The 53,876-nt window shown below is 65.2% G+C and carries 58 protein-coding genes (2 of these 58 only partly in view); 26 read left to right on the top strand and 32 right to left on the bottom strand.

The genetic code is table 11. The features are described 5' to 3' along the window. Positions 1–1,001 carry the 3' portion of a DUF2125 domain-containing protein gene (locus ACSSV4_RS14435; RefSeq protein WP_454275833.1) on the top strand. Its footprint begins 520 nt before the window's first position, so only the last 1,001 of its 1,521 coding nucleotides appear in the window; the start codon falls outside the window, past its left edge; it ends in the stop codon at positions 999–1,001. An 11-nt stretch (positions 1,002–1,012) separates the two neighbouring features. Here the strand turns inward: ACSSV4_RS14435 and ACSSV4_RS14430 are convergent, their stop codons facing one another. Then, a complete protein-coding gene (locus tag ACSSV4_RS14430; RefSeq protein ID WP_454275832.1) occupies positions 1,013–2,206 on the bottom strand; it encodes an MFS transporter in 1,194 nt (397 codons plus the stop codon). 182 nt (positions 2,207–2,388) lie between these two features. On the opposite strand from ACSSV4_RS14430, the gene ACSSV4_RS14425 reads away from it, so the two are divergent. The 3 genes from ACSSV4_RS14425 (at position 2,389) to ACSSV4_RS14415 (ending at position 5,501) form a co-directional block, all read left to right on the top strand. Beyond that, a complete protein-coding gene (locus tag ACSSV4_RS14425) occupies positions 2,389–3,735 on the top strand; it encodes a TldD/PmbA family protein (RefSeq protein ID WP_454275831.1) in 1,347 nt (448 codons plus the stop codon). Beyond that, positions 3,722–4,501, top strand: a complete 780-nt coding sequence (locus ACSSV4_RS14420) for an inositol monophosphatase family protein (protein ID WP_454275830.1) — start codon at positions 3,722–3,724, stop codon at positions 4,499–4,501. The genes ACSSV4_RS14425 and ACSSV4_RS14420 overlap by 14 nt, the downstream gene beginning before the upstream one ends. A gap of 79 nt (positions 4,502–4,580) precedes the next feature. Further along, positions 4,581–5,501 carry a DMT family transporter gene (locus ACSSV4_RS14415; protein ID WP_454275829.1) on the top strand — a complete coding sequence of 307 codons (921 nt, stop codon included), beginning with the start codon at positions 4,581–4,583 and terminating at the stop codon, positions 5,499–5,501. Here the strand turns inward: ACSSV4_RS14415 and ACSSV4_RS14410 are convergent. After that, entirely contained in the window at positions 5,440–6,258 is an 819-nt protein-coding gene (locus tag ACSSV4_RS14410; protein WP_454275828.1) for a putative rhamnosyl transferase, read from the bottom strand. The two genes, ACSSV4_RS14415 and ACSSV4_RS14410, sit on opposite strands and share 62 nt — an antisense overlap. A gap of 482 nt (positions 6,259–6,740) precedes the next feature. Between ACSSV4_RS14410 and ACSSV4_RS14405 the strand changes: the two genes are divergently transcribed. Further along, a complete protein-coding gene (locus ACSSV4_RS14405; RefSeq protein WP_454275827.1) occupies positions 6,741–7,916 on the top strand; it encodes a TIGR03862 family flavoprotein in 1,176 nt (391 codons plus the stop codon). Here the strand turns inward: ACSSV4_RS14405 and ACSSV4_RS14400 are convergent. Both ACSSV4_RS14400 and ACSSV4_RS14395 read right to left on the bottom strand, forming a co-directional pair. Further along, complete coding sequence (locus tag ACSSV4_RS14400; protein WP_454275826.1) at positions 7,892–8,479, bottom strand: glutathione S-transferase family protein; 588 nt, start codon at positions 8,477–8,479, stop codon at positions 7,892–7,894. The two genes, ACSSV4_RS14405 and ACSSV4_RS14400, sit on opposite strands and share 25 nt — an antisense overlap. A 404-nt stretch (positions 8,480–8,883) precedes the next feature. Then, a complete protein-coding gene (locus tag ACSSV4_RS14395; RefSeq protein WP_454275825.1) occupies positions 8,884–10,128 on the bottom strand; it encodes a glycosyltransferase in 1,245 nt (414 codons plus the stop codon). 151 nt (positions 10,129–10,279) lie between these two features. Here ACSSV4_RS14395 and leuS point away from each other — a divergent pair, with 151 nt between their 5' ends. The 4 genes from leuS to ACSSV4_RS14375 all read left to right on the top strand — a co-directional run bounded on the left by leuS (position 10,280) and on the right by ACSSV4_RS14375 (position 15,784). Continuing rightward, complete coding sequence (gene leuS / locus ACSSV4_RS14390; protein ID WP_454275824.1) at positions 10,280–12,967, top strand: leucine--tRNA ligase; 2,688 nt, start codon at positions 10,280–10,282, stop codon at positions 12,965–12,967. Further along, positions 12,954–13,445, top strand: coding sequence for an LPS assembly lipoprotein LptE (gene lptE, locus ACSSV4_RS14385; protein WP_454275823.1), 492 nt, complete (start codon positions 12,954–12,956; stop codon positions 13,443–13,445). The genes leuS and lptE overlap by 14 nt, the downstream gene beginning before the upstream one ends. Next, entirely contained in the window at positions 13,442–14,467 is a 1,026-nt protein-coding gene (gene holA / locus ACSSV4_RS14380) for a DNA polymerase III subunit delta (RefSeq protein ID WP_454275822.1), read from the top strand. The genes lptE and holA overlap by 4 nt, the downstream gene beginning before the upstream one ends. Before the next feature lie 189 nt (positions 14,468–14,656). Next, the gene (locus tag ACSSV4_RS14375) at positions 14,657–15,784 is read left to right on the top strand and encodes a hypothetical protein (RefSeq protein ID WP_454275821.1); all 1,128 of its coding nucleotides are present in this window, start codon (positions 14,657–14,659) and stop codon (positions 15,782–15,784) included. 363 nt (positions 15,785–16,147) lie between these two features. On the opposite strand, the gene ACSSV4_RS14370 is transcribed toward ACSSV4_RS14375, so the two are convergent. Next, complete coding sequence (locus ACSSV4_RS14370) at positions 16,148–16,582, bottom strand: MerR family transcriptional regulator (protein ID WP_454275820.1); 435 nt, start codon at positions 16,580–16,582, stop codon at positions 16,148–16,150. Positions 16,583–16,657: 75 nt separating this feature from the next. Between ACSSV4_RS14370 and ACSSV4_RS14365 the strand changes: the two genes are divergently transcribed. Then, on the top strand, positions 16,658–17,281 hold the full coding sequence (locus tag ACSSV4_RS14365; RefSeq protein WP_454275819.1) for a cation transporter: 624 nt from the start codon (positions 16,658–16,660) through the stop codon (positions 17,279–17,281). Here the strand turns inward: ACSSV4_RS14365 and ACSSV4_RS14360 are convergent. Further along, a complete protein-coding gene (locus ACSSV4_RS14360; RefSeq protein WP_454275818.1) occupies positions 17,278–17,748 on the bottom strand; it encodes a DUF3576 domain-containing protein in 471 nt (156 codons plus the stop codon). The genes ACSSV4_RS14365 and ACSSV4_RS14360 overlap by 4 nt on opposite strands. Before the next feature lie 145 nt (positions 17,749–17,893). Between ACSSV4_RS14360 and ACSSV4_RS14355 the strand changes: the two genes are divergently transcribed. After that, on the top strand, positions 17,894–18,547 hold the full coding sequence (locus ACSSV4_RS14355; RefSeq protein WP_454275817.1) for a YggS family pyridoxal phosphate-dependent enzyme: 654 nt from the start codon (positions 17,894–17,896) through the stop codon (positions 18,545–18,547). A gap of 20 nt (positions 18,548–18,567) precedes the next feature. Here the strand turns inward: ACSSV4_RS14355 and ACSSV4_RS14350 are convergent, their stop codons facing one another. Then, a complete protein-coding gene (locus ACSSV4_RS14350; protein ID WP_454275816.1) occupies positions 18,568–19,176 on the bottom strand; it encodes a hypothetical protein in 609 nt (202 codons plus the stop codon). A gap of 153 nt (positions 19,177–19,329) precedes the next feature. Here ACSSV4_RS14350 and ACSSV4_RS14345 point away from each other — a divergent pair, with 153 nt between their 5' ends. Further along, complete coding sequence (locus ACSSV4_RS14345) at positions 19,330–19,965, top strand: MT-A70 family methyltransferase (RefSeq protein ID WP_454275815.1); 636 nt, start codon at positions 19,330–19,332, stop codon at positions 19,963–19,965. Positions 19,966–20,344: 379 nt separating this feature from the next. On the opposite strand, the gene ACSSV4_RS14340 is transcribed toward ACSSV4_RS14345, so the two are convergent. Next, positions 20,345–20,773 carry an FKBP-type peptidyl-prolyl cis-trans isomerase gene (locus tag ACSSV4_RS14340; RefSeq protein ID WP_454275814.1) on the bottom strand — a complete coding sequence of 143 codons (429 nt, stop codon included), beginning with the start codon at positions 20,771–20,773 and terminating at the stop codon, positions 20,345–20,347. A 225-nt stretch (positions 20,774–20,998) separates the two neighbouring features. Between ACSSV4_RS14340 and ACSSV4_RS14335 the strand changes: the two genes are divergently transcribed. The 5 genes from ACSSV4_RS14335 to ACSSV4_RS14315 all read left to right on the top strand — a co-directional run bounded on the left by ACSSV4_RS14335 (position 20,999) and on the right by ACSSV4_RS14315 (position 25,734). After that, positions 20,999–21,685 (top strand): haloacid dehalogenase type II, encoded by a 687-nt coding sequence (locus ACSSV4_RS14335; protein WP_454275813.1) that lies wholly within the window; start codon positions 20,999–21,001, stop codon positions 21,683–21,685. Next, on the top strand, positions 21,685–22,518 hold the full coding sequence (locus ACSSV4_RS14330) for an alpha/beta fold hydrolase (RefSeq protein ID WP_454275812.1): 834 nt from the start codon (positions 21,685–21,687) through the stop codon (positions 22,516–22,518). The genes ACSSV4_RS14335 and ACSSV4_RS14330 overlap by 1 nt, the downstream gene beginning before the upstream one ends. Further along, complete coding sequence (locus ACSSV4_RS14325) at positions 22,515–23,489, top strand: threonine ammonia-lyase (protein WP_454275811.1); 975 nt, start codon at positions 22,515–22,517, stop codon at positions 23,487–23,489. Before ACSSV4_RS14330 ends, ACSSV4_RS14325 begins: the two co-directional genes overlap by 4 nt. Positions 23,490–23,499: 10 nt before the next feature. Beyond that, positions 23,500–24,306, top strand: a complete 807-nt coding sequence (pcaD, locus tag ACSSV4_RS14320) for a 3-oxoadipate enol-lactonase (protein ID WP_454275810.1) — start codon at positions 23,500–23,502, stop codon at positions 24,304–24,306. A gap of 342 nt (positions 24,307–24,648) precedes the next feature. Beyond that, entirely contained in the window at positions 24,649–25,734 is a 1,086-nt protein-coding gene (locus tag ACSSV4_RS14315) for a zinc-binding dehydrogenase (protein WP_454275809.1), read from the top strand. 13 nt (positions 25,735–25,747) lie between these two features. Here the strand turns inward: ACSSV4_RS14315 and ACSSV4_RS14310 are convergent, their stop codons facing one another. Beyond that, positions 25,748–26,575 (bottom strand): SDH family Clp fold serine proteinase, encoded by an 828-nt coding sequence (locus tag ACSSV4_RS14310; RefSeq protein ID WP_454275808.1) that lies wholly within the window; start codon positions 26,573–26,575, stop codon positions 25,748–25,750. A gap of 153 nt (positions 26,576–26,728) precedes the next feature. Here ACSSV4_RS14310 and ACSSV4_RS14305 point away from each other — a divergent pair, with 153 nt between their 5' ends. Next, entirely contained in the window at positions 26,729–27,070 is a 342-nt protein-coding gene (locus tag ACSSV4_RS14305) for a hypothetical protein (RefSeq protein WP_454275807.1), read from the top strand. 5 nt (positions 27,071–27,075) lie between these two features. Here the strand turns inward: ACSSV4_RS14305 and ACSSV4_RS14300 are convergent, their stop codons facing one another. After that, a complete protein-coding gene (locus ACSSV4_RS14300; protein ID WP_454275806.1) occupies positions 27,076–27,906 on the bottom strand; it encodes an ABC transporter permease in 831 nt (276 codons plus the stop codon). A gap of 189 nt (positions 27,907–28,095) precedes the next feature. On the opposite strand from ACSSV4_RS14300, the gene ACSSV4_RS14295 reads away from it, so the two are divergent. Next, the gene (locus ACSSV4_RS14295) at positions 28,096–28,680 is read left to right on the top strand and encodes a GcrA family cell cycle regulator (RefSeq protein WP_454275805.1); all 585 of its coding nucleotides are present in this window, start codon (positions 28,096–28,098) and stop codon (positions 28,678–28,680) included. Positions 28,681–28,696: 16 nt separating this feature from the next. Here the strand turns inward: ACSSV4_RS14295 and ACSSV4_RS14290 are convergent, their stop codons facing one another. The 7 genes from ACSSV4_RS14290 to ACSSV4_RS14260 are packed head-to-tail and all read right to left on the bottom strand — an operon-like array spanning position 28,697 to position 34,998. Next, positions 28,697–29,059: a hypothetical protein gene (locus ACSSV4_RS14290; RefSeq protein ID WP_454275804.1), complete on the bottom strand. Its 363-nt coding sequence runs from the start codon at positions 29,057–29,059 to the stop codon at positions 28,697–28,699. A 36-nt stretch (positions 29,060–29,095) separates the two neighbouring features. Continuing rightward, the gene (locus ACSSV4_RS14285) at positions 29,096–30,103 is read right to left on the bottom strand and encodes an endonuclease/exonuclease/phosphatase family protein (RefSeq protein WP_454275803.1); all 1,008 of its coding nucleotides are present in this window, start codon (positions 30,101–30,103) and stop codon (positions 29,096–29,098) included. Continuing rightward, a complete protein-coding gene (locus ACSSV4_RS14280) occupies positions 30,084–30,782 on the bottom strand; it encodes a TerB family tellurite resistance protein (RefSeq protein ID WP_454275802.1) in 699 nt (232 codons plus the stop codon). Before ACSSV4_RS14280 ends, ACSSV4_RS14285 begins: the two co-directional genes overlap by 20 nt. A 45-nt stretch (positions 30,783–30,827) precedes the next feature. After that, positions 30,828–31,307 carry an N-acetyltransferase family protein gene (locus ACSSV4_RS14275; protein ID WP_454275801.1) on the bottom strand — a complete coding sequence of 160 codons (480 nt, stop codon included), beginning with the start codon at positions 31,305–31,307 and terminating at the stop codon, positions 30,828–30,830. After that, complete coding sequence (locus ACSSV4_RS14270) at positions 31,304–31,909, bottom strand: VOC family protein (protein ID WP_454275800.1); 606 nt, start codon at positions 31,907–31,909, stop codon at positions 31,304–31,306. Before ACSSV4_RS14270 ends, ACSSV4_RS14275 begins: the two co-directional genes overlap by 4 nt. Positions 31,910–31,961: 52 nt before the next feature. After that, positions 31,962–34,091 (bottom strand): methylmalonyl-CoA mutase, encoded by a 2,130-nt coding sequence (gene scpA, locus ACSSV4_RS14265; RefSeq protein ID WP_454275799.1) that lies wholly within the window; start codon positions 34,089–34,091, stop codon positions 31,962–31,964. Next, positions 34,063–34,998 (bottom strand): hypothetical protein, encoded by a 936-nt coding sequence (locus ACSSV4_RS14260; RefSeq protein WP_454275798.1) that lies wholly within the window; start codon positions 34,996–34,998, stop codon positions 34,063–34,065. Before ACSSV4_RS14260 ends, scpA begins: the two co-directional genes overlap by 29 nt. Positions 34,999–35,173: 175 nt before the next feature. Between ACSSV4_RS14260 and ACSSV4_RS14255 the strand changes: the two genes are divergently transcribed. Next, entirely contained in the window at positions 35,174–35,623 is a 450-nt protein-coding gene (locus ACSSV4_RS14255) for a DUF4174 domain-containing protein (RefSeq protein ID WP_454275797.1), read from the top strand. A 13-nt stretch (positions 35,624–35,636) separates the two neighbouring features. Here the strand turns inward: ACSSV4_RS14255 and ACSSV4_RS14250 are convergent, their stop codons facing one another. The 8 genes from ACSSV4_RS14250 to ACSSV4_RS14215 form a co-directional block, all read right to left on the bottom strand. Then, a complete protein-coding gene (locus tag ACSSV4_RS14250) occupies positions 35,637–36,155 on the bottom strand; it encodes a hypothetical protein (protein WP_454275796.1) in 519 nt (172 codons plus the stop codon). A 4-nt stretch (positions 36,156–36,159) separates the two neighbouring features. Continuing rightward, positions 36,160–38,160, bottom strand: a complete 2,001-nt coding sequence (locus tag ACSSV4_RS14245; protein WP_454275795.1) for an acetyl-CoA carboxylase biotin carboxylase subunit — start codon at positions 38,158–38,160, stop codon at positions 36,160–36,162. A 146-nt stretch (positions 38,161–38,306) separates the two neighbouring features. Next, positions 38,307–38,543 carry a hypothetical protein gene (locus tag ACSSV4_RS14240; RefSeq protein ID WP_454275794.1) on the bottom strand — a complete coding sequence of 79 codons (237 nt, stop codon included), beginning with the start codon at positions 38,541–38,543 and terminating at the stop codon, positions 38,307–38,309. Between the two features lie 364 nt (positions 38,544–38,907). Beyond that, on the bottom strand, positions 38,908–39,264 hold the full coding sequence (locus ACSSV4_RS14235; protein WP_454275793.1) for a hypothetical protein: 357 nt from the start codon (positions 39,262–39,264) through the stop codon (positions 38,908–38,910). 87 nt (positions 39,265–39,351) lie between these two features. Next, positions 39,352–39,495 (bottom strand): hypothetical protein, encoded by a 144-nt coding sequence (locus ACSSV4_RS14230; protein ID WP_454275792.1) that lies wholly within the window; start codon positions 39,493–39,495, stop codon positions 39,352–39,354. 223 nt (positions 39,496–39,718) lie between these two features. Next, on the bottom strand, positions 39,719–40,099 hold the full coding sequence (locus ACSSV4_RS14225) for a DUF6497 family protein (RefSeq protein ID WP_454275791.1): 381 nt from the start codon (positions 40,097–40,099) through the stop codon (positions 39,719–39,721). Between the two features lie 14 nt (positions 40,100–40,113). Beyond that, the gene (locus tag ACSSV4_RS14220; RefSeq protein ID WP_454275790.1) at positions 40,114–40,452 is read right to left on the bottom strand and encodes a hypothetical protein; all 339 of its coding nucleotides are present in this window, start codon (positions 40,450–40,452) and stop codon (positions 40,114–40,116) included. 79 nt (positions 40,453–40,531) lie between these two features. Beyond that, positions 40,532–42,064, bottom strand: a complete 1,533-nt coding sequence (locus ACSSV4_RS14215) for an acyl-CoA carboxylase subunit beta (RefSeq protein ID WP_454275789.1) — start codon at positions 42,062–42,064, stop codon at positions 40,532–40,534. A gap of 184 nt (positions 42,065–42,248) precedes the next feature. On the opposite strand from ACSSV4_RS14215, the gene ACSSV4_RS14210 reads away from it, so the two are divergent. Continuing rightward, complete coding sequence (locus ACSSV4_RS14210) at positions 42,249–43,469, top strand: multidrug effflux MFS transporter (RefSeq protein WP_454275788.1); 1,221 nt, start codon at positions 42,249–42,251, stop codon at positions 43,467–43,469. A 15-nt stretch (positions 43,470–43,484) separates the two neighbouring features. Here the strand turns inward: ACSSV4_RS14210 and ACSSV4_RS14205 are convergent, their stop codons facing one another. The 3 genes from ACSSV4_RS14205 to cobO form a co-directional block, all read right to left on the bottom strand. Further along, positions 43,485–44,972 (bottom strand): D-alanyl-D-alanine carboxypeptidase family protein, encoded by a 1,488-nt coding sequence (locus ACSSV4_RS14205; protein WP_454275787.1) that lies wholly within the window; start codon positions 44,970–44,972, stop codon positions 43,485–43,487. Positions 44,973–45,239: 267 nt separating this feature from the next. Continuing rightward, a complete protein-coding gene (locus ACSSV4_RS14200) occupies positions 45,240–46,007 on the bottom strand; it encodes an FCD domain-containing protein (protein WP_454275786.1) in 768 nt (255 codons plus the stop codon). Between the two features lie 66 nt (positions 46,008–46,073). After that, a complete protein-coding gene (gene cobO, locus ACSSV4_RS14195) occupies positions 46,074–46,685 on the bottom strand; it encodes a cob(I)yrinic acid a,c-diamide adenosyltransferase (protein ID WP_454275785.1) in 612 nt (203 codons plus the stop codon). 121 nt (positions 46,686–46,806) lie between these two features. On the opposite strand from cobO, the gene ACSSV4_RS14190 reads away from it, so the two are divergent. From ACSSV4_RS14190 to ACSSV4_RS14170, 5 genes are all read left to right on the top strand, one after another. After that, positions 46,807–47,187, top strand: a complete 381-nt coding sequence (locus tag ACSSV4_RS14190; RefSeq protein WP_454275784.1) for a hypothetical protein — start codon at positions 46,807–46,809, stop codon at positions 47,185–47,187. A gap of 95 nt (positions 47,188–47,282) precedes the next feature. Next, complete coding sequence (locus ACSSV4_RS14185; protein ID WP_454275783.1) at positions 47,283–47,441, top strand: hypothetical protein; 159 nt, start codon at positions 47,283–47,285, stop codon at positions 47,439–47,441. A gap of 102 nt (positions 47,442–47,543) precedes the next feature. Further along, positions 47,544–48,206: a phosphatidylserine decarboxylase gene (locus ACSSV4_RS14180; protein WP_454275782.1), complete on the top strand. Its 663-nt coding sequence runs from the start codon at positions 47,544–47,546 to the stop codon at positions 48,204–48,206. Continuing rightward, positions 48,203–48,958, top strand: coding sequence for a CDP-alcohol phosphatidyltransferase family protein (locus tag ACSSV4_RS14175; RefSeq protein WP_454275781.1), 756 nt, complete (start codon positions 48,203–48,205; stop codon positions 48,956–48,958). The genes ACSSV4_RS14180 and ACSSV4_RS14175 overlap by 4 nt, the downstream gene beginning before the upstream one ends. Before the next feature lie 20 nt (positions 48,959–48,978). Further along, complete coding sequence (locus tag ACSSV4_RS14170) at positions 48,979–49,599, top strand: class I SAM-dependent methyltransferase (RefSeq protein ID WP_454275780.1); 621 nt, start codon at positions 48,979–48,981, stop codon at positions 49,597–49,599. A gap of 60 nt (positions 49,600–49,659) precedes the next feature. On the opposite strand, the gene ACSSV4_RS14165 is transcribed toward ACSSV4_RS14170, so the two are convergent. The 4 genes in view from ACSSV4_RS14165 to ACSSV4_RS14150 are tightly spaced (at most 48 nt apart) and all read right to left on the bottom strand, a layout consistent with a single transcriptional unit that may run on beyond the window. After that, on the bottom strand, positions 49,660–50,733 hold the full coding sequence (locus tag ACSSV4_RS14165; protein ID WP_454275779.1) for a BMP family ABC transporter substrate-binding protein: 1,074 nt from the start codon (positions 50,731–50,733) through the stop codon (positions 49,660–49,662). Between the two features lie 21 nt (positions 50,734–50,754). Next, positions 50,755–51,675 carry an ABC transporter permease gene (locus ACSSV4_RS14160; protein ID WP_454275855.1) on the bottom strand — a complete coding sequence of 307 codons (921 nt, stop codon included), beginning with the start codon at positions 51,673–51,675 and terminating at the stop codon, positions 50,755–50,757. Beyond that, on the bottom strand, positions 51,675–52,757 hold the full coding sequence (locus tag ACSSV4_RS14155; protein WP_454275778.1) for an ABC transporter permease: 1,083 nt from the start codon (positions 52,755–52,757) through the stop codon (positions 51,675–51,677). Before ACSSV4_RS14155 ends, ACSSV4_RS14160 begins: the two co-directional genes overlap by 1 nt. A 48-nt stretch (positions 52,758–52,805) precedes the next feature. Further along, a protein-coding gene (locus tag ACSSV4_RS14150; RefSeq protein ID WP_454275777.1) for an ABC transporter ATP-binding protein crosses the window boundary here: on the bottom strand, positions 52,806–53,876 show its 3' portion. 447 nt of this gene lie beyond the right edge of the window; the window shows 1,071 of its 1,518 coding nt (coding positions 448–1,518); the start codon falls outside the window, past its right edge; the stop codon is at positions 52,806–52,808.

Raw genomic sequence — 53,876 nt, 5'->3', positions numbered from 1 at the left:
GCAGCACCGCACAGGGCGAGAGGTCGCGCGCGGTGCAGCAGAACATGTCCGCCGGTCCGGTCACCTATGAACTCGATTTCACCGATCCGGTCGAGGGCGGCACGCTGGTCTTTTCCGGCTCACTGGCGCAAGCGACATTCGCAGGGTCTGGCGCGATCCCCGAAAGTTTCGATGCCGAGGATATGGCCGCCGCCCTGCGTGACGGGTTCCAGTTCGACAGCCGGATGGAATACCAGACCGGCAACACGGTCTACCGGTTCGAGAATGATGGCGATGTGCTCGAAGGGGCCAACAGTTCCGACAGCGGCACGCTGACCACCTCGATCGGTCCCGACGGCCTGCGCTATGGCGGCGCGGGCGAGGGCGTGACGATGGCGATCAGCGCCACCGACATGCCGTTCCCGATCAACCTGAGCATGGCGCGGATGGGCTTCGACATGGCCGTGCCGGTGATCGAGAGCGAGACCATGCAGGATTACGCGCTCGGGCTTGAGCTGATTGATTTCACCGTGCCGGATCAGCTCTGGTCGATGTTCGATCCGGGCGGGCAATTGCCGCGCGATCCGGCGACCCTGCGGATTGACCTCAGCGGCAAGGGGCGGCTGTTCTTCGATCTGCTCGACCCCGAGCAGGTGGAAAAGCTGGAGGACAGCGAGACCGCGCCGGGCGAGGTCGAGAGCCTGACCCTGCACGACCTGACGCTTGATGTGGCCGGCGCGACGCTGACCGGCGAGGGGGCGTTTACCTTCGATGCGACCGATACCGAGAGCTTTGGCGGCGCGCCCGCACCCGAGGGCGCGCTTGATCTGCGGCTGGTCGGCGGCAATGGCCTGCTGGACAAGCTCATCGCCATGGGTCTCGTGCCGCAGGATCAGGCCACCGGTGTGCGCATGATGATGGGGCTTTTTGCGCGCCCCGGCCCGGGCGAGGATGAATTGGTCTCCAAGATCGAAGTGACCGAGGACGGGCAAGTTCTGGCCAACGGGCAGCGGCTGAAATAGCCCGCGCGGCGTCAGGCGGTATCCACATCCTGCGGCACCGCCGCGCGTTCCTGAATGCGCCGCGGGCGCAATGCCAGCCCCAGGGCGCCCGGCAGGGCCGCCGCCGCGAGGAACATCACCTGCGCGCCCAGCGCATCGGCGGCGACCCCGGCAAGCGCCGGGCCGATCATGCTGCCGCCCGCCGTCGCAAGCAGGGCGGCGGTAAAGCTGAACGAGGGCAGCGCGGGAAAGAGCCGCTCCGACCATGACGCAAGCACCGCGCTGACCATCATCACATGCAGCCCCTGCAGCCCCGCCGACAGGACCAGCCCGGCCCATGTGCCGGGCATCAGCGCCACGAGCGCGAGCGAGCCACCCCCGGCCAGCATCAGCAGACGCAGAAGCGTCGCCAGCCCGAGCGCGGCATTGATCCGCGCGGTCGCCAGCCCCGCCAGACCGCAGAGCCCGTAGATCAAGAAGACCAGACCGGGGATGGCCGATGGCGACAGCCCCGCCAGACCGCCTGCGGCCCGAAGCTGATCGGCGGCAAACGAGATGTAGATCGCCGAGGTGGTGCCATAGACAAAGGCCACGGCAAAAAGCGGCAGGGCGGCGGCCTGGCACATCTCGTCCCAGGCCGCGCGGGGCCGGGGCGCGCCGCCAGGCTCCACATCGCGCAGTGCCGCCCAATTGGCCGCAAGCGCGATCAGGCTGGCCACGGCAAACCCCGCCCAGCAGACCCGCCACGACAGATCCGAAACCGCGAGTGCGAGCGCCGAAAGCCCGGCAAGGGCGACCCCGAGGCTGGTGCCTGTGCTGATCTCGGCGAGGGCCGTCGGGCGGTCCACATCGCGGATCTTGCGGTGCACCGCGTCGTTGAACGGGGTCCAGGCAAAGCCCGCGCTCGACCCCGCCAGAAAGACGCCGGGCGCGAGCATCGCGACACCTTGGGCGAGGGCGACCAGCGCCATGCCGGTCGCGGCGGCAATCAGGCCCAATGCCACCGGCGCACGTGGCCCGGCGCGCCCGAGCATCGCCTGCGCGAGCAGGAGTGCCACGAAAAAGCCGAGAAACCCAAGCCCCGAGACCATCCCGACGGTGGTGTCGGACAGCCCGAAGGCGGTCTTGAAGTCCGGCACGAACAGGCCAAACCCCATGCGCCCGGGGCCAAAGCTGATTGCGGTCGCGGCAAAACCGGCTGCCGAGAGGCTCTGGAAAATGGTCATGTTGCTCGGCCCCTTGTCGCGCGTGGTCGGGTCTGTCCCCGCGCGCCCCGCCGGGGATATCCCCGATGTGTGGCCTCGTGAATTATCTGCAAGAGGCAGCGCCCAGTCCTGCTTTTCGCGTGGCATGGCCTTGCACGATGGCGCGCCCCGGTCTACCTCAGACCGGCATTCAGGAGACGCCCATGCCCCAATCGCTCGATGATCTGTCCCATGCCCTGATCGGTGCCGCGCTGAACGCGGGGGCGCAGGCGGCGGATGCCATCGCGATCCGGGGCCAATCGGTGATCGTCGACATGCGCGGCGGCACGCTGGAGCAGGCCGAGCGCGCCGAGGGCACCGATATCGGGCTGCGCGTGCTGATTGGCGGGCGACAGGCCAATGTCTCGGCCTCCGACACAAGGCCCGAGACGATAGACGCGCTGGCCGCCCGCGCGGTGGCGATGGCGCGCGAGGCGCCCGAGGACCCCTATGCCGGGCTCGCCGCGCCGGAAGAGCTTGCGAAGGATTGGGATCTGGCGGCGCTGGAACTCTGCGACCCGGCGGCGGAGCCCGCGCCCGATGAGCTCATGCAGATGGCGCAGGAGGCCGAGGCGGCGGCGCTGCGCGTGGCGGGCGTGAACCAAGTGCAATCGGCGAGCGCCGCCTATTCCCACAATGCCGCGCATATCGCGACAAGCAACGGGTTTTCGGGCGGCTATGCGCGCACGGAAACAAGCCTGTCCTGCGTGGCCATCGGTGGCACCGGCACGGGGATGGAGCGCGATTACGACGCCGACAGCCGCGTCTTTGCCAGTGACCTGCGCGGCGCCGAGGAGATCGGGCGCATCGCCGGAGAGCGCACGGTCGAGCGGTTGAATGCCCGCCGCCCGCGCACCGGGGCCTATCCGGTGCTCTTCGATGAGCGCGTCGCGTCCTCGCTGATCGGGCATCTGCTGGTGGCGGCAAGTGGGGCGTCGGTGGCGCGGGGCTCGTCCTGGCTGATGAACCGGCTGGGCGAGCAGGTTCTGCCCGACGCGCTGTCGCTGCTGGAGGACCCGCACCGTCCGCGCGCCACTGGATCGCGCCCCTTTGACGCCGAGGGGCTGCCGACAGCAAAGCGTGCGATTGTCGAGAAGGGCAGGCTGATGGGCTGGACGCTGGACCTCGCCAACGCGCGCAAGCTGGGGATGCGCTCCACCGGCAATGCGTCGCGCGGGACATCCGCGCCGCCCTCGCCCGCGACGTGGAACGTGGCGCTGACCCAAGGGGCGCAGAGCCGCGACGACCTGATCCGCGAGATGGGCACGGGCCTCATGGTGACCTCGATGATCGGGGCGACGATCAACCCCAACACCGGCGATTATTCGCGCGGGGCCGCCGGGTTCTGGATCGAGAATGGCGAGATCGCCTATCCGGTCAATGAATGCACCATCGCGGGCAGTCTGCCCGAGATGCTGCGCACGGTAATTCCCGCCAATGACGCGCGCCCGCATCTGAGCCGCGTGGTGCCGTCGCTTCTGGTCAAGGGGCTGACGATTGCCGGCGAGTGATCTTTCCCTGCTGATCGAGGCCGCGCAGGAGGCCGCCGAGATCGCGACGCGCTATATCGGCGCGCCGCTCGATATCCGCGACAAGCCCGGCGGCGCGGGGCCGGTGACCGAGGCCGATCTGGCGGTCGATGCCGCCCTCAAGCAGATCCTGCGGGCGGCCCGGCCCGACTATGGCTGGCTGTCGGAGGAGACCGAGGACGATGCGGCAAGGCTGAGCGCCGAACGGGTGTTCATCGTCGACCCCATCGACGGCACCCGCAGTTTCATCGAGGGCAATGACATCTGGGCGCATTCCATCGCCGTGGCCGAGCGTGGCGTGGTGACGGCGGCGGCGGTCTATCTGCCGATGCGCGACAAGCTCTATGCGGCGGGCGCAGGGCTGGGGGCGACGCTGAACGACGTGCCGATCCGGACCACGACGCGGGCCGATCTGGGGGGCGCGTCGCTGCTCGCGGCGAACCCGGCCTTTGCGCCCGAGGTCTGGCGCGAGGGGCGCGCGCCGGAGGTGACGCGCGGCTTTCGCCCGTCACTGGCCTATCGCCTGAGCCTTGTTGCGGAAGGGCGCTATGACGCCATGATGACGCTGCGCCCGACCTGGGAATGGGACATCGCGGCGGGCGATCTGATCCTGCGCGAGGCGGGGGCGGTGACGTCCGACCGGCGCGCGGCAGCGCTCCGGTTCAACAACCCGGTGCCGCGTCTCGACGGGGTTCTGGCGGCCAATCCGGCGCTGCACGGCGCGCTGCACGCGGCGCTTGCCGACTGATCCCCCTCTGATCCCCCCTTGCACCCGGACGCGATCCGCGTCTAATGCGCGCGACTTATGATCAAAAAACAGGCAAACCATGCCCCGTTCCGACAACCTGACCGGCGCGCTCCTGATGATGGGGTCGATGGCGGCCTTTACGATAAACGACGCGATGATCAAGGGCCTGTCGGGGCAGGTGCCGCTGTTTCAGGTGATGTTCCTGCGCGGGGTGGTGACGACGATCCTCGTGGCGGGGATCGCCTGGCGGATGGGGGCGCTGACGCGGCGTCTTCCGCGCGAGGATTGGGCACCGGTGTTCTGGCGCATGGTGGGCGAGATCGGTTCAGCCTATTTCTTTGTCTCGGCGCTCTTCAACATGCCGATCGCCAATATCAGCGCGATCATGCAGGCGCTGCCGCTGACGATCACGCTGGCAGCCGCGTTGTTTTTCCGCGAGCCGGTGGGCTGGAAACGGATGTCGGCGATCCTTGCGGGGTTCATCGGCGTGATGCTGATCGTGCGGCCCGGCACCGAGGGGTTCAACGTCTATTCGGTTTACGGGCTTGCGGCGGTGGCCTTTGTCACGCTGCGCGATCTGGCGACGCGGAAGCTGTCGCGCGATGTGCCGTCGATGCTGGTGACGCTGATCACCTCGTTTTTCATCATGACGTTCTTCGGTCTCGCGAGCCTGACCGGCGAGTGGGCCCCGGTGGACGGGCGCGCGGCCCTGCTGATCGGCGGCGCGGCGGTGATGATCATCGGCGGCTATCTCTTTTCCATCATGGTGATGCGGGTAGGCGAGATCGGCTTTGTCGCGCCCTTCCGCTATACCAGCCTGATCTGGGCGCTGATCCTGGGTTGGGTGGTGTTCGGCGACTGGCCGCAGACCGTGACGCTGATTGGTGCGGCGATTGTCGTCGCCTCGGGCCTCTTCACGCTTTACCGCGAGGCGCAGGTCAGCCGACGGGCACGGGCGGCGCAGAAAAGACAGCTTTCACTTGGTCCTCGTCCACGTTGAACTGACGCTTGAAGAAGGCGCGGTCGGTGTCACTGAGCGGCTGCAAGCCACGCGGTTCGAAATTGGCGCCCGAATCGTTGTCGTCATGCTTGGAGCGCAGATACATCTTCGATGCCGGGTTGGAGATCATCGGCATTTCCAGATGCAGCTTGTGATGGCCGTAATTCATCACCGTGCGCGGGTCGCCGGGGCGAAAGAGAACAGCGAGACCGCAGGCCCAGAACGGGGACTGGACCTCTTCGGCATGGATGCCCTGATCCGAGAGGGCGACCGAGTAGCCGCGATTATACTCGAAGGCCACATTGCGCCACTTCTTGCGCATGCTCCGGCTGGCCTTGGCGGACCAGCGCAGGCTGCGGGTAAAGCCCACGGCGACCGCATCGTCATCGTCAAGCCGGAACTGGATCGACTCGTCCTCGTCCTCGCCCAACTCTTCCTTGATGGCAAGCTGCATGGCGCTGCGGTGACGCATCGGCGGCTTGGCCACAACCTTGATCTGCGGCACGGCGGCGGTCAGGTCGTGCAACCGGTCGCGATAGGGCTTTGGCAGGCTCTCGCCCACGACGATGAGAAAGGTAAAATCGGGGTTCTGCTGGTTGGCGATCGAGGGCAGCGTCAGGCATTCGAAATGGCGAAAGCGCAACTCCATGCGCGCGGGATCATAGAGATAGGTCTCGCGGTCCTCGATGCTGTCATGCATCCGCTTGAACCCGCCCTCGGCAGGGTAGGAGAACCGGCAAATTCCGATGACGCGCATTATCCAGTCACCCGCATTTACCCGTCTCCTTGCATGAAGATGAGAGTAGTCAAGCTACACGACCCCATTGAAACCATCCCGGCATATGGTGGCCCCATCTGTTTGCGGTCCTCCGGCCTTGAGACCGGGTTCCTGCCGCACCGCCCGCCCATCAATGTCCGCCCCGATACCGTGTCCTCCGCACAGGTGCAGCAAATGCGATCCGGTCACCAGCGTCAATGGCCTGTCGGAGGCAAATCTCACGCGCTGCCGCACCGGACCACCCTTGCCATCCCGACCGGGCCGCAGCCAGAGCGGGCAGACAGGCGCGTCGGCCGGTTTGTCTTGATCCTGCCCCGGAGTGCGGGCAAGAGACTGGTACAAAGGGTGAAGAAGACAAGGGGATGGGTGATGGAGGGTCAGCCGGATATCGTGCAGATGGCCATCAACCATGGTCTTCAGGGCCGGGATCTGCGCAGCGGCTGGCCGATCAGCCGCGCCGAATGACCGACGCGCTCGTCATAGGGGCCGGACCTGCGGGTCTGATGGCTGCGCGGGAACTCGCGCGCGCCGGTCTGCGGGTGACGCTGGCCGAGGCGAAGCCCTCCGTGGCGCGCAAATTCCTGATGGCCGGGAAATCCGGGCTGAACCTGACCAAATCCGAACCGTTTGAGACCTTCCTCAAAGCCTATGGCACCCGCGCCGAGGCCCTGCGCCCGATGCTCACCGGCTTCGGCCCGGACGCGGTGCAGCACTGGACGCACGAGCACGGTCAGGCGCTCTTCACCGGCTCCACGGGCCGGGTCTTTCCAAAGGTGATGAAGGCCTCGCCGCTGCTGCGCAGCATGCTGTCCGAATTGCACAGCTTGGGGGTCGAGACCCGCACCCGCTGGCGCTGGACCGGATGGGATGGCACAACCGCCCTCTTCGACACCCCCGACGGGCCACAGCGCCTCACCCCCACCGTCACCGTGCTCGCCTGCGGCGGCGCAAGCTGGGCGCGGCTCGGCTCGGATGGCGCATGGGCGGCGCATCTCGCCCCCGACACCCTCGCCCCCTTCCGCCCCGCCAATATGGGCTTTCTGGTGGACTGGTCAGCCCACATGACCCCGCATTTCGGCAAACCCGTCAAAGGCGTGGAACTCCACGCAGGTCCATCCCGCTCGCGCGGCGAATTCGTGATCTCCGCCAGCGGGCTCGAAGGCGGCGGTCTCTACGAGATCAGCGCCGCCCTGCGCGACGGCGCCCCGCTCACGCTCGACCTCGCACCCGACCTCTCAGCCACCCAAATCGCCGCAAGACTGGCCAAGGCACGCCCCCGCGACAGCCTGAAAAACCGCCTGCGCAAGGCCCTCGACCTCGACCCGGTAAAATGCGCGCTGGTGATGGAGTTTGCCCGCACCCCCCAAGACCTGCCCGCCACGCTCAAGGCGCTGCCCGTCCCCCTCCTCGGCCCCCGCCCGATGGACGAGGCGATCTCCACCGCAGGCGGCCTACGCCTCGACGCCCTGACCGACAGCCTGATGCTGCGCACCCGCCCCGGCACCTTCGCCGCCGGCGAAATGCTCGACTGGGAGGCCCCCACCGGCGGCTACCTGCTGACCGCCTGTCTCGCCACCGGTCTCTGGGCCGGCCGCCACGCGGCGGCCTACGCTCAGGGCAATGCCGCCGCCCGCTGAAACCCGGGCCGCGCCATCATCGCGTCGAGATATTCGGCCAGCCGCGCAGGCGGGTCCGGAAAGCCCGCCTTGCCCGCCCACATCAGGCAATGCGCCAGCAGGATATCGGCGATGGTCATGGTCTCGCCCTGCAGGAACGGCCCCGCGAGCGCCGCCTCCAGCCCGTTGACATTGCGCGCATATTCCCACTTGAGCGACTCCTTGACCGCAGGCACCCGGTGCTCCTCGGGCAGCACGAAGGAATGCCGCGCCGCCGTCCACAGCACCGCGTCGACCTCATCGAGGATCTGATGCGTCAGCGCATCCTGCCGCGCCCGCGCAGGCGTACCGGCGGGATGCGTCATCCGGCCATGCTTGTCGGCAAGATAGGTCATGATCGCACTGGAATCGGTCAGCACCTGATCGCCCTCCCGCAGCGCCGGGATCTTCCCCGACGGGTTCACCGCCAGCGCCTCCGCCGAACGCGGCGCGACGGGCAGGTGATTATACTCCAACCCCATTTCCTCCAGCAGCCAGAGCACACGAAAGGCCCGGCTGGCCCGCGATCCGATAACGTCATACATGGAACGGTCCCCGTTTGGTTGGTGTCGCGGCAGCATTGCGCAATGAGCAGGCGAAGGCAACGGCGGCAGGACGGGTCATGTAGGCCTGCGCAAGCGTGGTCGTGAATGGCCTGAAGCGGTCGTTGGACTGAGCCGCGCATCGTCGTGCCGCGGTGTGGCGATCCAACGTCCGTTTTGTAGCGCTTTATATCAGCCAAGCCCGAAATACCTCCGAGCGCAGAGCAGGTTGCAGCCAAATCGCCGCGCCGGGGGGCGGCACGGCGATGCGCGGCGGGCTTCGCCCTTGATTCCGCGCAGGGGCATACCGGCGAAGGTCCACTTCAGGCCCAGACCTTCTCTTTACGACAGCCCCCAGACAAAGCTGGTATAGTGGCTCCGGTGCGAACCTGCGATCCGCGCGCGCCTCATGCCTCTCGCGCAGCCACCTCGCTTACCCAAGCCACCTGACGCGGTAGGCAGATGGTCTGTAGATCGTAGCGCGCCCGGATCAGGTCGCGGGCGGACTGCCCCATGCGGCGCCGCGCGGCCTCGTCCCCCAGCAGGGTGCAGACCTCGCTCACGAGGGCCTCGCCGTCGAAGAAATCCACCAGACGCCCGGTCTCGTCATGGGTGATGACCTCGCGCACCGGCTCGGTATCGCCCGCCACGATCGCCGCACCGCAACTCATCGCCTCCATCAGCGACCAGCTGAGCACGAAGGGATAGGTGAGATAGACATGCACCCGGCTGACCTGTAACAGCCGCAGAAACTGGTCATAGGGTATCCTTCCGAGGAACTGCACGCGCGCCCAGTCGGCGTCGGGGATCTGCCCGCGCACCTCGTCGATGAAGATCTGCTTCCAGGTCTGCCCGTTGGGCGGGCGCGCGCCATAGCTCACCTCGTCGCCGCCGACGATAAGGACGCGGGTCTTCGGGCGTTCGCGTAGCAGCCGGGGCAGGGCGCGCATGAAGACATGGTAGCCGCGATAGGGCTCGAGGTTGCGGTTGACGAAGGTGATCACCTCGTCGTCGCGGGTCAACTCGCCCGCGCCCTCCACCTCGAGCCGCACATCGGGGAGCGGGCAGGCGGTGAGTGTGTCGATGCCGTCATGGCTGACGGTGATGCGGTCGCGGAAGGGCTGCGGAAAGGTGTCGGCCTGAAACCGGGTCGGGCTGATCCCGGCATGGCCCTGCTCGAAATGCAGCATGTTGTTGAGGTTCTTGAGCCGGATGCGCAGGGCCTCGGTCTCGGGGGTCTTGCTGGCGAATTCAGGATCGAAATTCAGATGCGGCCAGCCTGCGATGTGGTAGAGTTCGCAATAGAGCCCCATGCGCGCGTCGGGCCAGACATCGCGCAGGAAAAGCGATTCGCCCCAGCCGGGATGCGCGAGGATGAGATCGGGCGCATAGCCCTTGTCGCGCAAGGCACAGGCCGCGTGATAGCACGCCTCGCCGCGCGTCACCTTGGTATCGAGATCGACCAGCCACGGGTGCAGCTTCTGCCCCTCGCGCTTGGGCAGGCCATAGGGGATCACGCGCACCCCCTGCCAGGTCGTGGCCTCTTTCACCCGCAGCGTCAGCGCCACGCAGTGATGCCCCTGCCGGGCGAGAAGCGGGGCCAGATGCTTGTACTGGCCTGGGAAATTCTGATGGATGAAAAGGATCTTCATGGATATGCCCGTCTTGTGCCCCTGACAGGCTTATAGTCACGCCGGGCCAGCCCCGCAAAGCCCCGCATTTTTGCAGCCGGAGTCTGGACCCGCCCCACACAAGCGCCTATCACCCGTTCCAACAACTGACAGAGCAAGAGAGGCCCGGCCCATGTCGCGCTATGCACCGGCGGAAATCGAAGCGAAATGGCAACAGGCGTGGCAGGAGGCGGACATCTTCCGCGCCCGCCGGGATGAGGCCAGACCGAAATACTACGTGCTGGAAATGTTTCCCTATCCGTCGGGGCGCATCCATATGGGCCATGTGCGCAACTACACGATGGGCGACGTGGTGGCGCGCTACAAGATCGCGACCGGGCATAACGTGCTGCACCCGATGGGCTGGGACGCCTTCGGCATGCCCGCCGAGAATGCCGCGATGGCGAGCGGCGGTCACCCCAAGGACTGGACCTACGCCAATATCGCCACCATGCGCGACCAGATGAAGCCCCTGGGCCTCAGCATCGACTGGAGCCGAGAGTTTGCCACCTGCGACCCCGAATATTACGGCCAGCAGCAGGCGCTTTTCCTCGATTTCTACGAGGCGGGCCTTGTCTATCGCAAGAACGCGGTGGTGAACTGGGACCCGGTCGATATGACCGTGCTCGCCAATGAGCAGGTGATCGACGGCAAGGGCTGGCGCTCGGGTGCCGAGGTGGAGCGGCGCGAGTTGACGCAATGGTTTTTCCGCATCTCGGACTTTTCCGAGGAGTTGCTCGAGGCGTTGGACGGCCTTGACGACTGGCCCGCCAAGGTGCGGACCATGCAGGAAAACTGGATCGGCAAGTCGCGCGGGCTGCAATTCGCCTTTGGCCTGAATGACGGCCCCGACGGGCATGACCGGGTGGAGGTCTACACCACGCGCCCCGATACGCTGATGGGGGCGTCGTTCATCGGAATTTCGCCCGATCATCCGCTGGCGCGCCAACTGGAGCGTGAGCGCGAGGATGTGGCGGGGTTCTGTGTCGAGGCCCGCAAGGGCGGCACCACCGCCGAGGCGATTGAGAAGGCCGAGAAGCTGGGGTTCGACACGGGTCTGACCTGCCGCCATCCGTTCGACACGGCGTGGGAGTTGCCGGTCTATATCGCCAATTTCATCCTGATGGAGTACGGCACTGGGGCGATTTTCGGCTGCCCGGGCCACGATCAGCGCGACCATGATTTCGCGCGTAAATACGGCCTGCCGATCATCGACACCTTCCTGCCGCTTGACGCGGAGCACGACATCGAAGCCGCGCCTTACGTGCCGCTTAAATCCGAGCGTGTGCGCTATACAAGGCTGGTCGCGGGCAAAGAGGTGCAGACCGGCGAGGCGGGCGTCGGGGCCGCGATTGATTTCTGCGAGGCCAATGGCGTGGGACAGGGTGTCACCAAGTTCCGCCTGCGCGATTGGGGTCTCAGCCGTCAACGCTATTGGGGTTGCCCGATCCCGGTTGTGCATTGCGACGCCTGTGGCGTGGTGCCCGAGAAGAAAGAGAACCTGCCGGTGCAACTGCCCTATGACGAGGGCGGCACGCCGATTGATTTCTCTATCCCCGGCAACCCGCTCGACCGGCACCCTACGTGGCGCGACTGTGCCTGCCCGGCCTGTGGTGCGCCCGCGCAGCGCGAGACCGACACGATGGATACTTTCGTGGATTCGTCGTGGTATTACGCCCGGTTCACCGCGCCCCGTGCCGAGACGCCCACGGATATGGCCGAGGCCGAGTACTGGATGAACGTGGACCAGTATATCGGCGGGATCGAGCATGCGATCCTGCACCTCTTGTATTCCCGCTTTTTCGCCCGGGCGATGCGGATTTGCGGGCATCTGCCCGACAAGGCGATCGAGCCGTTCGATGCGCTGTTCACGCAGGGCATGGTGACGCACGAAGTTTACTATACGAGAAAAAAATTCCGTCGAGAAATCGAAGTCGAGGGCAAAGCGGCTGAAGCTGGAGTTACACAAGCAGTTTTTCGGTTTCCTGAAGAGGTTGTCACCGGGGAATACAACGGAAAGCGTGTCGGTGTGTTGACGAACGACTTTGATGAAAGACTCTCGTTTGTCGAAAATTACGAAGCGGTGAAAGATGACGATGAACGGCGAGTCGACGTCATCCCATCTGTAAAGATGTCCAAATCCAAGAAAAACGTCGTCGACCCCTCCACCATCATCGCGGAATACGGTGCCGATACTGCGCGCTGGTTCGTCCTCAGTGACAGCCCGCCCGAGCGCGACGTGGAATGGACCGCCTCGGGTGCCGAGGCCGCGCATCGCCACCTTGCCCGCGTCTGGCGGCTGGCGGCAGAGGTGGAGAGCGCCCCCGAGGCGGCCACGCCAGAGGCCGATGCGGCGCTCCTGCGCGAGATGCACAAGACGATCGACGAGGTGACCAAGGGCGTGGACAGTTTCGGCTTTAACGCGGCCATCGCGCGGCTTTATGCCTTTACCAACACGCTGGCGAAATCGCAGGCGGGGCAGGCGGCCAAGACCACCGCCGCGCGCACGCTGGCGCAGCTGATGTCGCCGATGACGCCGCATCTGGCCGAGGATGTCTGGGCGATGCTGGGCGGTGAGGGGCTGGTGGCCACCGCGGCCTGGCCCAAAGCCGACCCCGCCATGCTGATCGACGCCACCGTGATCCTGCCCATCCAGATCAACGGCAAACGCCGGGGCGAGCTGTCGCTGCCCGCCGACATGGAGAAATCCGAGGTTGAAAAAGCAGCACTTGCGCATGAAGCTGTGCAAAAGGCCCTTGCCGGGGGCCAGCCCAAGAAGGTGATCGTCGTGCCGGGACGGATCGTGAATGTCGTCGTATAGCCGCCGCCTCCTGCTCTGCGCGGGGTTTGTCCTGCTGGCGGGCTGCGGTTTTGCGCCGGTCTACGGGCCGGGCGGCGGCGGCACCGCGCTCATGGGGCGGGTGGAGGTGACCGAGCCTGACACGCGCGCGGGCTTCCTTCTGACCCGAGAGCTTGAAGGCCGCCTAGGCCGGGCCTCGGGGGCGCGCTACGAGTTGCGGCCGCGCATCACCCTTGCCACCGAGGCCATCGCCATCGACCGCACCAACGTCTCCTCGCGGTTCAACATGCTGGGCCGGGTCCACTATGCGCTTCTCGACCGGCAGACCGGGGCGAGCGTCACGACCGGGATGGTCGAAAACTTCACCGCCTTTTCCGCCGCGGGCAGCCCGGTGGCGACGCAGGCGGCCGAACGCGATGCCGAGCAGCGGCTGATGACCATCCTGGCCGATCAACTGGTCACCCGCCTGATCGCCACCATCCCCGATCTGGCGCAATGAAGCTGAGCACGCGCGACGCGGCCCGTTATTTCGCCAAGCCCGAGGCACATCGCACGGGGCTGTTGATCTACGGTGCTGACGCGATGCGCGTGGCGCTGAAACGGCAGCAGGTGATCGCGGCGCTGCTTGGTCCCGACGCCGAAGAGGAGATGCGCCTGACCCGGATGTCCGGCGGCGATCTGCGCAAGGATGCCGCCCGGCTGATCGATGCGATCAAGGCGCAGGGCTTCTTTCCGGGGCCGCGCGCGGTGTTTGTCGAGGACGCCAATGACGCGGCCACTGACGCTATTCTGGCGGCGCTGAGCGACTGGCAGGAGGGCGATGCGCAGATCATCGTCACCGCCGGACAGCTCAAGGCGACATCGAAGATCCGCAAGGCGTTCGAGGCGCATCCCAATGCCTATGCCGTTGGAATTTATGATGAACCGCCCTCGCGCGAGGAGATCGAACGGGTGCTGGGAGAGGCCGGTCTGCGCGACATTCCCGGCCCGGTGATGAATGACCTCACGGCGCTCGCCCGCGATCTCGACCCCGGCGATTTCCGGCAGACGATGGAGAAGCTGGCGCTTTACAAGCTGGGCGAGGATGGGCCTTTGTCGTCGGAGGATATCGCCGCCTGCGCGCCCGCCTCGACCGAGGCCGATCTGGACGACATCCTCAATATCGTGGCCGAGGGGCGCGCGGGCGAGATCGGTCCGGTGCTGCGGCGGTTGAAGGCGCAGGGGGTGCAGCCGGTGGGGCTGTGCATCGGGGCGACCCGGCATTTCAGGGCGCTTTACACCGCCGCGTCCGATCCCGGCGGGGCGGCGCAGGGCATCGCCCGGATGCGCCCGCCGGTCTTTGGCCCGCGCCGCGACCGCATGCTGGGCCAAGCGCAGGGCTGGGGGGCGGAGAAGCTGCAACAGGGGCTGACGATCCTCACCGACACCGATCTGCAACTGCGTTCGGCGGCGCAGCGCGCGCCCGAGATGGCGCTGATGGAGCGGGCGCTCATCCGGTTGGCGATGCTGGCGGGGCGGTGAGCGGGGTGGGTTGAAACCCCACCCTACGGGCGGTACGAATCAGGGTTAACGCATTGGAAAACGGGAAGAGTCCGGTTCGGTATCGCGTCGGTATCCTGTCGGTATTGCGTCGGTGCGGATTTCGCCGGAGGCGGGGTTAACGCCGCGCGCGCTGGACAGCGGGGGACGGGCGGGGCAGGGTTCGGGGTGATGAGTGAGAGTGTGGACATAACAGACCGGGAGAGCCTTGAGGCGTGGCTGAAGGATCAGCCGCGCGAGGTGGCGGTCTGGATCGCGTCACGGGCGGCGGCAAGAGTGTTGCCGGTGTGGTGGGATGCCGTGCTGACCGAGGAATGGGCGCGCAAACGTGATGTGACAGCTCTGCCGGTTTTGCGCAGCGTCGTGATCTCTTCGGTTGCGGCTCTTGTGCGAACCGACAATATCAGAGAAGCCCAAGCAGCCGCCCGCGCCGCCGCCTTCGCCGCTGCCGACGCCGCCCACTTCGAAGCCGGAGCCTACGCAGCCGCTCACGCCGCCGCCGCCGGCTCTGACGCCGAAGCCCAAGCCATCGTCACCGCCGCCCACGCCGCTGCCGCTTACGCGGCCGCCGCCCTGTGGGAAACTGTCCGAACCGACGCAGGACACGCGGCGGGGCGCGATATCCCAGATGCCTTAGCGCTTTGGTCTGAGGGCATGGGACCGCTAGCAAAGGAATGGGGCTTGATCAAATCGCAACTCTCGAAATCGTCTGATGTGCCCGACTGGCAATTCTGGATCGACTGGTATGAGTCCCTTCTCGACGGTCGGCCCATGCTGGGGGATGTGGGCCGCACATGGGACATGCTGGAGCAGATCGCCCTCATTGACCCCGAGACATGGGACAAGGGGCCGGAGGTGGTGACCCCGGTGATCCGGGGAATTTGGGAGTTGCACCGCCTGCGCGCGGAGGTGGCGGCGCTGCAGGCCGAGAAGGCGGCGTTTCTGGCGGCGCGGGCCTCGGAGGTGCAGCGGGGTCATAATCAGCCGCCCGAGGGATTGGTCGATGACGCGCCGGAGGTGGCGCGGCAGATCACAATCATCTGGGATGGTTTGGACGAGGCGCGCGAAGAGTTGGAGCGGGACGCGCCGGACAAGGGCCGGTTGCGTGCCATAGCGGAGCAAATCTTGGCGGCGCTCAACGCGGTTGTCGGCTATTGTTCAAAGGTCGCGGATGCAATGGTGATATCGGCTGCCAAGATTGGCGGCGGCGCGGTTGGCACGGCGGTGCTCGACCAAGTGGCAAACAACGGGCGTCTGATGCAGTTTGCGAAGGACTTGCTCGCCTTTGGCGGCGGGTGATTGGCGCGGTGGGTCGGAAACCCACCCTACGCCGCCTGTATCGGGTGGGTTTCGAATTCCCTCTTTGCGTACAAGCGTGTCTTGGAATGGGGTAAGTGGCCTGAAGTGGTCGTTGGACTGAGCCGCGCATCGTCGTGCCGCGGTGTGGCGATCCAACGTCCGTTTTGTAGCGCTTTATATCAGCCAAGCCCGAAATACCTCCGAGCGCAGAGCAGGTTGCAGCCAAATCGCCGCGCCGGGGGGCGGCATAACGGCGAAGGTCCGCTTCAGGCCACTCACGACATACCTTTCAACCCAAGGCTCTACAAAAGGCCGCTCCGAATCTCAGCACGAACCCGGGCCTTTTTCCACGCGGATCGCACCTCAGTCATCCACTGGCGCGTGATCATGCTCGCACAACTCGTGATCGGCAAGCGACGCAAGCACATAGCATTCGCGCGAGACGCCCGTGCCAGTGCAGCCCTCGGTGATCCGCTCCAGCTCTGCCTCAAGCGCCTGCAGGCGGCGGATTTTCTGACGGACAGCGTCAAGCTGATCCTGCGCTATGCCGGTCGCGGTCTTGCAGCAGCGGTCCGGATGATCCTGCAACTCGATCAGCGACGAGATTGCCCCGAGCGAGAACCCCAGATCGCGGGCGTGCCGGATGAAGCGCAGGCGTTCCAGATCCGCCTGTCCATAGCGCCGCTGATTGCCCGCACTGCGCAACGGCGCGTCAAGCAGCCCGCGCGCCTCGTAATAGCGGATCGTGGGCACCTTGACGCCGGTCTGCCGCGCCAGGTCGCCAATCGAGAAAAACATCGCATCCCCCTCTTGAAGCTCTAGTCGCTAGAGAGATTACATTGCGTGCAGGCAAGATGCAAAGGAGGCCCCGGAATGGCGGGATGCTGTGACCACGATGTGCGGTTCGAGGGTGTGTCGACGGCCTACAAGCGGCGGCTCTGGCTGGTGATCGCGATCAACGCGGCCATGTTCGCAGTCGAGATGAGCGCTGGTCAGGCGGCACAATCACAGGCACTCAAGGCCGACGCGCTCGATTTTCTGGGCGACGCGCTGACTTACGGGCTGTCGCTGGCGGTGATCGGACTGTCGGTGCGTGTGCGTGCCACGGCGGCGCTCGTCAAAGGGTTAAGCCTGATGGCGATCGGGCTCTGGGTGCTGGGAACGACGCTCTACCGCGTGCTCTATATCGGTGTGCCAGAGGCCGAGATCATGGGGCTCATCGGGTTTCTGGCGCTCGCGGCCAATGTGACGAGCGTACTCTTGCTTATGGCCTACAAGGATGGCGACGCCAATGTACGCTCGGTCTGGCTGTGTTCGCGCAACGACGCCATCGGGAATGTGGCGGTGATGCTGGCCGCCCTCGGAGTCTGGAGCAGCAGCACCGGATGGCCAGATGTGATCGTGGCCGGGTTCATGGCCGCCCTCTTTGTCAACTCGTCAGTGCAGATCATCCGGCAATCGCTGCAAGAGCGGCGCGAGGCCGCGCCTGAGGCTTAGAATTGGGCGGCCTGAATGCGCAACTGCCGCGCGCGGTTGAGAATGGCATCCTCGACCGCGCGTTCGGTGGCGGCATCGACCGGCCCGCTGCGCGATTGCAGCGCCACGTTGAGGGCGCGCGCATCGAGCGCCGGGTCACTGATCAGGATCGTCGCGCGATAGGCCTGGCTGCCACCCGGCGGCGTGCCGAAGCCGGTCGTGATCACGCCGGTAAAGGGATCGGCGGCCTCGACGGGCAGGAAATCAAGCACCTGCAGCGAGGCGGTCCAGAGGAAACGGTTGACCTTGACGGTATCCCCGGGGCCGCGGAAAATATCGAAAAGCGACCCGTTTCCTGGGTCTGCCTCGCGTTCGCGCCCACCCTTTACGCGCATGGCCTCTTCATCGAGTGTCGCTTCCCCGCAGGCGCTCAGGATGCCGAGGCCAATCAGCATGATGCAGGCCAATTTTGTGCGCGACTGGGTCATGTCACCGTCCGAGATTGTTTCCACCCTACTATCCAAGCCGGGCGACAGGGGCAAGCCGTTTGCGGTGCGACCTGCCGATGTGCGCTTGTGCGCAGGGCCGGGGCTGTGGCATGTCACGAGCAAAGCACCGGACAGGAGGACATCCATGGGTCTGCAGGAGATCAGAGAACGCGTGCGCAGGGCCGCCGAGAACGCCGGGCGGGCGCCCGAAACTGTGGAACTGATCGCCGTATCCAAGGTGCAGGCCGACGCGCGGATCGAGGCGGTGCTGCGCGAGGGTCATCGGGTCTTCGGCGAGAATCGGGTGCAGGAAGCGGCCGGGAAATGGCCGGGCTTTCGCGAGCGGTTCGACGGAATCGCCCTGCATCTGATCGGGCCGCTGCAGACCAACAAGGCGCGGCAGGCGATGGACCTGTTTCAGGCGATCCACTCGGTCGATCGCCCGAAACTGGCCAAGACGCTGGCGCGGCTCGCGCAGGAAGAGGGAACCTGCCCTGATCTCTTTATTCAGGTCAATACTGGAGAGGAGCCGCAGAAGACTGGCATCCTGCCTGCCGATACGGACGCGTTCGTCGCCGAGTGCCGGACGCTCGACCTGCCGATCAAGGGCCTGATGTGCATCCCCCCCGTCGAGGAAGAGCCGAGCCTGCATTTTGCGCTTCTGTCGAAAATGGCCGCGCGCAACGGGCTCGATGGTCTGTCGATGGGAATGAGCAGCGATTTCGAGCAGGCGATCGCGCTTGGCGCCACGCATGTGCGGGTCGGCTCGGCGATCTTCGGGGCGCGCGACCACGGCTGACGTGTCGGCCCGCCCCGGCCTCAGCCTTTGGGCGAGAGCCCCGACAGGCCGGTCCGCGTTATCCGTCGGCGCGAGGCCTGCAACCCCGCCTCGAAGCCTTCGGCATCGCCGTAATCGACGAATTGCGCGTAATAGGCATGGATCGCACCTACGCGCGCGGCATGCTTGATCGGGCACCAATAGGCCTCGGTCCGGCCCGCGATCTCCTGGACGTAGCCGATAAGCCCGTTGCAATAGCCGCAATAGACGCAGTTGAGCTTTTGCAGCGCGTTGAGATAGGCGAGGTGGTGACGGTCCACCCGGATGAAATCGGCACGGCGCACCTTGTCGATGCCATAGGCGGGAAAGCACACTGCCTGATAAACGGTCACGAAAAGGTCGAGCAACACGAAGGGCACGATCACGCTGTAGATCACCGGGGCGGTGATCACCGTCAGGGGACGGGCCTCGCGCAGGAAGGTCGAGAGCCGCACGCGCATCTCGCGGTGACGGCGGCGCACCTCGGCCTCGAACACGACGCGCCCGTTTTCGAAACTGTAACGAAAGGCGGCGCGGCGGCGGCTGAACTCCTCCTCCAATTCATCCTGCAACTCGCGGATGCGGGTCAGGAGTTTCTCGGTCGCGGTCATGGCAGCCTCCGGAGATGGGCGGTGAATGCCCAGCGTAGCCTCACAGTGTGAAAACGCAACGCGGCATGGTGCGAAAAGCCCGGTCAAGGCCCAACCAGAGATTGATATTCCATACTGCATTTGTTCTACATGGGGGATACAAGGACCGCACCCATGCCACACCCCGCGTCGGACGACCTGCGCACCTTTCTGAGCGGCCAGCGTTTTGCCACCGTGATGGCGGATCCGCCCTGGCGGTTCACCAACCGGACCGGCAAGGTCGCCCCCGAGCACAAGCGCCTGTCGCGCTATCCGACGCTGGAACTCGAGGACATCTGCGCCTTGCCCGTCGCAGAGCATCTCGAGGAGACCGCGCATTGCTATATCTGGGTGCCCAATGCCCTGTTGCCGGAAGGGTTGCAGGTGCTCGCGGCCTGGGGCTTTACCTACAAGTCGAACATCATCTGGCACAAGATCCGCAAGGATGGCGGCTCGGACGGGCGCGGCGTCGGCTTCTACTTTCGCAACGTGACGGAGATCCTGCTCTTTGGCACGCGCGGCAGGAACGCCCGCACGCTGGAGGCCGGGCGGCGGCAGGTCAATCTCTTCGCCACCCGCAAACGCGAGCATTCGCGCAAACCCGACGAGCAATATGACATCATCGAAGCCTGTAGCCGACGGCCCCATCTGGAACTGTTCGGGCGCGGGCAGCGCGAGAACTGGACGGTCTGGGGCAATCAGGCCGACGCCGATTACAAGCCGAGCTGGAAAACCTACACGTACAATTCCGGCGTGGCCGCCACCGAGTAGCGATGTGCAATCTCCGAAGCAATTCCGGAAAAAGCGGATAGTTTTTCGGTTCGGAATTTCTCCGAATCAAATACTTAAGGCATTTTTGGCGGGCCATGGGGCCGGAGCGATTGATCCGGGCTTCATCCTCACGCGCGGCAGCACGCTCGACAGCGGCTGTTCCGCAGCCTCGGCAAGGTTCCTGAATAGGGCTGGACGAAGAGGGCAAGGAGCTTGTCGTGCGGACATACCGTGCCTCGACCACGTGGATGGTCACGCGGCGCTACCGGCTCTTTGCCGGGCGCAATGGCAGCTTCCCGAAGCTGGGGATCGCGGGATCACACCAGATTGCGTCGCCGAGGGGCGAGGGCACCCGAAGGCGCCCTCACGCTTTGGTCGCTCAGGTGATATCGACCAGTTCGATGGCAAAGGTCAGATCCTTGCCCGCGAGTGGGTGATTGGCATCGAGCACGACCTGCTCTTCGGTCACGTCGACCACCGTCACCGGCATCACCTGCCCCTGTGGCGTCTGCACCTGCAATTGCGTACCCAGATCAAGCGGGATATCCTCGGGAATCTCGGCGCGCGGCACGGCCTGCTGCGCGTTGGGGTCGGGATGGCCATAGGCCTGATCGGCGGGCACCTCGACGGTCTTCTTTTCGCCGACGGCCATGCCTTCCATCGCGGCATCGAGGCCGGGGATGATCTGGCCCGAGCCGACCACGAATTCCAGCGGATCGCGGCCCTCGCTGGAATCGAAGGTCTGACCATCGGTCAGCGTGCCGGTATAATGAACGCGAACTGTATCGCCCGATTTGACTTGCGTCATGGCTGTTCCAATCTGTTTGGGTGTTTTGAGGGGTGAGTTTGCAAGGCCGCGCCGGTCGCGCGGGTGCTTGTGTGGCTGTCGCGAATCGTAACCGCCCATGGCCGGATTTGCAAACCGATCCTTGGCCGCTCACTTTGCCGTATGCGCTTCAGGTCTTTCCCCCCCGCCCCGTCCATGCCAGTCTGCGCGCGAAATCACCCGCACCATCACCCAAGAGGGGATACCATGCCGATCACCACCTGCATTTTCGACGCCTATGGCACGCTCTTCGACGTCGCCGCCGCCGCGCGCAGTGCCGCGTCTGAGCCGGGGCGCGAGGTCTTTGCCCGCCACTGGCCCGCAATCGCCGAGAAATGGCGCCTCAAGCAGTTGCAATACACCTGGCTGCGCGCCGTCATGGGCGAGCATGTAGGCTTCTGGCAGATCACGCAGGACGGGCTCGACTGGGCGCTGGAGGCCGAAGGGCTACAGGAGGACAGCGAACTGCGCGAACGCCTGCTGCAACTTTACTGGGAACTGGCGACCTACCCCGAAGTGCCTACCATGCTCGCCGCCCTCAAGGAGGCCGGCAAGGACACCGCGATCCTGTCGAACGGCGCGCCCGACATGCTCGACGGGGCGGTGAAATCGGCCGGTATCGGCGCGCTTCTGGATGATGTGCTCTCGGTCGAGAGCGTCGGCATCTTCAAACCCGCGCGCGTGGTCTATGACCTGGTCGGGCAACGCTTTGGCTGTGCCCCCGAAGAGGTGCTTTTTGTCTCCTCCAACGGCTGGGACGCCTGCGCCGCTGCCGGGTATGGCTTCAACACCGTCTGGGTCAACCGCGCGGGCGATCCCGTGGACCGCCTGCCTGCCGCCCCCGACCGGCAACTGACCGACCTCTCCGGCATCCCCGATCTGGCGCGCGGCTGATGGCGCATTTCACCACCTCCGACGGGCTCTCGCTCCATTACACCGATGCGGGCCATGGCCAGCCGGTGCTCTGCCTTGCGGGCCTCACCCGCAACAGCGCCGATTTCGGCTTTCTCACCCCGCACCTGTCGGGCTGTCGGGTGATTTGCATGGATTATCGCGGGCGCGGGCAATCTGACCATGCAAGCGATTTCATGTCCTACAACATCCTGCAAGAGGGACAGGATGCGGTCGAATTGCTCGATCATCTCGGGATCGACCGCGTCACCCTGATCGGCACGTCGCGCGGCGGGCTCATCGCCATGGCGCTCGGCCACACCGCCCATGACCGCCTCGCAGGCGTGATGCTCAACGATATCGGCCCCGAGGTCACCGCCGAAGGCATCGAACGGATCATGGATTATGTCGGGAAAGAGCCTGAGTTGCCCGACCTCGACGCCGCCGCAGGCGCGCTCGCCCATGTCAACGCGCAGGCGTTTCACGGCGTGCCGCTGGCCCGGTGGCGCGCGCAGGCCGAAGCGATGTTCTTTGAGAAGCCGGGCGGCGGGCTGGGCCTGCGCTATGACGCGCGGCTGCGAGACGCCCTTGTTGGCCAGGCCGGTGCGGGCGAGGCGCCGGACCTCTGGCAGCTTTTCGATGCGCTGGACGGCCTGCCCCTTGCCGCGATCCGGGGGGCGAATTCCGACCTGCTGAGCCCGGAGACGTTCCAAAAGATGCAAGACCGCCGCCCCGACATGATCGCGACCACCGTACCCGACCGGGGCCATGTCCCGTTTCTCGATGAAATCCAATCCCTCACCGCCATTCGCGCCCTTCTGGACAAGACAAGATGACCGACATCACCATGATCCGGGCCGCGAGCGCCCGACTTGCCGGGCATGCGCGCCGCACGCCGCTCCTGTCCTCGCCCTTTCTGGACGAGATCGCCGGGCGGCGCGTGTTCATAAAGCCTGAATGCCTGCAACATACCGGCAGCTTCAAATATCGCGGCGCGCGCTCAGCCATCTCGGCGCTTGATGCTGATCTGCGCGCCCATGGCGTGATCGCCTTTTCGTCGGGCAACCACGCGCAGGGCGTGGCCCTTGCCGCAAGCGAATTCGGTGTGCCCGCCGTCATCATCATGCCCTCGGACGCGCCGCGCATGAAGATCGACAACACAAGCGCCCTCGGCGCCGAGGTGGTGCTTTATGATCGCGCGGGCGAGGATCGCGATGCCATCGGGGCGCGGCTCAGCGCCGAACGCGGCCTGACCTTGATCAAACCCTATGACGAGCCGCAGGTGATCGCCGGGCAAGGCACAACCGGGCTCGAGATCGCCGAGGATGCAGCGGCCCTCGGCATCGAGACGGCGGATGTGCTGGTGTGCTGTGGCGGCGGCGGCCTCACCTCGGGCATCGCCTTGGCACTCGAGGCCGACGCACCCGACCTGCGCGCCCGCCCCTGCGAGCCGGAGGGGTTTGACGATGCCACCCGCTCGCTTGCCTCGGGCAGGATCATGCGCAACGCGCAAACCGCAGGCGGCCTTTGCGACGCCATCGTCACGCCGCAACCCGGCGCGATCACCTTTCCCATCATGGACCGCCTTTGCGGCCCCGGCCTCGTGGTCTCCGAGCACGAGGCGCTGCACGCCATGGCGCTCGCCTTTTCCCGGCTCAAGCTGGTGGCCGAACCGGGCGGCGCGGTGGCGCTTGCGGCGGCGCTCTTTCGCCAAGACGAGATCGAGGGCGACGCGGTGATCTGCACCATCTCGGGCGGCAATGTCGACGCGGATGTGTTTCAAATGGCCCTGAGCCGATTCGCCTGAAGGACCAAAGATGCCTTTCGCAGACTTAGACGACGTCACCCTGCATTATCTCGACGAGGGAACCCCGACAGGTCCGGCCCTCGTGCTCGCCCATGCGCTCGGCACCGGCACGCTTTTGTGGGACAATATCCTGCCGTTGCTGCCAGAGGGCCTGCGCGTGGTCCGCTATGACGCGCGTGGGCATGGACAATCGTCCTGCCCCTCGGCCCCCTATTCCATGGGCGCGCTCGTCCGGGACGCGGAACGGTTGATGGATCATCTTGGCTTGCGCGATGCGATGTTCCTAGGTCTCTCCATCGGCGGTATGGTGGCACAGGGGTTGGCGGTCAAACGCCCCGACCTCGTGCGCGCGCTGGTGCTGTCCAATACCGGGGCCAAGATCGCCACGCCCGAGATCTGGGCCGAGCGTATCGCCACCGCCCGCCACCCCGGCGGGATGGCGGACCTCGCCCGCGCCTCCTGCGAGCGGTGGTTTCCCCGCGCCTATGTCGCGGCCGGGCACCATCTGCCGTGGTACGAGCATCTCTGCGCCCACGACCCGGAGGGATACGCGGGCTGCGCCGCCGCCATTTCCGGCACCGATTTCTACACCCCCACCTCCGGACTGCGCATCCCCACCCTGGGCATCGCGGGGTCCGAGGACGGCTCCACCCCGCCCGATCTCGTGCGCGAAACGACAGACCTGATCCCCGGCTCGCAATTTCGCCTGCTGCGCGGCACCGGCCATGTGCCGCCAGTCGACGCGCCCGCCGATTATGCCGCCTGCCTTGCTGAGTTCATCGCCGCCACGGGGCATTTGCGCGCCGCGCCGCCATAGCGCTGATGTGGGGGATTAATGGCCTGGAGCGGTCGTTGTGCTCCGCCAGAAGATGCCGCGTGATCGCAGGGCCGGGGACTGGCGATGCAACGGTCGTGGCGGGTATTTTATGCCAGCCAAGTCATTGTAGCCTCGACACGTTGCACAACCCCTCAAATCGCCAGGCCGCGGGACGGCCCGGCGATCGCGCGGCACCTTCGGTGCGTTTCGCGCGGACAGGCTTCAACGGCAGCTCAAGGCCAACCCGCACCCACACCCCGTCCCGATCCCACAGCACCGCAAAATTGCCCTTGAACCCTCGGGCGAATCCCCCTCACCTGTGAAAAAACGAGGGAGAAATTCATGCACACCATCAAGGCCGCCGTCTGCCATGCATTCGGCACTCCGCTCACCGTCGAGAACGTCCACCTGCGCGGCCCCGAGGCAGGCGAGGTTCTGGTCGATCTCGACGCGGTGGCGATCTGCCATTCGGACATTTCCTATGCCGATGGCGGCTGGGGCGGATCGCTGCCGGCGGTCTATGGCCACGAGGCGGCGGGCCGGGTGCGCGGCATCGGACCCGGTGTTACGGGGCTCACCGAGGGCGACCCGGTCGTCGTCACCCTCATTCGCGCCTGCGGCCAATGCCCAAGCTGCGGCAGCGGGCGGCCCACGGGATGCGAAACCCCCTATGACGGCGATCACGGGCCCCTGACCATGCCCGACGGCGGCAAGCTGCATCAGGCCATGGCCTGCGGGGCCTTCGCCGAAAAGGTCGTGGTGCATCACAGTCAGGTTGTGAAACTGCCCGAGGGGATCGACATGGCGGCGGCCTCATTGCTGGCCTGCGGGGTGATCACCGGCGTCGGCGCGGTGGTCAACGCGGCACAGCTGCGCGCCGGGCAGGATGTGGTGGTGATCGGCGCGGGCGGTGTCGGCCTCAACGCCATTCAGGGCGCGCGCATCGCGGGCGCGCGGCGCATCGTGGCGGTGGACATGAGCGAAGAGAAACTGGCCATCGCCCGCGAGTTCGGCGCAACCGACGGGGTGCTCGCCACCGCAGAGATGCCGTGGCGCGCGGCGAAAGAGGCGATGGGGCGCGGGGCCGACGCGGTGCTTGTCACCGTGGGCGTGGCACGCGCCTATGACGAGGCGCCGCGCTACCTTGCGGGCGGGGGCCGGATGATCATGGTCGGCATGCCCCATACCGGCGCAGAGAGCCGCTACGAGGCCGCCAATTTCGCCGCCATGGGTCAGGCGCTTGTCGGCTCCAAGATGGGTGAGGCGGTCATTCACCGTGACATCCCGTGGATGGTCGATCTCTACGAACAGGGGCGGCTGAAACTCGACGAGCTGATCTCGGGCCGCTGGCGGCTTGACCAGATCAACGACGCCATCGCCGACACCAAGAGCGGCTCGGCCAAGCGAAACGTGATCATGCTGCGCTGAGCCGGCGCCGCGCTCAACCCATGCGCCGCCCCGGCGGCTCGAATGGCAGGAACTCGACCGCCGACTGCTTGACCGGGGAGGGGTAGAGCCTCATCAGATCGAGCACCTCCTGCGGCAGGCCGACGGTGACCGCGAGACCGAGATCCGTGGCCTCGGCCGGGGTCAGGGCATAATCATGTGTCCATGTCCCCGAAGTAAGCGTGTCGGCCAGCGCCTCGGCCTCGGCGCGCTCCATGCGCGGGGTCATGATCTCGATCGCGCCGCGCTTGACCTGCGCGGTGGCCTTTTCGCTGACATCCGCAAGAACGAGAGCGAGGTCAGAGACATGTTCCACCGCCTTGGCATCGCGCGCAGCCAGGATCGAGGCCGCCGAGACACCCATGATCTGCGGGTCGATGGGGCCGAGCATGGAAAACTCGCCCATCACGATCTCATCGGCGGCAAGCGCGATGAGGGTGCCGCCCGACATCGCGTAGATCGGCACGAAAACCGTGACCTTCGCGGGATGCGCCTCGACCGCGCGGGCGATCTGCATGGCGGCGAGCACCAGCCCGCCGGGGGTGTGCAGCACCAGGTCGATGGGCATGTCGCGCGGCGTGGCCTTGATCGCGGAAATGATGGATTGGGCATCCTCCAGCCCGATCATGCTGGACATGTTGAAGCCGAAAAGGCTGCGTTTTTCCTGCCGGTGGATCATGGTGATGACCCGGCTGCGGCGGCGCTTCTCGATGCTGCGGATGGCCTGTGCGCGGCGCAGGGCGTATATCCGTCCGGTCAGGACCGGTTGCAGGACCAGCGCCAGAAAGACGAGAAAGATGAGGGTGGAGAAATTGACATCCATTCTGCCCGCGCTCTTTCCATGATATATAGTGGCGGTGCAGTGTCGCAGGGCTGGATGCGGATGTGAATTGAAAAATCTCCCGCGATGCGGCAAACATCGCGGACATGACTGCCCCGCAAGCGGGCAGCGCGAATAACGCGAGAGGCACGGGCAATGAAACAGATCATGATGCTTGGCGTGATCCTGAGCCTTGCAGGCTGCGGCGGCGTCAACCGGTTTGACGGCGACACGCGCGGGGCACGACCGATGGCCTCGGGGCCGCTGTCGGATGCCTGCCTGCAATCGGACCGCAAGGCGCGCTCAACGGCGCTCTGCGGTTGCATTCAGGCGGTGGCCAATGACACGCTGAGCGGGCGCGAGCAGCGTCGTGCCGTGGGTTTTTACAGCGATCTGCATTCCGCGCAGGAAATCCGGCAATCCAAACGTCCCGGCGACGAGCGTTTCTGGAGCGCCTATATCGCCTATGCCGAAAAGGCAGAGCGCATCTGCAGCTGATCGGCTCACGCCTTGAGCCGGTAGCCCCGCGCCAGCATCCACCACGCCAGCATGCAGACGGCTAGGGTCGATCCCGTACCGACCGCAAGACCCAGCATCGGCGCGCTGTCCGACACGCCGATCATCCCAAAGCGCACGCCGTCGATCAGGTAGAAGACCGGGTTGAAATGGGTGATCGAATAGAGCCCCGGCGGCAGCGCCTCGACCGAGTAGAAGGTGCCCGACAGGAAGGCCAGCGGTGTGACCACGAAATTGGTGATCGCCGCCATCTGGTCGAACTTGTTCGCGAAAATCCCCGCAACGATGCCGACGCCGCTCATGAACGTGGCCCCCAGCAGCACGAAGAGTAGCGCCCAGAGCGGATGCGCGGGCACGATCCCGAGCACCGCGAACAGCCCCGCGCAGATCGCCAGCGCCACGAACACACCACGCCCGATACCCCCCGCGAGATAGCCTAGCACCAGCTCGCCCCCCGACAGGGGCGGCATCAGGGTGTCGACGATATTGCCCTGCACCTTGGAGATCACGATCGACGACGAGGTATTGGCAAAGGCGTTCTGGATCACGGTCATCATCAGGATGCCCGGCGCGATGAAGGTGGTGAAATCCACGCCCATCACGTCGCCCCGGCGCGGCCCGATGGCGATGGAAAAGATCACCATGAACAGCCCGGCGGTGATCAGCGGCGCCAGCAGCGTCTGTGTCCAGACCGAGAGGAAGCGGCGGTTCTCGCGCTCGGCCAGAGTCAGAAGGCCCAACCAGTTGACCCGTCCAAAACGGCGGGTGCCCATCTGGGCCAGGCCCGGGGCGGCTGTCTCTGTGGCGTGGTCTCTCATGACGGCTCCCTTGGCTGTGTTTTGTCGTAAAAACCGACACGGGACGGTCGGTGCGGTCGATTCGATGCCTTGTAACTCACACACCAGTGATTAGAATAGGGCCTCGATCCGAATGACAAGGCGGCGGGCCAGTGGCCGGGCCGCCTTTTGATGCCGTTTGACGCAGGACCTGATGCAAGGAAGCCCCCGATGTCGTGGAATGACGAACGCGTAGAGCTGTTGAAGAAGATGTGGGGCGAGGGGCAATCCGCCAGCCAGATCGCCAAGGAGTTGGGCGGCGTGACGCGCAACGCGGTGATCGGCAAGGTGCATCGCCTCGGCCTGTCCAACCGCAACGGCTCCGGGACATCGGCGGCGGCGACCGAGGCCAAGCCCGCGCCGACAGCCGAGGCCAAGCCAAAGCCCGCGCCCAAGCCTGCCGCCAAGCCAGAGCCCAAGCCCGCCGCCAAGACCGAAGCACCGGCAGAGGCGGCCCCGGCACCGGTGTCGCGGATCAAGGCGATCATCCCGGCAGGCCAGCCGCTGCCGCCGCAGCCCTCGGCCAACGAGATCGACCCCGAGGCGCTCGCCAAGGTGAGCGAGATCGAGAAGAAGGCCAAGCGGCTGACCCTGATGGAACTGACCGAGCGCACCTGCAAATGGCCGGTGGGCGATCCCGCGACCGAGGATTTCTGGTTCTGCGGCCTGCCCGTGCAATCCGGCAAGCCCTATTGCGAGGCGCATGTCGGGGTCGCGTTCCAGCCGATGTCGAACCGCCGCGACCGCAAGCGGTAAGCGCGGAACGCGAGCATTACAGCTCGATTTCCCCCTCCGGCGGGGGGTCCTGCATCTCCTGCGGGGTCTTGCGGCGGATGATGATATCGCCGTTAGGCAGAACCTCGGGCGCGTGATAGGCGCTCAGGTCGCCGACCTGATCCATCAGGTCGCGCAGCGCGGGGCCCATTTCCTCGACGAACTGGCGCAACGCCGGTTCCATCTCTTCGGCGCGGTCCTGAAACTCTTCCAGCGCCGGGCCCATCTCGCGGCGGATGCCTTCCCAGAAGAGCCGCGCGCCCTCTTCCATGAGCGAACGGCCCTCCTCCTCGGCCTCCTGCGCGAGGGCAGGACCGGAGAGGGCGAGGGACAGGGCAAGGATGAGATGACGATACTTCATGGAGTTAATATAACACCCCCGGTGACGATTTTAAGATCACAACTCGATATCCAGTGTCAGCGGGAAATGATCCGACGCCGTCAGCAACGCATCGCGCATCAGCGGCGTGCCCCAGCATTCGGGGTCGTCGAACGGATGCCAGATGCGCCAGACCGGACGCCGCGCCATCAGATCGGGCGAAATCAGGATATAATCCAGCAGCGCCTGCATATAGCGTTTCTGATCGCGCAGATAGAACCGCGAGGTGCTGTGGCCTGCCCCGATCCTCTGCGTCAGCGCCGCACGCGCATGCGGATCATAAAGGGATTGCGCCGCGTCGTTCCCCTCGCCCGCAATGATCTCGACCGAGGAGCGGCCGAAGAGATGCTCGTATTCATCGAGCCCCGGACCGTCATTGAGATCGCCCAGCACCATCAGCGCATCGCCCGCCGCCAGATGCGCCTCGACCCTCTGCCGCAGCCAGACCGCCTGCGCCAGTTGCTTGCGGCGGTTCGCGATGCCGATGCGCATCGCCTCGTCGCGGCTCTTGGCGCCGTGCGGTGCCTTGGATTTGAGATGGGTGCCGATCAGTCGCAGCACGCGCCCCGACGCCATTGTCACCGCCACCTCCAGCGGCGGCTTGGAAAAGCTGACCCGGTCGGCGCGATCGTCGATATCGAGGTCGATCCGGAACTGCCCGTCAAAGCGCGGCACGTCATCCTCCTGCGGGTCGTGCACGGCGCTCATCACGTCCGGATCATAAAGCAGCGCGATCTCCTGCTGCGTGTCGTTGGCAAAACCGATCAGCGCCCGCCGCGCCCGCAGCCCGGACCAGGCTGCAAACGCCTCCAGCGCCATGACAGTGGCGCGCCGCCCGTTATGGTCAGGGGCCTCGATCACCATCACCGCATCGGCATCGAGCGCGGTGAACACCACCCGAAGCGCGGCCAGCTGATCCGCCCGCGTCACGTCGTAGCGTGCCGACCACTCCGCATCGTCGAGCATCCGCCCGGCATCGTCAAAGAGGGCATTGAACCATTCGACGTTATAGGTGGCGATCCGCATCGGCCCGCGCCTCGCTGATCTCTTCCCAGGCGCGGTTGATATCCACGAGCCGCTTTTCGGCCAGCTTCACCGCCTCTTTCGGCACGCCGCGCGCCTGCATCCGGTCGGGATGACAATCGCGCACCATCTGTCGCCAGACCTTGCGGATCTCACTCATCGGCATGTCTGCCGTCACGCCGAGAACCGACCACGGATCGGGATGCTCGCCTTCGACAAAGCGCGCCCGCAGGCGGCGAAAACGCGCCTCCTCCAGCCCGAAAATCTCGGCGACGCGCGCGAGAAACGCATCTTCGTTGGGATGATAAATCCCATCGGCCAGCGCGATGTGAAACAACCCCTCGATCAGGTCGGCAAGGGTATCGGGGGCTTCCTGGAACATTCGCGCGATGCGGCGCGCATAATCCTCGTATCCCGCCACATCCTGCCGCGCGAGGTTGAAGACCCGCGCCGCGTTGCCCTCCTCCTCCTGCGCGATCTGGAACACCTCGCGAAACGCCGTCACCTCGTCGCGCGTCACAAGGCCATCGGCCTTGGCCATCTTGGCCGACAGCGCGATCACCGCGATGGTAAAACCCACGCTGCGTTCGGGCGGGCTGCGCAGGCGGTCGAACACCGCCGCCAGGCTCTCGCCCTTGGCCAGCGCCTGCAACGCCTCGGATATGCGGGTCCAGATCGACATGGCCGAGACCCTACCGCCAATCGCGGGCGGTGTCAGCGCAAACCGTCACAACCGCTTGTGCAAAAGCACCAGATCCATCCAGCGCCCGAATTTGCGCCCCACCTCGGGCAGGCGTGCCGCCTCGATGAAGCCGATGGCGCGGTGAAAGGCGATCGCCCCCACATTTTCGCTGCTCACCCCGGCGATCAGCACATGTATCCCTTGAGCTTGGGCGTGGTCCTCCAGCCGCGCCATCAGCGCGCGGCCCGCGCCACGCCCGCGCGCATCCGCCGCCAGGATCACGCTATGCTCGGCGGTATGGGCATAGCCGGGCCCGGCGCGAAACGGGCCATATGTGGCAAAGCCAAGGATTTGGCCCGCCGCCTCGGCCACGCGGAAGGCGTCGCCCCGCGCCGCCATGTCATCGGTCAACCCCTCAGCGGTTTTCTCTACCGTGGTGAAGGTCACGGAGGTGTCGCGAATAAGCGGGTTCCATATGTCGAGGATCGCAGGAATATCCCCCGCCTCCGCCCGGCGGATGATCATTCCAGCACCCTCACCCCATGCGGCGTGGCGATCTCGGCGCGCAGGCCCGGTGCGCCCGGCTCTAACACCACGCGCGGATCGCTCAGATCGCTCAACTCCGCGCGCAGCGCGCCCGCCTCGGGATGCGTCACGACCAGCCGCACCAGCCGCGCCCCCAAATCCGCCAGCCGCGCCGACGGATGCCCGCCCCCCTGCCATTCGATCAGCGCCGGAAAGCGGTTGTCAAAGGGCAGCACGCCATCCCCCGGAACCGCCATCCGCCAGCGCAGATCGCCGCGGGCGAGATCGACCGCCTCACCCGCTTGGCGATGACGCGCCATCGCGGCCTCGAGATCATCGACGGCGCAAATCCAGTTCGACAGGCGCGGCGGGCCGCTGAACCGATCCAGATCGAACCAGCGCGGAATACCCGGCGCAGGTGCGTCGGGATCGACCGCGATCACCTCCAGATAAAGACCATCCGCAAGCCCCATCAGCAGGTTATGCGTGCCGAAATGCGCGTGCCGCCCACCGGGCTGTAACGGCAACCCCAGTGCCGCCTCGACTGCGGCGCGGCCCTCATCCAGGCTCTCCGCCGCCACCGCCAAGTGATCCAGCCGCATGCGCCGCTCCTTCTTTTTGGCCCCAATACTCCGGGGGTCGGTCTCGCCCGGCTCAGTCCCGCGCGGCGCGGATCAGGCGCAGGATATCCTGCGCCGCCTCTGGGATATTTGTGCCGGGACCGAAGATCGCCTTGACCCCCGCCTTTTTCAGGAAATCGTAATCCTGCTGCGGAATGACGCCCCCGCAAATCACCAGGATATCGCCTGCGTCGCGCGCCTCCAACTCCTTGATCAGGCGCGGTGCCAGGGTCTTGTGCCCCGCCGCCTGAGAGCTGATACCGACCACATGCACGTCGTTGTCGATGGCGTCCTGCGCGGCCTCTTCGGGCGTCTGGAAAAGCGGACCAACGTCGACGTCAAAGCCGATATCGGCGAAAGCCGTGGCGATCACCTTGGCGCCCCGGTCATGCCCGTCCTGCCCCATCTTCACGACCAGCATGCGCGGCCGCCGCCCCTCTTCCTCGGCGAAATCCTCGACCGATTTCTGGATTGCGGCAAAGCCCTCGTCGCCCTCATAGGCTGCACCGTAAACCCCGGCCAGCGTCTTGACCTCGGCGCGGTGCCGTCCGAATTCCTTTTCCAGTGCCATGCTGATTTCCCCCACAGTGGCGCGGGCGCGCGCGGCCTCGACCGCCGCGTCCAAGAGGTTGCCGCCCGCGCTGGCGCGCCGGGTCAATTCATCGAGTGCCGCGTCGCAGGCCGCCTGATCGCGGGTCTCGCGGATACGTTCCAGCGCCTTGATCTGGCCGTCGCGCACCTTGACGTTATCGACATCGAGAATGTCGATCGGGTCTTCCTTCTCCTTGCGATACTTGTTGACGCCGACGATCACCTCATCGCCCCGGTCGATCATTGCCTGCCGGGTCGCTGCCGTCTCCTCGATCCTGAGCTTTGGCATGCCGCTCTCGACCGCGCGGGTCATGCCGCCCATCTCCTCGACCTCCTCGATCAGTTCCCAGGCCTTTTCCGCCAGATCGTGGGTCAGTTTTTCCACGTAATAAGAGCCCGCCAGCGGATCGACCACGTTGGTGACACCGGTTTCCTCCTGCAGGATCAACTGCGTGTTGCGCGCGATGCGGGCAGAGAAATCGGTGGGCAGGGCAATCGCCTCGTCAAGCGCATTGGTATGGAGCGACTGCGTGCCGCCCAGCACCGCGCTCATCGCCTCATAGGCGGTGCGCACCACGTTGTTATAGGGGTCCTGCTCCTGCAAACTCACGCCGCTGGTCTGGCAATGGGTGCGCAGCATCTTGGATTTCTCGGATTTTGCGTCAAACTCGGTCATGATCCGGTGCCACAAGAGACGCGCAGCGCGCAGCTTGGCCACCTCCATGAAGAAGTTCATGCCGATGGCGAAGAAGAATGACAGGCGAGGCGCGAAACTGTCGACGTCCATCCCCGCCTCTATCGCCGCCTTCACATATTCGCGGCCATCGGCCAAAGTGTAGGCCAGCTCCTGCACGAGGTTCGCGCCCGCCTCCTGCATGTGATAGCCCGAGATCGAGATCGAGTTGAAACGCGGCATATGCTCCGCCGTATAGCCGATGATGTCCGAGACGATCCGCATCGAGGGCGCGGGCGGGTAGATATAGGTGTTGCGGACCATGAATTCCTTGAGGATGTCGTTCTGGATGGTGCCCGACAGCGACGCCTTGTCATGCCCCTGCTCTTCGCCCGCGACGATGAAGGAGGCCAGCACCGGGATCACAGCGCCGTTCATGGTCATCGAAACGCTGACCTTGTCGAGCGGGATGCCGTCAAAGAGGATCTTCATGTCCTCGACCGAATCGATGGCCACGCCGGCCTTGCCAACATCACCCTCGACCCGGGGATGATCGCTGTCATAGCCGCGATGGGTGGCCAGATCGAAGGCGACCGAGACACCCTGCTGACCGGCGGCCAGGTTGCGGCGGTAAAAGGCGTTCGATTCCTCGGCCGTGGAAAAGCCGGCATATTGCCGGATCGTCCAGGGCCGCCCGGCATACATCGTGGCCTTGACGCCACGGGTGAACGGTGCCTCGCCGGGAATGCCGCCCAGATGCGGCAGGTCGGCGACGTCCTCGTGGGTATAAAGCGGCTCGACCTCTATACCTTCGAGCGTCTTCCATGTCAGATCGTCCAGCGGCCGCCCACGCAGCTCAGTTTCGGCGATCCTACGCCAATCGTCTTTCTTCGATGCCATAGTCTTGTCCTCTTGTCGTGCGACCGTCGGACGGGTGTTTCCCCGCCTCGTTCGGTCCGGTTTCCTCTATCAGTCGGGCCAGACCATCCGCCCCGGCGCTAAGCCAGAAGAGATCGTCTGCATAGGCCTCTTGCAGGGCCTGTTTCTGGTGGGCGTCAAAGGGCTGCCAGCGCCCTGCACCCTCAGGCAGCAGCGCGGCGTCGCCGCCACGCGCGGCCACGGCCCGGCGCAGCGCGGCAAGGTCGGGCGCGCGGTTCAGCCAGACGCGCGTCGCGCGGCGCGGCACCTCTGCCAGCCCGGTCATGTGGTGCAGCCGGTTCTCGGGGCGCGAGCCATGGCTCTCATGCGGCAGAACAAGCAGATCGACGCCCGGCAGCGCGCAGGCCAGATCGCCGATCACCTCGCGCCAGTGACGATTGACGGTGACCAGCCGGTCGAGATCGCCCGCCTCCGGCAGGCGATGACCGCGCGCCACGCCATAGGCCAGCGCCGAGGACCACCAGGCATCCTGCCCCCGGATCGAGACCGCCACACGGCTGATCCGCCCGTCAAAGGCATGGGCAAAACGCGCCATCCGTTCGCCCGCACCGTCATAGAGCCGCCCCTGCCGCAGATTGCGGCGGGCGGCACCGATCATGTTCTCGTCGCTGACTACGATCCGGTGCAGCCCCGCCTTGCGCGCCTGTGCCAGCCGCAATGCGATACGCCCGCGCGCGCGGTCCATCTGCCGCGCCGCACTCTCACCGCCGGGCAGGGGAATGACCCCGGTCAGGATCCCGTCGCGCGTGACGTCGGGCCCCCAGTAACCGAGACCTTGCGCCGCGAGCACGGCGGCGTTGGCGCGCATGTAATGTTGAAAGCTCGTGGTTGCGGTGCGATGCGCCCCAAGATGCAGGATGATCTCCATGGCCGGTCTCGCCTTTTGCCGATATGCCACGCGCCCCGTGCGGCGCATGGTCCCGGACCACAGACTGCCCGCGAAAGTTGACGATCCGATTAATCCGGGCGATTCCGGCCCGCCACGGCATTCCCCCTTCGCAATCGCGCGCGCAGGGCCTATATCTTGCCCAACAGGAGCCCCCATGAGACACATCTTATCATTTGTTTTCGCAGTCTTTACCGCCAGTGCCGCCGTCGCGCAGCAGACTGACGGCGCAGGCCTCGACGGTATGATCTTCAGCGGCGATGAGATCAATTTGAACGAATTGAAGTGGATAAAACGCCCTCTTGTCGTGTTTGCCGATACGCCCAACGACCCGCGATTCATCGAACAGATGGAATATATCGAGGGGCGGCTTTCGGCGCTCGAGGCGCTTGACGTGATCGTCATCACCGACACCGATCCCGCAGCCCAGACCGACATCCGGCGCAAACTGCGCCCCCGTGGCTTCGGGCTTGTGGGCATCGCCAAGGACGGGTCGATCTTCCTGCGCAAACCCGCGCCGTGGCATGTGCGCGAGATCACGCGATCCATCGACAAGCTGCCCGCCCGGCAGCGCGAATTGCGCGAAGGCGCGGCAGGCGACAGTTGATCGCGCGCTGTCATCACGCCTCTCCCTGCACGACAATCAGATATCCCGCCGCCCGCGCCATCAGGATCAGCGCTCCGCGCGTCTCATCCCAGGCCAGGACCGTTCCGGTCTCGTCGAGCGCATGGCGAAACGCGGTCTCTGTCATCTCGGTCATGCAGGCGCGCGCCTCCAGCCCCGCGCGCCGCATCGCCATGCCGGTGGGGCGGTGGTGATTGGCCATGGCGACCATCGCCATATCCGCCCCCTGCCCCGGCATGTCGAGCGCCGCCGCACCGCGAGCCGCAATCTCGCGCTGCATCCAGGCTATGCTGTCGGTCACGGAAAGCGCCGATTTCACCTGCCCGGTGACCAGATCATATAGGCCCACGGCACAGCCCCGCCGGGCCTCAAAGGCCCGCGTCTCGCCGAGGGAAAACCACTTCCCCAGCCACCCCCGCTGCGCCGCCTCGTCCTCGCGCTGACAGCCCGCCACAAGGGCAAGCGCCGCCAGACAGGCGAACGGCACGGGGCTATGACGCAGGGCGTGGGTCATCCCCTCACTCGAACTCCATGATCACGTCGTCCACCACGAGGCTGTCGCCCGGCCCGGCATTGACCTTCGACACCACGCCGCGGCGCTCTGCGCGCAGGATGTTTTCCATCTTCATCGCCTCCACCGTGCAGAGCGCCTGCCCCTCCTGCACCTCGTCGCCCTCGGCGACGTTGACCTTGACGATCAGCCCCGGCATCGGGCAGAGCAGCATCCTGGATGTATCAGCGGCAAGTTTCTCGGGCATTAACGCCGCCAATTCCGCCTGACGCGGGGTGCGAATATGCACCTTGAGGTCGGCCCCGCGTGAGCGGATGCGGAATCCTTGGGTGATCTTGCCCACCTTGAGCACCAGCGCATCGCCATCCACGTCGAGCCGCGCCAGCGTGTCGCCCGGGGTCCAGTCGCTGCTCACGCGCAGGGTGCTGCCATCTTCGAACTGCACGCTCGCGCCTTCGCGGTCGGCGGCCACGGTCACCGGATAGCTGTGCCCCTGAAGGCTCACCACCCAGTCCTCGCCCACGTGGCGTTCGTGATTGTCCATCCGCCCCGAGACCCGGGTGCGCCGGATTTCCGCGACACGGTGCATCGCCGCCGTGCTCGCCGCGATCCGGCGCAGCACGTCCTCGGGCAGTTCCACCCCAGCAAAGCCCTCGGGATATTCCTCTGCGATGAAGGCGGTGGTCATGTCGCCGCTGACGAATTTCGGATGATCCATCACCGCGCTGAGGAACGGCAGGTTGTGGCCGATCCCCTCGACCTCGAAGGCATCGAGCGCGTTGCGCATGCCCTCGATGGCCGCCGCCCGCGTCGGGCCCCATGTGCAGAGCTTGGCGATCATCGGGTCGTAATACATGCTGATCTCGCCGCCCTCGTAGACGCCTGTATCGTTGCGCACCACGGCGCCCTCGATATCGAGCTCCTCGGGCGGGCGATAGCGCGTCAGACGGCCGATCGAGGGCAGGAAGCCGCGATAGGGATCCTCGGCATAAAGCCGGTTCTCGATGGCCCAGCCGTTGATTGTCACATCGTCCTGAGTGAACGCCAGCTTTTCGCCATAGGCCACACGAATCATATGCTCGACCAGATCGACGCCGGTGATCAGTTCGGTCACCGGGTGCTCCACCTGCAAGCGGGTGTTCATCTCGAGGAAATAGAAATTGCGCGCGCCATCGACGATGAATTCCACCGTGCCCGCACTGGCATAGCCGACGGCATGGGCGAGGGCCAAGGACTGCTCGCCCATGGCACGGCGCGTCTCCTCGTCGAGAAACGGGCTCGGGGCCTCTTCCACAACCTTCTGGTTACGGCGCTGGATGGAGCATTCACGCTCGTTGAGATAAACCCCGTTGCCGTGGCTGTCGCAGAGCACCTGAATCTCGATATGACGGGGCTGCGTGACGAATTTCTCGATGAAGATCCGGTCATCGCCAAAGCTGCTCGCGGCCTCGTTCTTGGAGGATTGAAAGCCCTCGCGCGCCTCCTCGTCGCTCCAGGCGATGCGCATCCCCTTGCCACCGCCACCCGCGCTGGCCTTGATCATCACCGGATAGCCGATCTCGTTCGAGATCTTCACCGCCTCATCGGCATCGGCGATCAGGCCCATATAGCCCGGCACGGTGCTGACCTTCGCCTCCTGCGCGATCTTCTTCGAGGTGATCTTGTCGCCCATGGCCTCGATCGCGCCAACAGGCGGGCCGACGAAGGCCACGCCTGCGGCCTCCAGCGCCTTTGCAAAGCGCGGGTTCTCCGACAGGAACCCGTAGCCCGGATGCACCGCCTCGGCTCCGGTCTGGCGAATCGCCTCCATCACCTTGTCGATGACGATATAGCTCTCATTCGCGGGGGGCGGACCGATATGCACCGCCTCATCCGCCATCTGCACATGCAGCGCGTGGCGGTCGGCGTCGGAATAGATCGCCACCGTCGCAATGCCCATTTTGCGCGCCGTCTTGATGACGCGGCAGGCGATTTCGCCCCGGTTGGCGATCAGGATCTTCTTGAACATGCTATCGGTCCCCTCTTGAAAGTCGTGGCCGCGCGAGAGCCCGCGCCTGGCCGGTTTGGCTCTTGACATGAAAAAGGCCACCGCTGCCCGATGCAGCGATGGCCGGAATTAAATCGCTCCGCGCGATGCGCGTAGCCGTGGTCAGGTCACCTGCAGCGCCCGGGATAGGCCTGGCAATAGACCACGTTGCCCGCGGCCCCCACGGCCGCGCCGGTGAGCACGCTGCCTCCCACCACGGCCCCCGTGACGGCGCCCGCACCGCCCCCCAGAAGGGCCTGTTCGGGCACGCTCTCGCCACAGGCGGCCAGCCCGGCGAGGGCAAGAAAGGCAAGGGGAAATACAACGTTAGATTGTTTTTCTTTTGGTGCTCTTCGTGGTGACATGATCCGGCGTCTCCTTGTGCATCTCGTGTTCGATCCGCACTACAAGACGGCACGGCACGCGCCGCGTCAAAGCGATTCCACGTACCACGCCCTGAACCGGCAATCCATCGCCGAAAGGACCAACCCTCTGCGTTGATTGAAAAAGTGGGCGGCCTGCGCACATCTGCGCACGACCGCCCGTCAGGGGAAGGGTAACGGACACGACAAAACGTCAACGCCGCTGGGGAACGGGCATCCATTACCTTAAGACAGGTTGCATTCCCGCCTACGAAAGCCAAACCAAAACCACGCTGCACCCGTGCATCGGCGGTGCCTTGCGCATTGCTACACGCATTGCGCGAAATCATGCCGATCCCGGGGGTGCTCACGGCAACCTGTCCTCGAAAATCTCGGGAAAATTCGCCTGCGCAACCTCCAGGTCGAGTCGCAAGAGCGCCTCGTAACTCTCCGGATCGAATGGTTCCTCTGCCGGTTTCACCTCGCGGCCAAACAGCCAGCTCAACCGCCCGGCATCGAGATTGCCCCGTTCGAACGGCGCATCCCCGAAACAGTCCCAGATCGCGCGCAGAAAGCCCGCATCGGCGCGTTTGTCCGCCGGACGCCGATCACGGTAACGCTCGCGCGCGGTGAGCGGCGTAGCCCCTTTGGGATTGGCGCGGCGAATGGTGAATTGAAAATCCGTTCCAGGCAAACGCCCGGGAAATCCGCGATGCTTCAGCATGACACACCCTCCGGATCACAAGGGAGTGGCGCGGATAGCAGCGTCGGAGCGGGCGCGAACGCCCGCTCCGGGCCAAGCCCGAAGGGCTTACTTGTACTTCCCGGTGCTGACCGGCTCGGTCGAGATGGGCTCGGGCTCGACGACCACGAACTCTTCTTCCGCGGGCTGTGCGCAGGCTGCGACAAAGGCCACGAGGCCAATCGCGAGAATGCTCTTGATGCTGTTCGACATGTATTTCTCCTGTCTCTCGTATCTTCATAAACAGACGCGCGCAGACACAGGTCGTGCGCCCGCCATGTGGGCGAGGTAAAGGTCGCTTGGATGCTACCCTCAATCAAGCTAGCGGAATTTGCAAGATTTGAATACAGCGAAAGCGCAAACCAATGCGCCTGTGTCCCCAAAGCCGCAGTGCCGTGTCCCGATGAAAATTGCCGCCCAACATATTGTGCTTGCATCAAAACATCTCCCAGATGCAGGCGTCGCCCAGCGGGCTGAACGCCTCGAAAACTTGGCTGACAGCGGGATCGTACACCCCGAATTCCGATGGTCTGTCGGCCAGTGAAATCACGATGCGCCCCGGTTGCGGACCGATATTGGGAATCCGCGGCAGGGCATAGCGCGTGCACAACCATTCCAAATCCCTCATTACTTTTTCGAGCCACTCCTCACCGCCGTCGAATCCGTCCGCCACAAACCGAAAGCGATAGGTCAGACCTCCGCCGGCGGGCTGGTCGGTCAACACCTCCTGCACCCGCGCCTCCAGCCCCGAGGGCAGCCGCAGCGCCTCCTCCTGCGCTGCGGCCACGGGGGCCAGTGCCAGCAGCACGAGCGCCATGCCCGCCGCCGGCCTCACCGCCCCGATCCCGTCCAGCGCGCCACGCGCACCGGATCCTCAAGGAGCGCGGCGATCCGCGCCTCGGCCGCCGCCCGTGCGAAGCGCCCCGTCACCGCCCCGCCCGCACGCACCCGCAAGCCATCCCCCTCGCGCCAGATGCGCACCACCGGGGCAAAGCCGCGCAAATCCTGCAACACACGCCACATGTCCTGCCGCAGCCGATGCGCCACGCGGGTCCGCGCCGCGTCGGGCAGACGCCCCTCGACCGCCAGATCGAAACGCACCGGCACGCGCCGCGCCAGCGTCACCGCGCCGTCCTCCTCGCGGATCAGTTGCCAGCGGTCGCGGGCCATGTTCCTCCTCGTCTCTTCTGGCCAAGAATATCCCGGGGGAGTCGCCCGGCACGGGCGACGGGGTAGCGCCCCCAGGCTCTCATAGCGGGATGTTGTCGTGCTTCTTCCAGGGCAACTTCTTCTTCTTGTTGCGCAGCGACGCAAAGGCCCGACTGACCCGCATCCGCGTGCTGCGCGGCTGGATCACCTCGTCGATGAACCCGCGCTCGGCGGCAACGAAGGGATTGGCAAAGCGGTCCTCGTAGCTCTTGGTATGCGCCGCGATCTTCTCCGGATTGCCCAGATCCGCGCGATAGATGATCTCGGTTGCGCCCTTGGCCCCCATCACCGCGATTTCGGACGTGGGCCAGGCATAGTTGAAATCGGCGCGCAGATGCTTGGAGGCCATCACCACATAGGCCCCGCCATAGGCCTTGCGGGTGATCACCGTGACCTTGGGCACCGTCGCCTCGCCATACGCATAGAGCAGCTTGGCCCCATGCTTGATCACCCCGCCATATTCCTGACCGGTCCCAGGCAGGAAGCCGGGAACGTCGACCAGCGTCAGGATCGGGATTTCGAAACAGTCGCAGAACCGCACAAAGCGCGCTGCCTTACGGCTGCTGTCGATGTCGAGACAGCCGGCCAACACCATCGGCTGATTGGCCACCACGCCCACGGTCTGCCCTTCGAGCCGGATGAAGCCGGTGATCATGTTCTTGGCGAATTCGGCCTGTATCTCGTAGAAATCACCCTCATCGGCGATCTTGTGGATCAATTCCTTCATGTCATAGGGCATGTTGGGATTGTCGGGAATGAGCGTGTCGAGGCTTGCCTCTACCCGCCCCGGCTCGTCGAAGAACGGGCGTTTGGGGGGTTTCTCGCGGTTGTTGAGCGGCAGGAAATCCACCAGCCGCCGCACCTCGGCCAACGCCTCCACATCGTTCTCGAAGGCCGCATCGGCGACCGAGCTCTTGCGCGTATGCGTGACGGCGCCGCCCAGCTCCTCCGCTGTGACCTGCTCGTTGGTCACCGTCTTGACCACGTCGGGGCCGGTGACGAACATGTAGGAACTGTCTTTCACCATGAAGATGAAATCGGTCATTGCGGGCGAATAAACCGCGCCGCCCGCGCACGGCCCCATGATGACACTGATCTGCGGCACCACGCCCGAGGCCTCGATATTGCGCTGGAACACCTCGCCATAGCCCGCAAGGCTGTCGACGCCTTCCTGAATCCGCGCGCCGCCCGAATCGTTGATACCGATAACCGGTGCGCCGTTCTCGACGGCCATATCCATGATCTTGCAGATCTTCTGCGCATGCGTGGCGCTGACCGAGCCGCCCAGCACGGTGAAGTCCTGGCTGAAGACATAGACCTGACGACCATTGATCGTGCCCCAGCCGGTGACCACGCCGTCGCCATAGGGGCGGTTCTTTTCCATGCCGAAATCGGTGCAGCGATGCGCCATGAACATGTCGAATTCCTCGAAACTGCCCTCGTCGAGCAACAGCTCAACGCGCTCGCGCGCGGTCAGCTTGCCGCGCCCGTGCTGCGCCTCGATGCGGGCCTCACCGCCGCCCAACCGCGCATCGGCGCGGCGGCTTTCGAGTTCCTCCAGAATATCTTTCATGGCGCTCCCCTTTTCTCTCTTGGCGCGCAGCATAAGGAGTGCGGCGCGCAGGACCAAACAGAATCCGGCAAATTTGCAAATCATTGCAAAACATCAATTGAATAACTGTAAACTTGCTAATCAACTCCGGTTTTGCAACCCGACCCGATGGACATCCCCGCGCCCGCAACCTAGCCATGTGGACATGAGCCCGGAACCCCGCGTCCGTTTCCTGGACCGCGCCACACCACCACATATCTCGACACTGATCCTGCTCGCGGGGCTGTCGGCGCTGGCGATGAACATCTTTCTCCCCTCCCTGCCGGGCATGGTCGCGTATTTCAAGACCGAATACCGGCTGATCCAGCTTTCAGTGGCGCTCTATCTGGGCGTCAACGCGGCGCTGCAACTGCTGATGGGGCCGATTTCCGACCGTTGGGGGCGACGCCCGGTCATCCTGTGGGGGCTGGGCCTGTTCCTCGTGGCGACCCTCGGCTGTCTCGCGGCGCCCAATGTCTACGTGTTTCTCACCTTCCGCATGGTGCAGGCCAGCGTCGTCGTGGCGATGGTGCTTTCCCGCGCGATCGTGCGGGACATGGTGCCACAGGATCGCGCCGCCTCGATGATCGGCTATGTGACCATGGGCATGGCGGTGGTGCCGATGATCGGCCCGGCCTTCGGCGGGCTGCTCGACGAGGCCTTTGGCTGGCAGGCGAATTTCTGGCTGCTCTTCATTCTTGGCGCGGCGCTGTTCGCACTCTGCTGGCGCGATCTGGGCGAGACTGCCCCGCTGTCCGGGCGCACGCTGATGCAACAGTTCCGCGATTATCCCGCGCTGCTGACCTCACGCCGCTTCTGGGGCTATGCGGCGGCGGCGGGGCTGTCATCAGGGTCGTTCTTTGCCTATCTCGGCGGCGCGCCATTCGTGGGCGATCGGGTGTTCGGCCTGCCGCCTTCGACGCTGGGGCTGCTCTTCGGTGCGCCCGCCATCGGCTATTTTCTCGGGAATTTCGCCTCTGGCCGCTACTCGATGCGCGTGGGCGTCAATCGGATGGTGCTCTGGGGGGCGCTCTTCAACGCCGGCGGCATCGGGCTGAACCTGATGCTCTTCTACCTCGGCTTCGGCTCGCCGCTCACGTTTTTCGGGCTGATGACCTTCATGGGCCTGGGCAACGGCATGGTGATCCCCAATGCCACCGCTGGGGCGCTGTCGATCCGGCCCGATCTGGCGGGCACGGCAAGCGGGCTTTCGGGGGCGCTGATGATCGGACTGGGGGCCGCGCTCTCGGCGCTGGCGGGCATGCTGCTTACACCGGGCAGCGGGGCCTTCACGCTGCTGTGGATCATGTTCGCAACCGCGGTGGCCGCGGTGATCACGATCCTGCTGGTGATCCGTCGCGAACGCCGGTTGCGACTGGCGGCCTGACGGGAGGGCGGTGCCTCAGCTTGGCCCGATCATGAAGCAGGTCATCTGCTTGGCCTGCAAGCGGCGGCAGGCGAGATCGGCGCTGTCGCGGGTCATGCCCATGAAATTCGCATCGAACCCGGTGGGCCGACGCACGACCTTGCGCAGGCTACCATCGAGCGTCGTCATCTCCGACAGGGCGGTTTGCAAGAGCACCTGACGAGCCTTGTATTCATTGGGATAGCGCCCGACATTCACCCCCCAATGCCGCCCGTCGGAGGTGGAGACACGGGTCACGACCTCCGCCACCGGATCCGATGTCGCAGCGGGAACGGCCGTGGCTGCAAGCGCAAGATCCTCGGGGCGCGGCTCTGGCCGCAGCGTGGCTGGCACCGCTTCGGCAATGGCGGCACTGCCTTGCGCGACCTCGGACGTGTCCTGTTCCGCAATCTCGGCGATGCTGATCTGTGCAACCTGCAGCGCGCGTTCGATATCGCCACTGTCGGCGATGACGACGGGCGGCGCCTCCGCACCCGGACGGGAGCGCGGGCGCAGGCTGTTGCGTACGGCCGCGGCCGCGGCGAGGCGCACGGTCTTGCCCGCGAGGTCGGGTCGCGCCGCGCCGACAGCGATCATGACAGGCTGCGTGCCCATCTTGCCCAGGTAAGGCGGGCGCGCGGGCTTGGCGATGGCCACGCGGCTCGGTGCCTTGCTGAAGCCGAGATCCAGCAATTCGGCAACCTTGGCATTGCGCGAGGCGGTTGAATTTCCGCCAAAGACCGTGGCAATGATCCGTTCGCCGCCGCGTTCGGCACTGGCTGTAAGGTTGAAGCCCGCTGCGCGGGTATAGCCCGTCTTGATCCCGTCCGCGCCATTATAACTGCGCAACATCTTGCGGTTGGTATGATAGACCGTCGCGAGTTGGGCATCGGCCGAAATGCGCGAGAAGAGATTGTAGTATTGTGGATAGTCGTAGAACAGATGCCGCCCCATGATCGTCATGTCGCGGGCGGTCGAGAGGTGGCCGCTCTCGGTCAGACCGTGGGCGTTCTTGAAGGTGGTGCGGGTCATTCCGAGCGCCTTGGCCGTGCGGTTCATGCGCCGGGCGAATTGCGTCTCGGACCCTTCGATCGCCTCGGCGAGCGCCGTCGCCGCATCATTGGCAGATTTCACCGCCGCCGCGCGGATCAGGTACCGCAGGGCGATAAGCTGACCGGGGCGCAGGCCAAGTTTGCTGGGCGGCTCGCTGGCCGCGAAGCTGGAAATGCGAACCTTGTCATCAAGGCTGATCTCGCCGTTCTCGACCGCCTCGAACACGATATAAAGCGTCATCATCTTGGTCAGAGAAGCCGGGTGCAGCCTTGTATCGGCGTTGCGTGCATACAGCACCTGGCCATTGCGCGCATCCATCACAAGACCCGCGTAAGGTGCCGCCGCCGCGCTTAACGGCACGATCACCAGCATCCAGAAGGTTGCGAACGCCACCAGACCCCACCGGATCGGCTGCCTGCCCCGTGTTTTCATAGAACTGCTCTTTTACTGCCTCTCGCCGCCGGTTTTCCGGCTGGCATGTTTTGTAACTTCAACGATAGCACAGGCAGGTTTTCATTTAAAGCATTCGTTTACAACAAACTTTTGTCCCCTCGGTCGCTCCCGAAGGCAACATGTAGTGCTTGTGCAGCACCCGACCTCAACATCAACCCTGAGATGCATTCTCTGAGCAGAAGGGGCGCCTTGGGAAGGCAGTGGGGATCACACAGGATCACACAATGGTGTCGCGCGCGCGCAGACTCAGCGGGACTGTTCGTGCTCGAAACGTTGGCGCGCGATCGCCTCGTTGCGGTCGGCCTTCTGTTGATCCGCGAGCGCCTTTTCCACATAGTTCAAATGGGCATTGATGGCGGCGCGGGCGGCCTCGGAATTGCGGGCCTGAATTGCGGTGTTGATCGCCCGATGCTGATCGAGCAGGGCGCCGCGCGTGGTGCGCTGCTTGAACATCACCTGACGGTTGTAGAACACGCCCTCGCGCAGCAGCTGGAACATCGAGCGCATCATGTGCAGCATGATCACGTTATGGCTGGCCTCGATGATCGCCATGTGGAACTCGGCATCGAGCCGGGCCTCATCCGCCGGATTGGTCTTTTTATGGGCGGCTTCCATCTTGTCCATGATCGTCTGAATCACCTGCAGATCGGTATCCGAGGCAAGGCGCGCGGCGCGGCAGGCGGCCAGCCCCTCGAGATCGCGGCGAAAGCCGATATAGTCGAACACCGCCTCGTCGTGATCGGCGAAAAGCCGGATGAGCGCGTCGGAAAAGGCGCTGCCCAGAACATCCGCCACGTAGATGCCGGCCCCTGCCCGCGTGGTCAGCAGCCCCTTGTCCTGCAATTCGGCGATTGCCTCGCGCAGCGACGGGCGAGACACGCCGAGTTTTTCGGCCAACTCGCGCTCGGCCGGCAGGCGTTCGCCGGGGCGCAGGATGCCGCGCAGGATCAGCTTCTCGATCTGCCGTGTCACTGCGGCGGAGAGTTTCTCCGGAGTCACCTTTTGAAATGGCATGCGCGCGCCCCTTAAAAATTGGTTATACGATATGACCAATTTTTCCGTGCGGCAAGCGGCGTGATATCAGAATTCCACGCCCGGCTGTGCCTTGACGCCCTGGCTGCGGAACGGGTGCTTGATCTCTTTCATCTCGCTGACGAGGTCGGCGAGGCCAATCAATTCGGGCTTGGCGCTACGCCCGGTCAGAACGACATGGGTCATCTGCGGCTTTTCCTCGGCCAGGAACAGCAGCACGTCGTCGAGGTCGAGATAGTCATAGCGCAGGGCGATGTTGATCTCGTCCAGCAGCACCATCGTGTTGGCCTCGTCGCGGATCAGTTCCTTGGCCTTCTCCCAGGCGGCTTGCGCCATTTCGGTGTCGCGCTCGCGGTCCTGCGTGTCCCAAGTGAAACCCTCGCCCATGGTGTGAAAGGCGCAGACATCGCTGAAGCGGTCCTTGAGAAGGGTGCGCTCACCGCTTGGCATGCTGCCCTTGATGAACTGCACCACGGCGCATTGCATGCCGTTGCCGATGCAGCGCATGATCATGCCGAAGCCCGAACTGCTCTTGCCCTTGCCATTGCCGGTATGGACGATGATCAGGCCCTTTTCCTCGGTCTTGGTCGCCATCATCCGGTCGCGGGCGGCCTTGATGCGTTTCATCCTTTCGGTGTGGGCCTGGGGGTCGAGGGCCATGCGGTCTCTCCTGTGTCGGGCTGCGTTGCGGGGCAGTTTTGGCAGAGCCGCGCGCGCGTGCAAGGGATATTCGTGATCGCCGGGAAAGCCTTTGTTAACCGATCTGCGCGCAGGCTGCGGCATGCGTTGGCCCTGTGTTGTCCTCTGTGTCCTGCTCGCCGCCTGCAACGCCCCCGGCCCGGGGTTTCACGGCGTGGCCCCGGTGCGCGTGGCGGTCGGGCAGAGCGTGTTCGACGTGCGCATCGACGGGCGCTGGGCACAGGCGATCCGGCTCACCCCGGAATGGGCGCCGCGCCCCGCCGCCGTCATCCCGCGCGCAGTGGCGGCCATGGAGGGGGTCAGCGGCTGTCGCGTGGCCCGGCTCGGCGGCGATCAGGCGGTCATGGTGGCGCAGCTCGATTGCGGCGCGGGCGCGCCGCCGCGCCCGCCACCGGGCTTGACCTGTCAGGTCGAGAAACTGGGGCATGACGAGGCCGATCTGATCTGTCTGCCACGCCGCTGAAGTGGCGTGAAGCTGCTTGATCGCGCGCGGTTTTACAGCCAGAAGGAGCGTATCGCGCCGCTAGTCGGTGGCGCAAAGCCGAAAGGGCAAAACTCATGGATTACAAGGCAGCAGGCTCGCCGAAGAAAGGCAGCAATTCCCCGCGTCACAAGGAACACAACGCGCCCGGGTCGCAAAAGAACCCGTTCGGCAAGCGGCCCTCCAAGGAAGAGCTCATCGCGCGGCTCAAGGCAAAGGCCACCAAGACGGGCTGAACCTGACTGCGCGGGCCCGATGGCCCCTGCCCCGGCCTTGCATCTTTGCGCCAAGGGCCTTAGGCGCTTGCGGGAGTGACCGCGCCCAAGGAGCCCGCCCGCATGAAGATGCACGAGACCTTCATCAAGCCGATGCACCCCGAGGGGCGCAAATTCCTGGCGATCTTCGCGGCGATCACACTGGTCCTGTTCATGCTCTGGGATGTGCTGGGATGGATGGGCGTGGGCCTGACCGTCTGGTGCTATTACTTCTTTCGCGACCCCGAGCGCGTGACCCCGCAGCGCCCCGGCCTGATCGTCAGCCCGGCGGACGGCATCGTGTCGCTGATCGAGCCCGCCGTGCCACCCGCCGAGTTGGGCCTGCCCGACACGCCCCTGACGCGGGTGAGCGTGTTCATGAACGTCTTCAACTGTCACGTGAACCGCGCCCCGGCGGCGGGCAAGGTCCATGCGGTCGCCTATCGCCCCGGCAAGTTCCTCAATGCCTCGCTCGACAAGGCGAGTGCGGATAACGAGCGCAACGGCATCGTGATCGAGATGGAGGGTGGCCGCCTGTTGCCGGTGGTACAGATCGCCGGGCTGGTGGCGCGGCGCATCGTCTGTTTCGTGGACAAAGGCAGCACGCTGTCGCGCGGCGAACGCTTCGGGCTGATCCGGTTCGGGTCGCGGCTCGATGTGTACCTGCCCGATGGGGTGGCACCGCAAGTGCGGGTGGGGCAGACCATGGTGGCCGGTGAAACCGTCATGGCGGAGCTCAATCGATGACCAAGCCGCCGCGCAAACATCCCCGCAAAGAGGTCACGCTGGCGCAATTGCTGCCCAACATGCTGACCGTGGCGGCGATATGCGCGGGTGTCACGGCAATCCGCATGGGCGTCCAGGGCGACTATGTGCGCGCGGTGCAGCTTCTGCTGATCGCTGGGGTGCTTGACGGGCTCGACGGGCGTCTGGCGCGGCTCTTGCGCAGCACCTCGGCGATGGGGGCAGAGCTTGATTCCCTGGCGGATTTCATCAATTTCGGCGTGGCGGCCCCGCTGGTGATCTATTACTGGGGCCTGCAGGACGCACGCCACGCTGGCTGGATTGCGGTGCTGTTCTTTGCAATCTGCTGCGTGATGCGGCTCGCCCGTTTCAATGTCAGTGCCCGGGAAGAGGGCGCCAAGGGCGGATCAGGTGCCTATTTCGACGGGCTGCCCTCGCCCGCCGGCGCGCTCTTGGCGATGCTGCCGATGTTCGTGACCTTCGCGGTGCCAGGCCTGCCGCATCCGCCGTCGATCCTTGTCGGGATATACATGGCGGGCGTCGGCCTGCTGATGATCTCGCCGGTGCCGGTCTGGTCCTTCAAGCGCACCAAAATTTCACGCGAGAACGTCAAATTTTTCCTATTGGGCTTTGCCTGCGTCGCCGCCGCACTCGTGATCTTCACATGGGCCGCGTTGATCGTCATGTGCCTGACCTATGTCGCGGTCGTCATCTGGGCGGCCTTGATCTGGTATCCGAAGGACCGGTCTGGATGAGTGTTGCAGAGAGGTGAGCGATGGACCTTGACGCGGTGAAGAACACCTACGCCCGATGGGCGCCTGTTTATGACGCGACCTTTGGCCGGATCACCCATGCCGGGCGGCGCGAGGCGGTGCGCCATATCAACGCGCGCGGGGGGCGCGTGCTCGAAGTGGGCGTCGGCACCGGGCTCTCGCTCGAGGCGTATGATCGGGACGTGCAGGTGACCGGCTTTGACTACAGCGAGGATATGCTGCGCAAGGCCCGTAGGCGCGTCGCGCGGCGCGGTCTGAAACATGTCGAGGCGCTGCGGCAGATGGATGCGCGCGACCTCGATTTCCCCGATGACAGCTTTGATACCGTGGCCGCCATGCATGTGCTGTCGGTTGTGCCCGAACCCGAACAGGTGATGACCGAGATCGCCCGCGTCCTGCGTCCCGGCGGGCAGGTGGTGATCACCAACCATTTCCGCCACGAACGCGGTGTCTGGGCCGGTCTCGCCCGCGCCGCCGCCCCGCTGGAGCGGGTGCTGGGCTGGCATTCGGATTTCGAGATCGACACCGTCCTGCAAGACCCGCGCCTGCACGTGGTCACCCGCCGTGACCTGCCGCCGATGGGGATGATGACGTTCCTGGTGCTGGAAAAGCGGGTGAATTGAGGCGATGAAGCCCCGCCGGAAGAGGCGGGGCCCCAGTCTGAGGTATGGATTGGATACGTCTCAGTTCGGGATCTGACCGCTGATCCCCTCGACGTAGAAATCCATCCCCAGCAGCGTGCCGTCATCCGCGACCTCACCCTCGGCCAGCCAGGCGCTGCCGTCCTGCCGGTTGATCGGGCCGGTGAAGGGGTGATACTCGCCCGCCGCCATCGCCTGCTTGAGCGCGAGCGCCTCCTCCTTGACATCCGCAGGCACCGCATCGGTGATCTCGCCGATCTCGACCATGCCCTTGTCGATGCCCTGCCAGACCTGCTGGCTCTCCCATGTGCCGTCGATCACCGCCTGCGTGCGGGCGATGTAATAGGGTGCCCAGTTGTCGATGATCGAGCTGACCCGCGGCAGGGGCTTGTATTCCGCCATGTCGGACGCCTGCCCAAAGGTGATCACGTTGCCGGCCTTTTCCGCCGCCGCCTGCGGTGCGGTCGAGTCGGTATGCTGCAGGATCACGTCGGCCCCCTGCTCGATCAGCGCAGTCGCGGCATCCGCCTCTTTCGCGGGATCGAACCACGTATAGGCCCAGATGATCTTGAACTCGACATCGGGGTTGACCTTCTTGGCGTGGAGATAGGCCGAATTGATGCCGCGAATGACCTCAGGGATCGGGAACGAGGCGATGTAGCCCACGATGTTCGACTTGGTCATCTTGCCCGCGATATGGCCCTGCACCGCGCGCCCCTCATAGAATCGCGCCGAATAGGTGGAGAGGTTGGGCAGAGTCTTGTAACCGGTGGCGTGCTCGAATTTCACATTCGGGAACTTCTCGGCGACGGCCACCGTCGGCTCCATGAAGCCAAAAGAGGTGGTAAAGATGAGATCCGCGCCCTGCAACGCCATCTGCGTGATCGCACGTTCGGCATCCGCACCTTCGGGCACGCTTTCCTGATAGACGGTCTCGACCTGATCGCCAAAGTGGTCCTCGACGGCCAGCCGCGCCTTGTCATGCTCATAGGTCCAGCCGCCATCGCCGATGGGACCGACATAGATAAAGCCGACCTTGGTCTTGTCCTGCGCCACGGCCGTGGTCGCAAGGCCGAGCGCAAGCGCGGCCGAGGTCAAAAGATGCGTGAGTTTCATGCGTATCTCCCTGTCATGGTGTTATTGCGAAGCGTGAAAGATGCGGCCCAGTGAGGCGGGCGCGCGGGATTTGTCGCCTGCCATGATGACCAGCACTAGGATAGTGATCAAGTAGGGCGACATGGAAAGGTATTCGACCGGGATGGCAAAGCCCGCCGCCTGAAGGTTGAGCTGCAGCACCGTGACCCCACCAAAGAGCCACGCCCCGAGCAGAACCCGGCCTGCCTTCCACGAGGCGAAGACCACCAAGGCGAGCGCGATCCAGCCGGCACCCGCCGTCATGCCTTCGGTCCACTGCGGCACGCGAATGAGGCTGATATAGGCCCCGCCCAGCCCCGCGCAGGCCCCGCCGAATAGGATCGCCGCGACCCGGATGCGCACCACCTTGTAGCCAAGCGCATGGGCCGCGTCGTGGTTCTCGCCCACGGCGCGCAGGATCAGCCCGGCCCGGCTGTACCTGAGCATCCACCAGATGAGCCCCACCAGCGCGAGTCCGAGATAGACCATCAGGTCATGCGAAAAGAGAACCCGGCCCAGAAACGGAATGTCGCCGAGCAGGGGGACATCCAGCTTGGCCACGGGCGGCGGCTTGATCCCGACATAGCCCTGCCCCAGCAGCGACGACAGGCCCAGGCCGAAGAGCGTCAGCGCCAGACCGCTTGCCACCTGATTGGCGAGCGCCACTTGCGTGAGCAAGGCGAACAGGAGCGCCAGCACCGCGCCGCCCCCCGCCGCAGCGACAAAGCCGAAGACAGGCGAGCCGGAATTGACCGCCACGGCAAAGCCGCAGATCGCCCCGGTGATCATCATCCCCTCGACCCCGAGATTGAGCACGCCCGCGCGCTCCACCACCAACTCTCCCAGGGCGGCGAGCAGGATCGGCGTCGCCGCGACCATCAGCGAGGCCAGAAGCAGCTCCGGGCTGATCGAGCCCATATCCATCATGCCACCTCCCTCGATACGAGGCGGATGCGATAATTCGTCAGCACATCCACCGCCAACAAGAAAAACAGCAGCATACCCTGAAAAAGCTGAATCGCGGCCGCAGGCAGGCCCATGTTGGATTGCGCGATCTCGCCGCCGATATAGGTCAGCGCCATCAAGAGCCCCGCCAGCAGGATCCCCAAGGGATGCAACCGCCCGAGAAAGGCGACGATGATCGCGGTAAACCCATAGCCCACGTTGAAGTCGATGCTCACTTGGCCCGCAGGCCCCGAGACCTCGAATAGCCCCGCCAGACCCGCGAGCGCTCCGGCGGTGCCAAGACACACCAGCACCAGCCGCGCCGGCCGCACCCCGGCAAAACGTGCCGCGCGCGGGGCCTGCCCGGTCAGGCGAATGTGATAGCCCAAGGAGTGCCGGGTCAGCAGCACATAGGCAAAGATCACCGCGATGAAGGCCGCCACAACCCCCCAATGCATGCCGGTTCCGGTGATCAGTTCGGCATTATGCGCGCTGTCGTATTGCCGCAGGTTGCGCGAGCCGGGAAAGCCCATGCCCTCGGGGTTCTTCATCGGCCCGAGGGCCATGGCCGCCAGCAACTGCTCGGCCACATAGACCAGCATCAGCGACACCAGAATCTCGTTGGTGCCGAAACGCAATTTCAACACCGCCGGGATCATCGCCCAGACCCAGCCGCCAAGCGCCCCGGCCAGCACCATCAGCGGAAAGATCAGAACGCTCTCAGTGGGGTAAAACGCAAGCCCCACCCCCGCGCCCGTGAGCGCCCCGACGATATACTGCCCCTCGGCCCCGATATTCCAGATCCCAGCCCGAAACCCGAGGCTGAGGCCAATGGCAATCAGGATCAGCGGCGCGCCCTTGATCAGAAGCTGCGGGCGGTAATAAAACGCGAACTCGCCAAAGAGCGGCTGCCAGAAAATCGTGGCGATCGCCTCGACCGGATCCTTGCCAAGTGCCGCAAACAGCGCGCCCCCCGCCACCATGGTGATAACCACCGCCAGAATCGGTGTCACCCATGTCCAGAGGCGCGAGGGCTGTGGGCGCTTTTCCAGCTTCAGCATGACGCACCGCTTGGTTTCTTTATGGCAAAAATACTCAAATCCGACGGCTCAGACATGCGCCGCCTCCATGCCATGCGCGCCACCCATCATCAGGCCGATTTCTTCCACATTCAGGTCCTGCGCGGGCCGGATCTCCGACAGGCGCCCCTCGTTCAGCGCGCCGAACCGATCGGAGATTTCCATCAACTCGTCGAGATCCTGGCTGATGCAGAGGATCGCCGCCCCATTTGCTGCCAGATCGAGCAGCGCCTGCCGGATCGCTGCGGCGGCGGCGGCGTCGACGCCCCATGTGGGCTGATTGACCACCAAGACCTCGGGGCGTTGCAGCACTTCGCGCCCAATGACGAATTTCTGCAGGTTGCCGCCCGACAGCGCCCGCGCAGCCACATCGGGCCCCGGCGTGCGCACATCGAACCGCTCGATGACGGCACTCGCGAAGGCCCGCGCAGCACCCCAGCGGATAAAGCCGCGCGCGGTCAGCCCCTCGCGCTGCGCCCCCGTGAGATACGCGTTTTCCGTCAGGCTCATATCCGGCGCGGCGGCATGGCCCAGCCGCTCCTCGGGCGCGGCCAGAAGGCCCATCCTGCGCCGCGCCGTCGGTCCCAGTCGACCGATGGGAGTTCCATGGAGCCGGATCGCCTCGGCGTTGCTCAGGATTTCACCCGAGAGCGCCGCCAGCAATTCGTCCTGCCCGTTCCCCGCAACCCCGCCAAGGCCTACTATCTCACCCGCCTGCACCGTCAGGTGAATATCCTTGAGCGCGGTGCCATAGGCCGAGGGCGAGGCCACCGAGAGCCCGGTGATGTCGAGCGCCACCGCCCCCGGCGCGCGCGGCGCGCGTTCCGGCGCGGCAAAGCTCGACCCGACCATCATCTCGGCCATTTCGCGTGCCGAGGTCTCGCGCGGCAGGCAAGTGCCCACGTTCCGCCCCTGCCGCAGGATCGTCGCCTGATCACAAAGGCTGCGGATTTCCTCCAGCTTGTGCGAGATGTAGAGGATCGCCACACCTTCGCCGCTCAGCTTGCGCAGGGTCTGGAACAGGATCTTCACCTCCTGCGGGGTCAGCACCGAGGTGGGCTCGTCCATGATCAACAGGCGCGGATCCTGCAACAGGCAGCG

This window comes from Roseovarius sp. MBR-154, from assembly GCF_053628595.1.
Note: the sequence above shows the minus strand (reverse complement) of the source record. Positions and strands in the feature narration are given on the sequence as shown.

Excerpts from the sequence above, each read along its gene's own strand:
- ACSSV4_RS14300 (WP_454275806.1), bottom strand. The coding sequence starts at position 27,906 with ATGAGAGACCACGCCACAGAGACAGCCGCCCCGGGCCTGGCCCAGATG.
- ACSSV4_RS14400 (WP_454275826.1), bottom strand. The coding sequence starts at position 8,479 with ATGTATGACGTTATCGGATCGCGGGCCAGCCGGGCCTTTCGTGTGCTC.
- lptE (WP_454275823.1), top strand. The coding sequence starts at position 12,954 with ATGTCGTCGTATAGCCGCCGCCTCCTGCTCTGCGCGGGGTTTGTCCTG.
- ACSSV4_RS14360 (WP_454275818.1), bottom strand. The coding sequence starts at position 17,748 with ATGACCCAGTCGCGCACAAAATTGGCCTGCATCATGCTGATTGGCCTC.
- ACSSV4_RS14215 (WP_454275789.1), bottom strand. The coding sequence starts at position 42,064 with ATGAAAGATATTCTGGAGGAACTCGAAAGCCGCCGCGCCGATGCGCGG.
- cobO (WP_454275785.1), bottom strand. The coding sequence starts at position 46,685 with ATGGCCCTCGACCCCCAGGCCCACACCGAAAGGATGAAACGCATCAAG.
- ACSSV4_RS14270 (WP_454275800.1), bottom strand. The coding sequence starts at position 31,909 with ATGCGGCTGGATCACTTGGCGGTGGCGGCGGAGAGCCTGGATGAGGGC.
- ACSSV4_RS14355 (WP_454275817.1), top strand. The coding sequence starts at position 17,894 with ATGGGTCTGCAGGAGATCAGAGAACGCGTGCGCAGGGCCGCCGAGAAC.
- ACSSV4_RS14165 (WP_454275779.1), bottom strand. The coding sequence starts at position 50,733 with ATGAAACTCACGCATCTTTTGACCTCGGCCGCGCTTGCGCTCGGCCTT.
- ACSSV4_RS14245 (WP_454275795.1), bottom strand. The coding sequence starts at position 38,160 with ATGTTCAAGAAGATCCTGATCGCCAACCGGGGCGAAATCGCCTGCCGC.
- ACSSV4_RS14205 (WP_454275787.1), bottom strand. The coding sequence starts at position 44,972 with ATGAAAACACGGGGCAGGCAGCCGATCCGGTGGGGTCTGGTGGCGTTC.
- ACSSV4_RS14280 (WP_454275802.1), bottom strand. The coding sequence starts at position 30,782 with ATGTCGATCTGGACCCGCATATCCGAGGCGTTGCAGGCGCTGGCCAAG.
- ACSSV4_RS14395 (WP_454275825.1), bottom strand. The coding sequence starts at position 10,128 with ATGAAGATCCTTTTCATCCATCAGAATTTCCCAGGCCAGTACAAGCAT.
- ACSSV4_RS14310 (WP_454275808.1), bottom strand. The coding sequence starts at position 26,575 with ATGGATGTCAATTTCTCCACCCTCATCTTTCTCGTCTTTCTGGCGCTG.
- ACSSV4_RS14330 (WP_454275812.1), top strand. The coding sequence starts at position 21,685 with ATGGCGCATTTCACCACCTCCGACGGGCTCTCGCTCCATTACACCGAT.
- scpA (WP_454275799.1), bottom strand. The coding sequence starts at position 34,091 with ATGGCATCGAAGAAAGACGATTGGCGTAGGATCGCCGAAACTGAGCTG.
- ACSSV4_RS14415 (WP_454275829.1), top strand. The coding sequence starts at position 4,581 with ATGCCCCGTTCCGACAACCTGACCGGCGCGCTCCTGATGATGGGGTCG.
- ACSSV4_RS14290 (WP_454275804.1), bottom strand. The coding sequence starts at position 29,059 with ATGAAGTATCGTCATCTCATCCTTGCCCTGTCCCTCGCCCTCTCCGGT.
- ACSSV4_RS14375 (WP_454275821.1), top strand. The coding sequence starts at position 14,657 with ATGAGTGAGAGTGTGGACATAACAGACCGGGAGAGCCTTGAGGCGTGG.
- ACSSV4_RS14425 (WP_454275831.1), top strand. The coding sequence starts at position 2,389 with ATGCCCCAATCGCTCGATGATCTGTCCCATGCCCTGATCGGTGCCGCG.
- ACSSV4_RS14210 (WP_454275788.1), top strand. The coding sequence starts at position 42,249 with ATGAGCCCGGAACCCCGCGTCCGTTTCCTGGACCGCGCCACACCACCA.
- ACSSV4_RS14430 (WP_454275832.1), bottom strand. The coding sequence starts at position 2,206 with ATGACCATTTTCCAGAGCCTCTCGGCAGCCGGTTTTGCCGCGACCGCA.
- leuS (WP_454275824.1), top strand. The coding sequence starts at position 10,280 with ATGTCGCGCTATGCACCGGCGGAAATCGAAGCGAAATGGCAACAGGCG.
- ACSSV4_RS14200 (WP_454275786.1), bottom strand. The coding sequence starts at position 46,007 with ATGCCATTTCAAAAGGTGACTCCGGAGAAACTCTCCGCCGCAGTGACA.
- ACSSV4_RS14180 (WP_454275782.1), top strand. The coding sequence starts at position 47,544 with ATGAAGATGCACGAGACCTTCATCAAGCCGATGCACCCCGAGGGGCGC.
- ACSSV4_RS14405 (WP_454275827.1), top strand. The coding sequence starts at position 6,741 with ATGACCGACGCGCTCGTCATAGGGGCCGGACCTGCGGGTCTGATGGCT.
- ACSSV4_RS14285 (WP_454275803.1), bottom strand. The coding sequence starts at position 30,103 with ATGCGGATCGCCACCTATAACGTCGAATGGTTCAATGCCCTCTTTGAC.
- ACSSV4_RS14175 (WP_454275781.1), top strand. The coding sequence starts at position 48,203 with ATGACCAAGCCGCCGCGCAAACATCCCCGCAAAGAGGTCACGCTGGCG.
- holA (WP_454275822.1), top strand. The coding sequence starts at position 13,442 with ATGAAGCTGAGCACGCGCGACGCGGCCCGTTATTTCGCCAAGCCCGAG.
- ACSSV4_RS14350 (WP_454275816.1), bottom strand. The coding sequence starts at position 19,176 with ATGACCGCGACCGAGAAACTCCTGACCCGCATCCGCGAGTTGCAGGAT.
- ACSSV4_RS14255 (WP_454275797.1), top strand. The coding sequence starts at position 35,174 with ATGAGACACATCTTATCATTTGTTTTCGCAGTCTTTACCGCCAGTGCC.
- ACSSV4_RS14155 (WP_454275778.1), bottom strand. The coding sequence starts at position 52,757 with ATGCTGAAGCTGGAAAAGCGCCCACAGCCCTCGCGCCTCTGGACATGG.
- ACSSV4_RS14230 (WP_454275792.1), bottom strand. The coding sequence starts at position 39,495 with ATGTCGAACAGCATCAAGAGCATTCTCGCGATTGGCCTCGTGGCCTTT.
- ACSSV4_RS14170 (WP_454275780.1), top strand. The coding sequence starts at position 48,979 with ATGGACCTTGACGCGGTGAAGAACACCTACGCCCGATGGGCGCCTGTT.
- ACSSV4_RS14315 (WP_454275809.1), top strand. The coding sequence starts at position 24,649 with ATGCACACCATCAAGGCCGCCGTCTGCCATGCATTCGGCACTCCGCTC.
- pcaD (WP_454275810.1), top strand. The coding sequence starts at position 23,500 with ATGCCTTTCGCAGACTTAGACGACGTCACCCTGCATTATCTCGACGAG.
- ACSSV4_RS14275 (WP_454275801.1), bottom strand. The coding sequence starts at position 31,307 with ATGATCATCCGCCGGGCGGAGGCGGGGGATATTCCTGCGATCCTCGAC.
- ACSSV4_RS14225 (WP_454275791.1), bottom strand. The coding sequence starts at position 40,099 with ATGGCGCTCGTGCTGCTGGCACTGGCCCCCGTGGCCGCAGCGCAGGAG.
- ACSSV4_RS14190 (WP_454275784.1), top strand. The coding sequence starts at position 46,807 with ATGCGTTGGCCCTGTGTTGTCCTCTGTGTCCTGCTCGCCGCCTGCAAC.
- ACSSV4_RS14325 (WP_454275811.1), top strand. The coding sequence starts at position 22,515 with ATGACCGACATCACCATGATCCGGGCCGCGAGCGCCCGACTTGCCGGG.
- ACSSV4_RS14295 (WP_454275805.1), top strand. The coding sequence starts at position 28,096 with ATGTCGTGGAATGACGAACGCGTAGAGCTGTTGAAGAAGATGTGGGGC.
- ACSSV4_RS14305 (WP_454275807.1), top strand. The coding sequence starts at position 26,729 with ATGAAACAGATCATGATGCTTGGCGTGATCCTGAGCCTTGCAGGCTGC.
- ACSSV4_RS14235 (WP_454275793.1), bottom strand. The coding sequence starts at position 39,264 with ATGCTGAAGCATCGCGGATTTCCCGGGCGTTTGCCTGGAACGGATTTT.
- ACSSV4_RS14370 (WP_454275820.1), bottom strand. The coding sequence starts at position 16,582 with ATGTTTTTCTCGATTGGCGACCTGGCGCGGCAGACCGGCGTCAAGGTG.
- ACSSV4_RS14185 (WP_454275783.1), top strand. The coding sequence starts at position 47,283 with ATGGATTACAAGGCAGCAGGCTCGCCGAAGAAAGGCAGCAATTCCCCG.
- ACSSV4_RS14240 (WP_454275794.1), bottom strand. The coding sequence starts at position 38,543 with ATGTCACCACGAAGAGCACCAAAAGAAAAACAATCTAACGTTGTATTT.
- ACSSV4_RS14260 (WP_454275798.1), bottom strand. The coding sequence starts at position 34,998 with ATGGAGATCATCCTGCATCTTGGGGCGCATCGCACCGCAACCACGAGC.
- ACSSV4_RS14340 (WP_454275814.1), bottom strand. The coding sequence starts at position 20,773 with ATGACGCAAGTCAAATCGGGCGATACAGTTCGCGTTCATTATACCGGC.
- ACSSV4_RS14365 (WP_454275819.1), top strand. The coding sequence starts at position 16,658 with ATGGCGGGATGCTGTGACCACGATGTGCGGTTCGAGGGTGTGTCGACG.
- ACSSV4_RS14410 (WP_454275828.1), bottom strand. The coding sequence starts at position 6,258 with ATGCGCGTCATCGGAATTTGCCGGTTCTCCTACCCTGCCGAGGGCGGG.
- ACSSV4_RS14335 (WP_454275813.1), top strand. The coding sequence starts at position 20,999 with ATGCCGATCACCACCTGCATTTTCGACGCCTATGGCACGCTCTTCGAC.
- ACSSV4_RS14160 (WP_454275855.1), bottom strand. The coding sequence starts at position 51,675 with ATGGATATGGGCTCGATCAGCCCGGAGCTGCTTCTGGCCTCGCTGATG.
- ACSSV4_RS14220 (WP_454275790.1), bottom strand. The coding sequence starts at position 40,452 with ATGGCCCGCGACCGCTGGCAACTGATCCGCGAGGAGGACGGCGCGGTG.
- ACSSV4_RS14250 (WP_454275796.1), bottom strand. The coding sequence starts at position 36,155 with ATGACCCACGCCCTGCGTCATAGCCCCGTGCCGTTCGCCTGTCTGGCG.
- ACSSV4_RS14345 (WP_454275815.1), top strand. The coding sequence starts at position 19,330 with ATGCCACACCCCGCGTCGGACGACCTGCGCACCTTTCTGAGCGGCCAG.